The sequence below is a fragment of the Mycobacterium sp. URHD0025 genome, assembly GCF_000426065.1.
Classification (GTDB): domain Bacteria; phylum Actinomycetota; class Actinomycetes; order Mycobacteriales; family Mycobacteriaceae; genus Mycobacterium.
In genome coordinates this window covers 170058-220568 of the sequence record NZ_AUEQ01000015.1, presented here as the reverse complement: position 1 = coordinate 220568, position 50511 = coordinate 170058, and the positions used below count along the sequence as shown (strand labels likewise).

At 66.2% G+C, this 50511-nt stretch carries 50 protein-coding genes, 1 pseudogene and 1 riboswitch (1 of these 52 cut by a window edge); of the genes and pseudogenes, 22 read left to right on the top strand and 29 right to left on the bottom strand.

All coding sequences use genetic code 11. The annotated features are described in order from the left end of the window. Nucleotides 1–245: pseudogene (locus H977_RS36260) on the bottom strand (hypothetical protein); the annotation flags it as partial. A 123-nt stretch (nucleotides 246–368) separates the two neighbouring features. Continuing rightward, nucleotides 369–833: a YbaK/EbsC family protein gene (locus H977_RS0124155; protein WP_029110277.1), complete on the bottom strand. Its 465-nt coding sequence runs from the start codon at nucleotides 831–833 to the stop codon at nucleotides 369–371. 84 nt (nucleotides 834–917) lie between these two features. On the opposite strand from H977_RS0124155, the gene H977_RS0124150 reads away from it, so the two are divergent. Next, nucleotides 918–2372, top strand: a complete 1455-nt coding sequence (locus H977_RS0124150; RefSeq protein WP_029110276.1) for an MFS transporter — start codon at nucleotides 918–920, stop codon at nucleotides 2370–2372. Next, nucleotides 2362–2790 carry a MarR family winged helix-turn-helix transcriptional regulator gene (locus tag H977_RS0124145; RefSeq protein WP_029110275.1) on the top strand — a complete coding sequence of 143 codons (429 nt, stop codon included), beginning with the start codon at nucleotides 2362–2364 and terminating at the stop codon, nucleotides 2788–2790. The genes H977_RS0124150 and H977_RS0124145 overlap by 11 nt, the downstream gene beginning before the upstream one ends. A gap of 15 nt (nucleotides 2791–2805) precedes the next feature. On the opposite strand, the gene H977_RS0124140 is transcribed toward H977_RS0124145, so the two are convergent. Beyond that, the gene (locus tag H977_RS0124140; protein WP_029110274.1) at nucleotides 2806–3216 is read right to left on the bottom strand and encodes a hypothetical protein; all 411 of its coding nucleotides are present in this window, start codon (nucleotides 3214–3216) and stop codon (nucleotides 2806–2808) included. A 68-nt stretch (nucleotides 3217–3284) separates the two neighbouring features. On the opposite strand from H977_RS0124140, the gene H977_RS0124135 reads away from it, so the two are divergent. Continuing rightward, nucleotides 3285–4061 carry a TetR/AcrR family transcriptional regulator C-terminal domain-containing protein gene (locus tag H977_RS0124135; RefSeq protein ID WP_029110273.1) on the top strand — a complete coding sequence of 259 codons (777 nt, stop codon included), beginning with the start codon at nucleotides 3285–3287 and terminating at the stop codon, nucleotides 4059–4061. A gap of 5 nt (nucleotides 4062–4066) precedes the next feature. Here the strand turns inward: H977_RS0124135 and H977_RS0124130 are convergent, their stop codons facing one another. Then, the gene (locus tag H977_RS0124130) at nucleotides 4067–5623 is read right to left on the bottom strand and encodes a phytoene desaturase family protein (RefSeq protein WP_029110272.1); all 1557 of its coding nucleotides are present in this window, start codon (nucleotides 5621–5623) and stop codon (nucleotides 4067–4069) included. A gap of 15 nt (nucleotides 5624–5638) precedes the next feature. Beyond that, nucleotides 5639–5887, bottom strand: a complete 249-nt coding sequence (locus tag H977_RS34970; RefSeq protein WP_081681828.1) for a DUF2630 family protein — start codon at nucleotides 5885–5887, stop codon at nucleotides 5639–5641. 31 nt (nucleotides 5888–5918) lie between these two features. On the opposite strand from H977_RS34970, the gene H977_RS0124120 reads away from it, so the two are divergent. The 4 genes from H977_RS0124120 to arfC all read left to right on the top strand — a co-directional run bounded on the left by H977_RS0124120 (nucleotide 5919) and on the right by arfC (nucleotide 8220). After that, the gene (locus H977_RS0124120; RefSeq protein ID WP_029110270.1) at nucleotides 5919–6281 is read left to right on the top strand and encodes an FKBP-type peptidyl-prolyl cis-trans isomerase; all 363 of its coding nucleotides are present in this window, start codon (nucleotides 5919–5921) and stop codon (nucleotides 6279–6281) included. Between the two features lie 117 nt (nucleotides 6282–6398). Next, nucleotides 6399–7445 carry a channel-forming protein ArfA/OmpATb gene (gene arfA / locus H977_RS0124115; RefSeq protein ID WP_081681827.1) on the top strand — a complete coding sequence of 349 codons (1047 nt, stop codon included), beginning with the start codon at nucleotides 6399–6401 and terminating at the stop codon, nucleotides 7443–7445. 11 nt (nucleotides 7446–7456) lie between these two features. Then, nucleotides 7457–7612, top strand: coding sequence for a channel accessory protein ArfB (gene arfB / locus H977_RS35680; RefSeq protein ID WP_029110268.1), 156 nt, complete (start codon nucleotides 7457–7459; stop codon nucleotides 7610–7612). Continuing rightward, on the top strand, nucleotides 7609–8220 hold the full coding sequence (gene arfC / locus H977_RS34530; protein WP_051289038.1) for a channel accessory protein ArfC, sunset domain variant: 612 nt from the start codon (nucleotides 7609–7611) through the stop codon (nucleotides 8218–8220). The genes arfB and arfC overlap by 4 nt, the downstream gene beginning before the upstream one ends. Nucleotides 8221–8293: 73 nt before the next feature. Here the strand turns inward: arfC and H977_RS0124095 are convergent, their stop codons facing one another. Together H977_RS0124095 and prrA are read right to left on the bottom strand one after the other, a co-directional pair. Next, entirely contained in the window at nucleotides 8294–9634 is a 1341-nt protein-coding gene (locus H977_RS0124095; RefSeq protein WP_029110267.1) for a sensor histidine kinase, read from the bottom strand. Nucleotides 9635–9667: 33 nt separating this feature from the next. Further along, nucleotides 9668–10378 carry a two-component system response regulator PrrA gene (gene prrA / locus H977_RS0124090; protein WP_029110266.1) on the bottom strand — a complete coding sequence of 237 codons (711 nt, stop codon included), beginning with the start codon at nucleotides 10376–10378 and terminating at the stop codon, nucleotides 9668–9670. A gap of 92 nt (nucleotides 10379–10470) precedes the next feature. Between prrA and H977_RS0124085 the strand changes: the two genes are divergently transcribed. The 3 genes from H977_RS0124085 to H977_RS0124075 are packed head-to-tail and all read left to right on the top strand — an operon-like array spanning nucleotide 10471 to nucleotide 16163. Further along, complete coding sequence (locus tag H977_RS0124085; RefSeq protein ID WP_029110265.1) at nucleotides 10471–12351, top strand: ABC transporter ATP-binding protein; 1881 nt, start codon at nucleotides 10471–10473, stop codon at nucleotides 12349–12351. Nucleotides 12352–12387: 36 nt separating this feature from the next. Next, nucleotides 12388–14301, top strand: a complete 1914-nt coding sequence (locus H977_RS0124080) for an ABC transporter ATP-binding protein (protein ID WP_502691199.1) — start codon at nucleotides 12388–12390, stop codon at nucleotides 14299–14301. Continuing rightward, complete coding sequence (locus tag H977_RS0124075; protein WP_029110263.1) at nucleotides 14298–16163, top strand: ABC transporter ATP-binding protein; 1866 nt, start codon at nucleotides 14298–14300, stop codon at nucleotides 16161–16163. Before H977_RS0124080 ends, H977_RS0124075 begins: the two co-directional genes overlap by 4 nt. Before the next feature lie 95 nt (nucleotides 16164–16258). Here H977_RS0124075 and H977_RS0124070 read toward each other — a convergent pair whose 3' ends face one another. The 3 genes from H977_RS0124070 to H977_RS0124060 form a co-directional block, all read right to left on the bottom strand. Then, nucleotides 16259–17566: a DUF1254 domain-containing protein gene (locus H977_RS0124070; protein WP_029110262.1), complete on the bottom strand. Its 1308-nt coding sequence runs from the start codon at nucleotides 17564–17566 to the stop codon at nucleotides 16259–16261. A 19-nt stretch (nucleotides 17567–17585) separates the two neighbouring features. Further along, nucleotides 17586–18695, bottom strand: coding sequence for an epoxide hydrolase family protein (locus tag H977_RS0124065; RefSeq protein WP_029110261.1), 1110 nt, complete (start codon nucleotides 18693–18695; stop codon nucleotides 17586–17588). Nucleotides 18696–18805: 110 nt separating this feature from the next. After that, nucleotides 18806–19645 (bottom strand): helix-turn-helix transcriptional regulator, encoded by an 840-nt coding sequence (locus tag H977_RS0124060; RefSeq protein ID WP_029110260.1) that lies wholly within the window; start codon nucleotides 19643–19645, stop codon nucleotides 18806–18808. 59 nt (nucleotides 19646–19704) lie between these two features. Here H977_RS0124060 and H977_RS0124055 point away from each other — a divergent pair, with 59 nt between their 5' ends. Next, nucleotides 19705–21402, top strand: a complete 1698-nt coding sequence (locus H977_RS0124055) for an AMP-binding protein (protein ID WP_029110259.1) — start codon at nucleotides 19705–19707, stop codon at nucleotides 21400–21402. 8 nt (nucleotides 21403–21410) lie between these two features. After that, entirely contained in the window at nucleotides 21411–23027 is a 1617-nt protein-coding gene (locus H977_RS0124050; protein ID WP_029110258.1) for an AMP-binding protein, read from the top strand. Between the two features lie 14 nt (nucleotides 23028–23041). On the opposite strand, the gene H977_RS0124045 is transcribed toward H977_RS0124050, so the two are convergent. After that, nucleotides 23042–24121 carry an asparaginase gene (locus H977_RS0124045; protein ID WP_081681826.1) on the bottom strand — a complete coding sequence of 360 codons (1080 nt, stop codon included), beginning with the start codon at nucleotides 24119–24121 and terminating at the stop codon, nucleotides 23042–23044. 100 nt (nucleotides 24122–24221) lie between these two features. Here H977_RS0124045 and H977_RS0124040 point away from each other — a divergent pair, with 100 nt between their 5' ends. Next, nucleotides 24222–24626, top strand: coding sequence for a hypothetical protein (locus tag H977_RS0124040; protein ID WP_029110256.1), 405 nt, complete (start codon nucleotides 24222–24224; stop codon nucleotides 24624–24626). Here H977_RS0124040 and H977_RS0124035 read toward each other — a convergent pair. Continuing rightward, nucleotides 24607–25443: a VOC family protein gene (locus tag H977_RS0124035; RefSeq protein WP_029110255.1), complete on the bottom strand. Its 837-nt coding sequence runs from the start codon at nucleotides 25441–25443 to the stop codon at nucleotides 24607–24609. The genes H977_RS0124040 and H977_RS0124035 overlap by 20 nt on opposite strands. A 75-nt stretch (nucleotides 25444–25518) precedes the next feature. Then, entirely contained in the window at nucleotides 25519–25656 is a 138-nt protein-coding gene (locus H977_RS35410) for a hypothetical protein (protein ID WP_196808311.1), read from the bottom strand. Between the two features lie 322 nt (nucleotides 25657–25978). Then, nucleotides 25979–26150, bottom strand: a riboswitch (M-box (ykoK) riboswitch). 221 nt (nucleotides 26151–26371) lie between these two features. On the opposite strand from H977_RS35410, the gene H977_RS0124025 reads away from it, so the two are divergent. Continuing rightward, a complete protein-coding gene (locus tag H977_RS0124025) occupies nucleotides 26372–27136 on the top strand; it encodes a hypothetical protein (protein WP_029110254.1) in 765 nt (254 codons plus the stop codon). Between the two features lie 14 nt (nucleotides 27137–27150). Beyond that, nucleotides 27151–29145, top strand: a complete 1995-nt coding sequence (locus tag H977_RS0124020; protein ID WP_029110253.1) for a YhgE/Pip domain-containing protein — start codon at nucleotides 27151–27153, stop codon at nucleotides 29143–29145. A 113-nt stretch (nucleotides 29146–29258) separates the two neighbouring features. On the opposite strand, the gene H977_RS0124015 is transcribed toward H977_RS0124020, so the two are convergent. Continuing rightward, on the bottom strand, nucleotides 29259–30728 hold the full coding sequence (locus tag H977_RS0124015) for a carboxyl transferase domain-containing protein (protein ID WP_029110252.1): 1470 nt from the start codon (nucleotides 30726–30728) through the stop codon (nucleotides 29259–29261). A gap of 27 nt (nucleotides 30729–30755) precedes the next feature. On the opposite strand from H977_RS0124015, the gene H977_RS0124010 reads away from it, so the two are divergent. The 5 genes from H977_RS0124010 (at nucleotide 30756) to H977_RS0123990 (ending at nucleotide 35749) form a co-directional block, all read left to right on the top strand. Continuing rightward, a complete protein-coding gene (locus H977_RS0124010) occupies nucleotides 30756–31490 on the top strand; it encodes an enoyl-CoA hydratase (protein ID WP_029110251.1) in 735 nt (244 codons plus the stop codon). Between the two features lies 1 nt (nucleotide 31491). After that, on the top strand, nucleotides 31492–32598 hold the full coding sequence (locus tag H977_RS0124005) for an MBL fold metallo-hydrolase (protein WP_029110250.1): 1107 nt from the start codon (nucleotides 31492–31494) through the stop codon (nucleotides 32596–32598). 65 nt (nucleotides 32599–32663) lie between these two features. After that, a complete protein-coding gene (locus tag H977_RS0124000) occupies nucleotides 32664–35048 on the top strand; it encodes an HAD-IC family P-type ATPase (protein WP_029110249.1) in 2385 nt (794 codons plus the stop codon). Nucleotides 35049–35117: 69 nt separating this feature from the next. Beyond that, complete coding sequence (locus tag H977_RS0123995) at nucleotides 35118–35297, top strand: antitoxin (RefSeq protein ID WP_029110248.1); 180 nt, start codon at nucleotides 35118–35120, stop codon at nucleotides 35295–35297. A 2-nt stretch (nucleotides 35298–35299) separates the two neighbouring features. Continuing rightward, nucleotides 35300–35749 (top strand): type II toxin-antitoxin system Rv0910 family toxin, encoded by a 450-nt coding sequence (locus H977_RS0123990; protein WP_029110247.1) that lies wholly within the window; start codon nucleotides 35300–35302, stop codon nucleotides 35747–35749. Nucleotides 35750–35818: 69 nt separating this feature from the next. Here H977_RS0123990 and H977_RS0123985 read toward each other — a convergent pair whose 3' ends face one another. The 14 genes from H977_RS0123985 to H977_RS0123915 form a co-directional block, all read right to left on the bottom strand. After that, nucleotides 35819–36388: an isomerase gene (locus tag H977_RS0123985; protein ID WP_029110246.1), complete on the bottom strand. Its 570-nt coding sequence runs from the start codon at nucleotides 36386–36388 to the stop codon at nucleotides 35819–35821. Then, complete coding sequence (locus tag H977_RS0123980) at nucleotides 36385–37614, bottom strand: cytochrome P450 (protein ID WP_029110245.1); 1230 nt, start codon at nucleotides 37612–37614, stop codon at nucleotides 36385–36387. The genes H977_RS0123985 and H977_RS0123980 overlap by 4 nt, the downstream gene beginning before the upstream one ends. Further along, nucleotides 37611–38783, bottom strand: a complete 1173-nt coding sequence (locus H977_RS0123975; RefSeq protein WP_029110244.1) for a cytochrome P450 — start codon at nucleotides 38781–38783, stop codon at nucleotides 37611–37613. The genes H977_RS0123980 and H977_RS0123975 overlap by 4 nt, the downstream gene beginning before the upstream one ends. Before the next feature lie 19 nt (nucleotides 38784–38802). Continuing rightward, entirely contained in the window at nucleotides 38803–39216 is a 414-nt protein-coding gene (locus H977_RS0123970; RefSeq protein WP_029110243.1) for a hypothetical protein, read from the bottom strand. Beyond that, on the bottom strand, nucleotides 39213–40271 hold the full coding sequence (locus tag H977_RS0123965; RefSeq protein WP_029110242.1) for an NAD(P)H-dependent amine dehydrogenase family protein: 1059 nt from the start codon (nucleotides 40269–40271) through the stop codon (nucleotides 39213–39215). Before H977_RS0123965 ends, H977_RS0123970 begins: the two co-directional genes overlap by 4 nt. Next, nucleotides 40264–41313, bottom strand: coding sequence for an NAD(P)H-dependent amine dehydrogenase family protein (locus H977_RS0123960; RefSeq protein ID WP_029110241.1), 1050 nt, complete (start codon nucleotides 41311–41313; stop codon nucleotides 40264–40266). The genes H977_RS0123965 and H977_RS0123960 overlap by 8 nt, the downstream gene beginning before the upstream one ends. Further along, nucleotides 41310–42530 carry a cytochrome P450 gene (locus H977_RS0123955; protein ID WP_029110240.1) on the bottom strand — a complete coding sequence of 407 codons (1221 nt, stop codon included), beginning with the start codon at nucleotides 42528–42530 and terminating at the stop codon, nucleotides 41310–41312. The genes H977_RS0123960 and H977_RS0123955 overlap by 4 nt, the downstream gene beginning before the upstream one ends. 10 nt (nucleotides 42531–42540) lie before the next feature. Beyond that, entirely contained in the window at nucleotides 42541–42963 is a 423-nt protein-coding gene (locus tag H977_RS0123950) for a hypothetical protein (RefSeq protein ID WP_029110239.1), read from the bottom strand. 9 nt (nucleotides 42964–42972) lie between these two features. Continuing rightward, entirely contained in the window at nucleotides 42973–43707 is a 735-nt protein-coding gene (locus H977_RS0123945; protein WP_029110238.1) for a hypothetical protein, read from the bottom strand. Continuing rightward, nucleotides 43704–43835 (bottom strand): hypothetical protein, encoded by a 132-nt coding sequence (locus H977_RS36090; RefSeq protein WP_036476980.1) that lies wholly within the window; start codon nucleotides 43833–43835, stop codon nucleotides 43704–43706. The genes H977_RS0123945 and H977_RS36090 overlap by 4 nt, the downstream gene beginning before the upstream one ends. A gap of 15 nt (nucleotides 43836–43850) precedes the next feature. Then, a complete protein-coding gene (locus tag H977_RS0123935; RefSeq protein WP_029110236.1) occupies nucleotides 43851–44645 on the bottom strand; it encodes a CbbQ/NirQ/NorQ/GpvN family protein in 795 nt (264 codons plus the stop codon). Next, complete coding sequence (locus tag H977_RS0123930) at nucleotides 44642–46171, bottom strand: nitric oxide reductase activation protein NorD (RefSeq protein ID WP_029110235.1); 1530 nt, start codon at nucleotides 46169–46171, stop codon at nucleotides 44642–44644. Before H977_RS0123930 ends, H977_RS0123935 begins: the two co-directional genes overlap by 4 nt. 151 nt (nucleotides 46172–46322) lie before the next feature. Further along, entirely contained in the window at nucleotides 46323–46925 is a 603-nt protein-coding gene (locus H977_RS0123920) for a TetR/AcrR family transcriptional regulator (protein WP_029110234.1), read from the bottom strand. Nucleotides 46926–46979: 54 nt separating this feature from the next. Next, the gene (locus H977_RS0123915) at nucleotides 46980–47711 is read right to left on the bottom strand and encodes a hypothetical protein (RefSeq protein ID WP_029110233.1); all 732 of its coding nucleotides are present in this window, start codon (nucleotides 47709–47711) and stop codon (nucleotides 46980–46982) included. A gap of 82 nt (nucleotides 47712–47793) precedes the next feature. Here H977_RS0123915 and H977_RS0123910 point away from each other — a divergent pair, with 82 nt between their 5' ends. Continuing rightward, nucleotides 47794–48582, top strand: a complete 789-nt coding sequence (locus H977_RS0123910) for an SDR family NAD(P)-dependent oxidoreductase (RefSeq protein ID WP_029110232.1) — start codon at nucleotides 47794–47796, stop codon at nucleotides 48580–48582. A gap of 17 nt (nucleotides 48583–48599) precedes the next feature. After that, on the top strand, nucleotides 48600–49673 hold the full coding sequence (locus H977_RS0123905) for an NAD(P)H-dependent amine dehydrogenase family protein (protein ID WP_029110231.1): 1074 nt from the start codon (nucleotides 48600–48602) through the stop codon (nucleotides 49671–49673). A 571-nt stretch (nucleotides 49674–50244) separates the two neighbouring features. Here the strand turns inward: H977_RS0123905 and H977_RS0123895 are convergent. After that, on the bottom strand, nucleotides 50245–50511 hold the end of the coding sequence (locus tag H977_RS0123895) for a hypothetical protein (protein WP_029110229.1). The gene runs 528 nt beyond the window's last position; the window shows 267 of its 795 coding nt (coding positions 529–795); its start codon lies beyond the right edge, outside the window — the gene reads right to left on this strand; it ends in the stop codon at nucleotides 50245–50247.

Genomic DNA, 50511 nt, shown 5'->3' with positions numbered 1-50511 from the left:
TCCTGAGCTACCTGCTGCGCACACGCACCCTCGTCGATCACCTTGCCCACCACTTCGAGCTTGAACTCGAACGAGTACTGCGTTTTGGTCGGTTTTGCCACCAGTACCTTCCTGCCATGCAGGACCCAACGGCGATATATTTCGCGAACCGGCCCCCGGCTCACTCCCAGATACCTCGCCGTGGCGCCATAGCCCCGACCCTGCTCGAACAACGCTACCGCCGCACCACGTTGAGCCTCACTCAACGAACTAGAAGGATGCAAAAAAGTACTCCCCAGAAGAAGAAACTGAATTTCTCAGTCCAACTTCCGGGGAGCACTTCAAACTCCGGTTTTAGGGCAGTTTTGTGTCTGCTCACCGGCCGTGGATCAGCGCACCGGCAACGCGACCCCGCCGGTGAGCGCCAGCAGCTGTGCGTAGGTCAGGGACATGACGGAATCGGCCGTGCCCGCTGCCGTCCAGATCACCGGGTAGGACGCCAGCGTCTGGTCGACGACGGTGCGCAGCGGTGCCGGATGCCCCGTCGGGGCGACCCCGCCGATGATCTGTCCGGTCGCATTGCGGACGAGATCGGGGTCGGCCTTGCGGATGGCGGTGGCACCGAGTTGTCGGGCGACAACGCCGGTGTCGACGCGGGCCGCACCGCTGGCCATCACCAGCAGCGGCTCACCGTCACACTCGAACACCAGGCTGTTGGCGATCGCCCCGACCTCGCAGCCCAGTTGTTCGGCCGCCGCGGCCGCGGTCTTGGCGTCGGCGTCGAGGATTCTGATGGCCGGCTCGATACCCGCGGCGGTCACTGCGGCGGCGACGCGGGTGTTGCGTTCGTTCACGGTGACGATTGTCTCCCAACGCCATTCAGGTGGGTTGGGCAACTCGACTTGCCCGAACGACAGTTGTAGTTTCACAATAGTTGTGTGAATACAACCATTGGCCCTCTCAGCGCTCGGCGCAAGGCGATCATTCTCGTCTCGTGCTGCCTGAGCCTGCTGATCGTGTCGATGGACGCCACCATCGTCAACGTCGCGCTACCGAGCATCCGCGACGATCTGGGCGCATCGCCGTCACAGCTGCAGTGGATCGTCGACGTCTACACGCTGGTGCTGGCCTCGCTGCTGTTGCTGGCCGGCGCCACCGGCGACCGGTTCGGCCGCAGGCGGACCTTCCAACTGGGCCTGACGATCTTCGCCGTGGCCTCGCTGTTGTGCAGCCTGGCGCCCAACATCGAAACCCTCATCGCCGCCCGCTTTCTGCAGGCCATCGGCGGTTCGATGCTCAACCCGGTGGCCATGTCGATCATCACGCAGGTATTCACCGGCCGGGTCGAGCGCGCCCGCGCGATCGGTGTCTGGGGCGGCGTGGTCGGCATCTCGATGGCCCTGGGCCCGATCGTGGGCGGCGCGCTGATCCAGTATGTCGACTGGCGCGCGGTGTTCTGGATCAACCTGCCGATCTGCGCACTGGCCGTCGTGCTCACCGCGATCTTCGTGCCCGAATCCAAGTCGGCGACCATGCGGGACCTCGATCCGGTGGGCCAGGCGCTCGGGGTGGCGTTCCTGTTCGGCGTCGCGTTCGTGCTCATCGAGGGTCCCGGATACGGCTGGGCCGATGCGCGCACGCTCGCCGTCGCTGCTGTGGCTTTCGTGGCCCTGGCGGCGTTTCTGCGCTACGAATCGCGTCGCAACGACCCGTTTATCGATCTGAGGTTCTTCCGCAGCGTGCCGTTCGCCTCGGCCACCGTGATCGCCGTCTGTGCGTTCGCCGCCTACGGGGCATTCCTGTTCATGATGTCGCTGTACCTGCAGACCGAGCGCGGCTATTCGGCGATGCACACCGGCCTGATCTACCTGCCGGTCGCCGTCGGCGCGCTGATCTTCTCGCCGTTGTCGGGCCGGTTGGTCGGCCGCTACGGCAGCCGGCCCTCGTTGGTGGTGGCGGGCGCGACGATCACGGTCGCCACCATCCTGTTGACTCGGCTGACCGCTGACACCCCGGTGTGGCAGCTGCTGGTGATGTTCGCGGTGTTCGGCATCGGCTTCTCGATGGTCAATGCGCCGATCACCACCACGGCCGTCAGCGGTATGCCACTGGACCGGGCCGGTGCGGCCTCGGCGGTGGCCTCGACCAGTCGTCAGGTCGGGGTGAGTGTCGGTGTGGCGCTGTGTGGTTCGGTCGCCGGTGCAGCGCTGGCCGGGACGGGCGCCGACTTCGCCGTCGCCGCCCGGCCGCTGTGGTTCGTCTGTGCCGCACTGGGTTTGGTGATCTTCGCGTTGGGCGTGGTTTCCACCACGCCGTGGGCGCTGCGCTCGGCGCAGAAGTTGGCGCCGCTGATCGGTGAGCATCACGTGCCGGAGGTGAGTCATGTCCGGTGAGCGGCGATCCGAGCTGGCCGATGAGGTGTGGCGGGTATTGACCCGCGTGGTGTTCGACCATCGTGACAGCTGGAGGCGGGCGGTGATCGAGGAGAGCGGCCTGCCGTTCAGCCGGATCCGGATCCTGCGGCGGCTGCAGCGGGCGCCGATGACGGTCAAGCAGCTGGCTCACGCGGCGACGGTCGACGCCCCGGCGGCCACGGTCGCGGTCAACGACCTTGAGGAGCGCGGACTGGTGGTCCGTGCGATCGACCCGGCCAACCGCCGGACCAAGCTGGTCTCACTCACCGAAGCCGGGCGTGCGCTGCTGGCGCGCATCGACCGCATCGAGGACCCGGCGCCGGACGTGCTCGCCGCGCTCGGTCCCCGCGATCTCGAAGCGCTGCGGGCGATCCTGGGCAAGGTCGCCGCGCCGTAGCCGTGTCGATCACGATCAGCTCTCGCCCCACCCGCCCTGCACCATTGTCTGGAACTTCCACGCACCGTCGCACTTGACCAGCAGATCGCCGTAGCGCACCCGATGGCTGAATCCGTCGGCGGTGAACGTCGCGTCGGTGATGACGAACACCAGGTTCTCGTTGATGAAGTGTGGTGTGCGTGTCGATTCCATGGCGAAATCGGTGTTCGCGCTGAACTGTTCGGCCATCTGAGCGACGAACCCGGCACGGTCGACCGACTCGGCGCTGCCGTCGGTCACCTCGTTGAGCGGGAACATCGCCTGATCCGCCATGCCTTCGATGTCCTTGCTGATCGCCAAGTGGTCGTAGTGGGCGAACCAGGCCAGCACCGAGTCGACGTCGTCGGCGGTGGGCGTGAATTCGCAGGATTGCGGCATGGTCACCATGGGTGCTCCTTGGCGGTAGAATTATTCCGTACGACGTATACTGTACATAGTACAGAGAGGATGGTGGCGTGTCGCGACGCGAAGGAGCAGACCGCAGCAGTGCCGGTGATCCGGTGCGCACGCTCGAACTTCTGTGGCGGGAGCCCGGTCAGGGCGGCAGCGGGCGAGGACCGAAACAACGCACGACGGTGGACGCGGTGGTCGCCGCCGCGATCCGGATCGCCGACGGCGACGGCCTCGACGCGCTCACCATGCGGGCGGTCGCCGTGGAACTCGGCGTGACTCCGATGGCCACCTACACCTACGTGCCGGGCAAGGCCGAGCTGCTGGATCTGATGGTCGATTCCGTCTACCGCCAGATGCCGCGCCGCGACCTCACCGGAAAGACATGGCGGGAAAAGGTTTCCGCGATCGCCGAAGAGAACCTCGCGATGTTCGACAGCCACCCCTGGCTGGCATACCTGCCCACCACCCGTCCGCCGCTGGGGCCGGGGATGATCGCCAAGTACGACCACGAACTGAGTGCGTTCGACGCTCTCGGTCTGAGCGATCTCGAGATGGACGGCGCCCTGACGTACGTGCTCGGCTTCGTCAATTCGGTTGCCCGGATCGCCATCGATACGCGCCGGGCCGCGGCCTTCAGCGGCCTCAGCGACGGGCAATGGTGGGAACGGGCCGGCCCGCTGCTGGAGCGTGTCCTCGACGGTGACAGGTATCCGTTGGCCTCCCGGGTCGGGACGGCGGCCGGTCAGGCGTTCGACGCGGCATACAGCGCTACGCATGCCTACGAGTTCGGATTGGCGCGTGTGCTGGACGGCCTGGCCGAACTGATCGACGGCCGCTGAACGCGTCAGCCCTCGAGCACCGCCATCGCCGCATTGTGCCCGCCGATACCCGAGACCGCGCCGCCGCGTACCGAACCCGAGCCGCACAACAGGATCCGGTCGTGAGCCGTGGCCACCCCCCAGCGCTGCGCCGGGGTCTCCAGCGGTGCGTCGTCCTCGGCGAACGGCCACCGCAGTGCGCCGTGGAAGATGTTGCCCGCGGTCATGCCGAGGGTCTGTTCCAGATCGGCGGTCGTCTTCGCCTCGATGCACAGACGGCCGGCGGAATCCTCCATCAGGACATCCTGAATCGGCTCGGCCAGAACCGAATTGAGTGAGTTCAACACCGCCGACGTCAGCCGGTCGCGCGTCCGGTCGGGATCACCGGCTGCCAGTGTGTGCGGCGTGTGCAGACCGAAAACGGTCAGGGTCTGCGCTCCCGAGGCGTGCAGCTCCTCGGACAGGATGCTCGGGTCGGTCAAGGAGTGGCAATAGATCTCGCACGGCAGCGGATCGGGAACCCGTCCGGCGGCCGCGTCGTCGTAGGCCCCGGCCAGCTGGCTGAACGTCTCGTTGATGTGGAACGTGCCGCCGAATGCCTGTTCGGGAGTGACCCGTTCGTCGCGCAGCCGGGGGAGCCGGCGCAGCATGAGGTTGACCTTCACCTGCGCACCGGGCGCGGTTTCGGGAACCGGTTCGCCGAGAAGGTCGGCGAGCACCGCGGGCGTGACATTGGCGAGTACCCGGTCGGCGTCCAGCCGTCGGGCCGAACCGCCCTGCCGATAGCGCACCTCGCCATCCGGGTTGATCGCGTAAACATCTGCACCGGTGACGATTTCAGCGCCGAATCCGGTCGCGGCAGCGGCCAGGGCGCCGCTCACCGCACCCATCCCGCCGACGGGGACGTCCCAGTCTCCGGTGCCGCCGCCGATCAGGTGGTAGAGAAAGCACACGTTCTGGATCAGCGACGGATCGTCGACGCCGGCGAAAGTGCCGATCAGGGCGTCGGTGGCCATCACCCCGCGCACCAGGTCATGCGACACCGCGGTGGTGATCGCCTGGCCGATGGGCCGTTCGATCAGCGCTTCCCAGGCCGCGGCCGTCTCGGCATCGTGTGTGCCGAGCACGTCGCGACGCATCTCTGCCCGGCTGCGCAGCGGCTGCAGCAGCGTCGGCCAGATCCGGGACGTGATCAGTCCGCAGCGGCGATAGAACTCGTCGAATCCGGCCGCGTCGGTGCCGGCGCCGATCGCATCGAAGGTCGGATGTGGACCTATCAGCAGCCCGGTGGCGCCGCCGGTCGCCGGATCGGGTGTGTAGGACGAGATTCTGCGCCGCGACAGCCGGATTCGGGCCCCGAGATCGGTGATGATCCGCGCGGGCAGCAGGCTGACCAGGTACGAGTACCGCGACAGCCGGGCGTCCACGCCCTCGAAGGCGTGGGCCGAAACCGCTGCGCCGCCTACGTGGTCGAGGCGTTCGAGCACCTGGACCCGGCGTCCCGCGCGAGCCAGGTAGGCAGCAGCCACCAAGCCGTTGTGCCCGCCGCCGATGATGACGGCGTCCAACGCCTTCTCTGTCACCTCACGCCGGTCCGGTCAGCCCCGATAGCCTTCGACCTCGTCGGGAGGACGCTTCTGGGCCAGGCCCGGGTCCTGTCCTGTGTCCCGCAGCGCGCGGCGCTGGCGCAACAGGTCCCAACACTGGTCGAGGGCGACTTCCAGCGATCTCAGTCGTCGTTGCTCTTCGGATTCGTCGATCTCCTGGTGCTGCAGTTGGGTCCGCAGCTCCTGCTCTTCTGCAACGAGCCGGTGAACTTCGGCGAGGATGTCCTGATCTTTGGCCACACGACCAGTCTGCCGGACTAGCGTTGATCAGGTGAGTACAAAACCTGACATCGAGTTTCCGGGCGGGCCCGCTCCCGCCGATTTGGTCATCACCGATCTGGTGGTCGGCGACGGCCCCGAAGCAGTGCCAGGGGGCACTGTCGAGGTGCACTACGTGGGTGTCGAATACGACTCCGGGGAGGAGTTCGACAGCTCGTGGAATCGCGGAGAGTCCATTGAATTTCCGTTGCGGGGCCTAATTCAGGGATGGCAGGACGGAATTCCCGGGATGCGCGTGGGTGGCCGCCGCCAGCTGGTCATACCGCCGGCGCAGGCATACGGACCTGCGGGTTCGGGGCATCGACTTTCGGGCAAGACGTTGATCTTCGTGATCGATCTGCTCGCCGTTCGTTGACGTCACCGGGGGTTCGGAAAGTATTGGCCGAACCTGACCGTCGAATTCCATTTGCTGCTACCGTCAACCTGTTTCGCTGCTGTAGATAACTGTTCGTCGACTTTCAGGAGTACCCAAATGTCGGGTTCGGACGAATCTCGGACAATCACAGGCTGGCAAACAGCCTCCAAATTATATCGACGACCACCAGGTTTGGGTTGGTTGCTGGCGCTGGTGGCAGTTCCGTTGTTGCTGGGGCTGATCGGCTGGGGTGGTCTCGACCACTCGCGCAAGAACGGCGGCGTCACACTTCCCGATGTCAATCCCACGGCGACCATGACCGCACCGGATGCGAATGCCCCGGACGTCAACGCGCCCAACGCCAATTTGCCGAGCCTTTCGTTCGCGCCGTTGTCGATTGCCCGTAACGGCAACGATTTCACCCTCACCGGTGACCTGCCCGATGCGGCGGCCAAGGCCTCGCTGCTGGACTGGCTGCGCGGAAAGTTCGGTGCTGACGTCAATTTGATCGACAATCTGAATCTGCGGCCGGGTGTGAGCACCCCCGACGTCTCGGCGCTCGGCAGGGTTTTCGACGCCGCGGCCGACGGTATTCCGGATTTCAATTTCAGCATCGACGGTGACACGCTGACGCTGACCGGTACCGCGCCCTCAGCAGAGGTACGCGACGCGGTCGAGGCGGCCGCCAAGGCGGCGTGGCCCAACATCAAGCTGGTCAACAACATTCAGGTCGCAGCTGCCCCGGCTCCCTCCGCACCTGCGGCTCCCGGTGCACCGGGAGCTCCCGGCGGTACACCCGGGCCTTGCGCCGCCCTGCAGGGCGACGTGAGTGCACTGCTGCGTACCCCGATCAATTTCAGCACCGACGGGTTCGTCCTTGCCCCGGCATCGCAGCAGCTGCTGTCGCAGGTGGCCGACAAACTCAAGTCCTGCGCCGGCGCCCAGGTGGCCGTCACCGGTTACACCGACAGTTCGGGCAATGATGCGATCAACGTTCCGTTGAGCGGTAATCGCGCCAAAGCCGTTGCCGATTACCTGGTTTCACAAGGTTTGGCAGCCGATCACGTGACGTCCTCCGGCGCGGGTTCGGCGAATCCGATCGCCAGCAACGACACCCCCGAAGGCAAGGCGCAGAACCGCCGTGTCGAGATCACGGTCAATTAGGGAGATTCGACATGGACTTCGTAATCCAATGGTTGTGGTATCTGCTCGCGTTCGTGGTGGGGTCACTGGTGGCCTGGCTGATTTCGGTGGTGACCGTCAAGCCCACCAGCGAGGAAGAGGCGTTCGCCGAACTGCCCGGCTCTCGTGAGATTGGAGCACGACGATGAGCGATGTGAACTGGTGGTTGATGGCCCTGGCCTTTGTGCTCGGGCTGGTGTTGACACTCGCCTTGACGCTTCGGCGGGTGAAGCGGGAGGTGCCGGTCTACGGCGCTCTGGGCCGTCGTCCCGAGGGAGCGGCCGCAGCCGGTGGCAGCACCGCGGCCAAGGCCGCCGGCGGCGGAAGTGGCGCCGGGGCAAAGGCTGTCGCCGACGATGCCACGACCAGGTTGCCCAGGGCCGGCGCGGGCGACGAGCCCACCACCCAGCTGCCCAAGGTCGGCGGCGCCGGTGCCGCGGCTGCGGGTGCGGCGGCCGCCGGGGCGGCCGGGGCGGCCAAGTTCGCCTCCGGTGGTGGCGCTCATGAGGCAGCCGACGATGACGTCAAGGTCGTCGAGGAGTCGCCGTACGGTGCCGGCTCGGTCCGGGTATCGGGTGCGGGCACCCCGACGGGTTATCTGATCAAGGGCAACGAGGATTCGATGCTCTATCACTCGCCGGAGAGTCCGTCCTACTCGGTGACGGTCGCCGAGATCTGGTTCGCGGATGTCGAATCCGCGGAGAAGGCCGGGTTCAACCGGTGGGACAGCGGTAAGTCCCAGCGCGAGAAGAAGTAGCCCACTCGCCGAACAGAACCAGGCTGCCCCTTCTCGCTCGAGGAGGGGCAGTTTTGGTGTCGCTCGCGGAAGGCTAGTGCGGGCCGGGAAGGCGCAACAGCAGCCGTGCTCCGCCGAGCGGGCTTGATTCCAGAGCGGCTGTGCCGCCGTGTAATTCGGCCTGCTGGGCCACTAGGGCCAGCCCCAGGCCGGAGCCCGATCTCGACGCCGTCGATCCGCGGGAGAAGCGGTCGAACACCATTTGACGTTCTTCCTCGGGCACACCGACCCCGTCGTCGTCGACAGCGATCTCGACGCCCTCGCGTGAGCTGACTGCCGAAAGTTGGACCCGGGTGGCGCCGCCGTGCTTGACGGCGTTGGCGATCGCGTTGTCCACGGCCAGCCGCAGGCCGGTCGGCAGCCCGATGATGATGACGGTCGGTGAGGGCGCCAGTGACACTTCGAGGTTGGGGTAGACGCGCATGGCGTCGTGCGCGGCGCGGTCGAGCAGTTCGGTGATGTCGACGGTGACGTGGTCGTCGGTGGTGGTCAGCTCGCCCTGGGCGAGCCGCTCCAGCGCGCCGAGGGTGGCCTCGATCCGCGACTGGGTGCGGATGACGTCGCCGACCACTTCCTTGCGCTGGTCGTCGGGCAGGTCGAGGGTGGACAGGACCTCCAGGTTGGTCCGCATCGCGGTGAGCGGGGTACGCAGTTCATGGGCCGACACCGAGGCGAAGTCGCGGGCCGATGTCAGCGCGGCCTTGGTGCGGTCCTGTTCTTTCCAGATGCGTTGCAGCATGCCGTTGACGGCATCGGCGATCTCGACGGCCTCGCTTGCGCCGCGCACCTCGACGTCGGGCGCCTCGTCGCCCGCCTCGATCTGCCGGGTCTGCTCGGCCAGCCGTTTGAGCGGGCGCACCGCGAAGGCGGCCAGCACCCAGCCCAGTACGGTGGCCGCGCCGACGGCGAACACGCAGATGATGATCACGCGGCGGTGCAGGTTGTTGGTGTCGGCGATGGTGGCGTCGTAGGTCGCGCCGACCGCCACCCACATGGGGCCCGGCGCGGGGATCTGAACGGTGCGCACCCGCCAGCGCACGCCGTCGATGTAGGTGTCGGCGTACCCGTCGGGCAGCTCGGGCAGGATCACGCTCGAGTTCGAGGAGATGTCGCCGGCCTGTCGGACGGTGATCACCGCGTCCTGGTCGCTGGGGGAGCGGGGGATCTCACCGAGACCGCGCGGGAGGAACGGGATCGCGAATCCGGCGGCTTCGTCGAGGCGGCGGTCCAGCCGTTCCTTGCGGTCGTTGGTGATGCCGACCCAGACGATGGTGCCGACGATGACCACGACGATCGCCGCGCCGATGGCGGTGGCGAACGCGACCCGGGTCCGCAGCGACGGGGTGCGGCGGAAGATCCGGGTCAGCGGGCTCATGGCCGTTGATTCCTGCGAGCGCTCGTCATGTCGCTACTGGGTCCTGAGGACGAATCCGACGCCGCGGACGGTGTGCAGCAGCCGTGGCGCGCCGCCGGCCTCGAGTTTGCGGCGCAGGTAGCCGATGAAGACGTCCACCACGTTGGTGTCCGCGGCGAAGTCGTAGCCCCAGACCAATTCCAGCAACTGTGCGCGGGACAGCACCGCGGTCTTGTGCTCGGCCAGCACGGCCAGCAGGTCGAACTCGCGTTTGGTCAGGTCCACGTCGACACCGTTGACGCGGGCGCGGCGGCCGGGGATGTCGACCTCAAGTGGGCCCACCTGGATGGTCTCGGACGAGAAGGTGGCCGATGCGCCGCGCCGGCGCAGCAGGGCCTTGACCCGGGCCACCAGTTCTTGCAGCACGAACGGTTTGACCAGGTAGTCATCGGCGCCGGCCTCCAGGCCCGCGACGCGGTCGTCGACGCTGCTGCGCGCCGAGAGCACGCAGACGGGCACGTCGTTGTCCATCGCACGCAGGGCCGTCACCACGCTGACGCCGTCGAGCACGGGCATGTTGATGTCGAGCACGATCGCGTCGGGGCGGGTCTCGGTGGCGCTGCGCAGCGCCTCGGCTCCGTCCACGGCCGTCGACACGGTGAATCCGGAGAGTCGCAGCCCACGTTCCAGCGAGGCGAGCACGTCGGGGTCGTCGTCTACGACGAGGACCCGGGGCGAGGCAATGCCACCGGTTGCGCTATCCATAACCGCCATCTTGCCCGATGAACCACAGCTGATCGCGCAGGCGCCCGGGAATCTTTGACCTCAATATTTGTTCAGGTTTTACGGTGATGCACATGAGTATGGAAACGGTGGCCCGGCAGTCGCTGTACCGGCAGACCCATGCCCGCGACGGTGACCTGCGCGCACTGGCCGACCGGCGACTGCTGTCCCGCATCTGGCGGTTCTCCACACGCCACCACCGCAGACTGGGCGGGTTCGTGGCGATCAGCGTGGTCAGTGGGCTTTTGACGGTGACGACGCCGCTGCTGGCAGGCCGCGTGGTCGACGCGATAACCCGCGGCGGCCCAGCGTCGACGGTGGTGTTGCTGGCCTCCGTGATCGCGGTGGTGGCGCTCGCTGAAACGGTCGTGTCGCTGGTGACGCGCTGGTTGTCGTCGAACATCGGCGAGGGCCTGATCCTGGATCTGCGCACCGCCGTGTTCGACCACGTGCAGCGCATGCCGGTGGCGTTCTTCACCCGCACCCGGACCGGCGCGTTGGTGAGCCGCCTGGGCAACGACGTCATCGGGGCGCAACGGGCGTTCTCCGACACTCTCTCGGGCATCGTCGCCAACCTGGTGACCCTGACCTTGACGCTGGCGGTGATGCTGAGCATCTCCTGGCAGATCACGCTGTTGTCCTTGGCCCTGCTGCCGTTGTTCGTGCTGCCGGCCCGTCGCATCGGTACCCGGATGGCCGGGCTGTCCCGCGAAGCCGCCACCTACAACGCCACGATGAACACCCAGATGACCGAGCGGTTCTCGGCGCCGGGGGCCACCCTGGTCAAGCTGTTCGGCAACCCGGCGCGGGAGTCCGAAGAGTTCGCGGTGCGGGCCGACCGGGTGCGTGACATCGGGGTACGCACGGCGATGCTGCAGGCGACGTTCATGAACTCGCTGACACTGATGTCGGCGCTGGCGCTGGCCCTGGTCTACGGGCTGGGCGGCGTACTGGCGATCGGCGGCCAGCTGCAGGCCGGCGCGGTGGTGTCGCTGGCATTGCTGTTGACCCGGCTGTACGCGCCGCTGACCGCACTGGCCAATGCCCGGGTCGAGATCGCCAGCGCGCTGGTGTCCTTCGAGCGGGTTTTCGAGGTGCTCGACCTGGTGCCGCTGATCGCCGAGAAGCGCGACGCCGTGGAAGTTCCGCCGGGTGCGGTGAATATTGAATTCCACGACGTCCGGTTCAGCTACCCGTCGGCAGACAAGGTGTCGCTGGCCTCGCTCGAAGAGGTGGCGACGTTGGACGACCGTGGTGGAGACGAGGTGCTGCACGGCATTTCGTTCACCGCGCGGCCCGGGCAGATGGTGGCGCTGGTCGGTTCGTCGGGCGCGGGCAAGTCGACCATCGCGTCGTTGTTGGCCCGGCTCTACGACGTCGACTCGGGCTCCATCAAGCTCAACGGGGCCGACGTGCGGGACGTGACGTTCGACTCGCTCAAGGACACCGTCGGCATGGTGACCCAGGACGGGCACCTGTTCCACGAGTCGATCCGGGCGAATCTGCTGTTGGCGGCACCGGCCGCGGGCGAGGACGAACTGTGGGAGGCGCTGCGCCGGGCCCGGCTCGACGATGTGGTCGCCGCGATGCCCGACGGCTTGGACACGGTTGTCGGTGAGCGCGGATACCGTCTGTCCGGAGGGCAGCGGCAGCGGTTGACCATCGCTCGTCTGCTGCTGGGACGATCACGGGTGGTGGTGCTCGATGAGGCGACGGCGTCGCTGGACTCGGCCTCGGAGGCCGCCGTGCAGCAGGCCCTGGCCGAGGCGCTGGGCGGGCGCACCTCGATCGTCATCGCGCACCGGTTGTCCACGGTCCGCGCGGCCGATCTCATTCTCGTCGTCGAGGGCGGGCGCATCGTGGAGCGCGGCACCCATCGCGAGTTGCTGGCCCGGGGCGGCCGGTACGCCGAGCTGTACGACACGCAGTTCTCCGAGGAGGTACCGGCTGCGTGAGGTTAATCGTTTGCCCGTGATGGGAAGATGGATTCAGTGAGCCATCCCGCGATCGCCCCGTCTTCGACGCGGATCCGGACCAGTTCAGATCTGCGGCGGCTGTTGCCCTATCTGCTGCCGTACCGGGCCCGCTGGATTGTGATGGTCGTGGTCGCGGTGGTCAGCTTGGCCGCGACGGTGGCGATCCCGCTGATGACCAAGGCTGTGATCGACGGTCCCGTGCGCCATCAGGATCCGCACGGGCTGTGGGTCCTGGGTTCTGCGGCGGTCGCGGTGGGCATCTCCGAGGCGGTGCTGTGGTTCATCCGGCGCTGGCTGGTGGCCCGCGCGACCATGGGCGTCGAGGCCGATATCCGCAAGGATCTCTACGCGCGCCTGCAGATTCTGCCGATGAGCTTCCACAGCGGCTGGCAGTCCGGGCAGCTGTTGTCGCGGGTGATGAACGATCTGTCCACGATCCGCCGGTTCCTGTCGTTCGGGCTGGTGTTCCTGATCCTCAACGCCCTGCAGATCGTCGTGGTGACCTCGATCCTGCTGGCCATGTACTGGCCGCTCGGCGTGGTGGTGCTGGTGTCGATCGTGCCGATCACGCTGACCGTGCTGCATTTCGAGCGTGAGTACACCCGGTTGTCGCGGCTCGCCCAGGATCAGACCGGTCACGTCGCCACTCATGTCGAGGAGGCCGCGCTCGGGCTGCGGGTGGTGAAGGCCTTCGGCCGCGAGGACTATGTGTTCGACCGGTTCGACGAGCAGGCCACGCAGCTCTACGAGACGCAGTTCGCCAGAGTGACTGTGTCGGCGAAGTTCTGGACGCTGTTGGAGGTCATCCCCAACCTCACGCTGATCGTCGTGCTGGGGTTCGGTGCGTACGCGGCGGGCCACGGCCACGTCACGATGGGTACCCTGGTCGCCTTCATCACGATGATGCTGTCACTGGTGTGGCCCATCGCCTCGCTCGGTTTCCTGTTGTCCATGACCCAGGAGTCGTTCACCGCGGCCAACCGCATCGCCGAGATCTTCGACGCCCCGATCGACATCGTCGACGGCCCGGTGTCCGCACCGCCCAGCGGAGGCCGGCTGGAACTGCGCGATGTGGGTTTCAAGTTCCCCGATGGCGACGAGTGGGTTCTGCGCCATGTCGACGCGGTGGTGGAGCCGGGGCAGACGCTCGCACTCGTCGGCGCGACCGGATCGGGCAAATCGGTTCTGGCGGCACTGTTCTCGCGGTTGTACGACGTGACCGAAGGTCAGATCCTGATCGACGGCCGCGATATCCGGGAGCTGAGCCTGCCGGCCCTGCGTCAGACCGTGGCCACGGCATTCGAGGACCCGACACTGTTCTCGATGTCGGTGGCCGAGAACCTGCGGCTCGGCCGTTCGGATGCCCACGACGAAGAGTTGGCCCAGGCCATCGAGATCGCGGCGGCCCAGTTCGTCTACGACCTGCCGTTCCGTTTGGACACCCGGATCGGCGAGCAGGGCATGAGCCTGTCCGGCGGGCAGCGCCAACGTCTTTCGCTGGCCCGGGCGATCCTGGCGGCGCCGAAGATTCTGGTGCTCGACGACACGCTGTCCGCGCTGGACGTGCATACCGAGGCCGTGGTGACGGAGGCGCTGGGGCGCGTGCTGCGCGGGGTGACGGGCATCATCGTGGCGCATCGCGCCTCGACCGTGCTGCTGGCCGACAAGGTGGCCCTGCTGCACGCGGTGGATTCGTCTGGGGCGGCGACCATCACCCATGTCGGGACCCATGCCGAATTGCTGGCGCAGGTACCGCAATACCGGTATCTGCTGGCTGCCGACGACGAACTCGACGACGCCTGCGAGCGCAGTTGTGAGTGGGAGGACGACGAGGAACTGGGTCGGTTGCAGCGCGGCCACGACGAGCGCACGGCCATCGACGAAGTGGGCGAACCGCCGCGTTTCGGTGCGGAGGTGCAGCGTCGATGAGTACCACACAGTGGCGCGGACGCGTCACCGACGAGGACGAGCAGAGGGCCGACAGGGACGACGCCCGCACCGGTGCCGGCACTTCCACACTTCCCATCGACGAGAGCCTGCCCCGGCGCGCCGAGGCCCGGGCGCTGCTCATGTCGTTGCTGCGTCCCTACCGCTGGACGGTCGCGGTGCTGGCGCTCGTGGTCATCGTGGAAAACACTGCCCGGCTCTCTGTCCCCATCCTGGTGCAGCGGGGCATCGACCGCGGTATCCCGCCGATCCTCGAAGGCGGTCCGGCCCGTGAGCTGATGCTCATCGTCGCGACGCTGTGCGCGGTCGTGATCGTGCAGGCGATCAGCCGCATGTTCTTCCTGCGGCGCTCCGGTCGGGTGGGGCAGCGGGTGCTGCTGGAGTTGCGCCGCAGGGTGTTCCGGCATTTCGGCCGACTCGATGTGGCCTTTCACGACCGCTACACGTCGGGCCGGGTGGTCAGCCGGTCCACCAACGATGTCGAGGCCATCCAGGACATGCTGGAAACCGGTTTCGACAGTCTGATCACCGCGGTGCTGACGTTGTTCGGCACGGCCATCCTGCTGGTGGCCCTGGATTGGCGGCTCGGCCTCATGTGCCTGGCGGCCTTCCCGGTCCTGGTGGGCCTGGTGTGGTGGTTCCGCAACGAGTCGGGCAAGACCTACCGGCTGGTGCGCGAGAGCGCGGCGCTGGTGATCGTGCAGTTCGTCGAGACCATGACGGGGATCAAGGCCGTGCAGGCCTATCGGCGCGAGCCCCGCAACCAGGAGATCTTCGACGACATCGCCGACGATTACCGGGCGATCAACGAGAAGACCTTCAAATTGCTGGCGATCTTCATGCCCGGCGTCAAGCTGGTCGGCAACCTCACCACGGGTGTGGTGCTGCTCTACGGCGGATACCGGGTGCTGCACGGCGAGATGACCATCGGCACGCTGGCCGCCTTCCTGCTGTATCTGCGGATGTTCTTCGAACCGATGCAGGAGATCTCGCAGTTCTTCAACACCTTCCAGTCGGCATCTTCGGCGCTGGAGAAACTGGCCGGCGTGCTGGCGCAGCGGCCCGCCATCGCCGATCCGGAACGCCCGGTCGTTCTGGCGGAGCCCAAGGGCGACGTCGTTTTTCACGATGTGCGCTTCGAGTACACGCCGGGCCGTCCGGTGTTGCCGGGGCTCGATCTCGCGGTGCCGGCCGGTCAGACCGTGGCGCTGGTGGGCACGACCGGCGCGGGCAAGACCACCATCGCCAAACTGATCGCGCGGTTCTATGACCCCACGGCCGGCTCGGTGACGCTCGACGGCATCGACCTGCGTGAGCTGGCGCAGTCGGATCTGCGCCGGCACGTCGTGATGGTGACGCAGGAGAACTTCATGTTCTCCGGGACGGTTGCCGACAACATCCGGTTCGGGCGGCCAGAGGCCACCGACGCCCAGGTGCGGTCGGCGGCCGCGGCGGTCGGTGCGGACCGCTTCATCGAGACATTGCCCGACGGGTATGACACCGATGTCGCCAAGCGTGGTGGCCGGCTCTCGGCGGGGCAGCGTCAGCTGGTGGCGTTCGCCCGGGCGTTCCTGGCCGATCCGGCGGTGCTGATCCTGGACGAGGCGACGTCGTCATTGGACATCCCGAGCGAGCGAATGGTGCAGCGCGCGTTGGAAACCGTGCTGGCCGACCGCACCGCTCTGGTGATCGCGCACCGGCTCTCCACCGTGCAGATCGCCGACCGGGTGCTGGTGCTCGAGCACGGGCGCATCATCGAGGACGGGGCACCCGCGGATCTCATCGGCCGGGCAGACGGGGCGTATGCGGCGCTGCATCGGGCCTGGGTGGATTCCCTGGCCTGAGCGGCGCGGGTGTGGCGTGCACCCCTTCGCCGATTTCTACCCCGTGGCTGCCGCCGAGCGAAATCCACAGCCCAGGTGCAGAAACCGACGCGCGATCACAGCTTTTCGATGTCGGGCAGCGCCCACGTCTTGTCGAACAGTGCCGGTTTCGGGCCGTAGAGCCGGAACAGGACTTCGAACCGGCCGCCGGGTTTCGTCGGAATCCAGTTGGACTGGTTGCCTTCCCGGGCGGACGGGCCGAAGTAGATGTCGACGGATCCGTCGGAGTTCGTCTCGAGGTCGGGCCGGTGCGACGACCGGCTGGCGTATGGCAGGTCACGGATCATCGCGTGTGTCGCACGGTCGTACACCGTCGCCGACCAGTACAACGAGACGGGCGGGTCGGCAGGCACCCGCAGTCGATAGGTGGCCGCGCCGTCGAGGGGCTCGCTGTCGCTGTCCACGATGGTCATCACGTAGAACTGGCCCTGCCCAAGGTGTTTGGCGCTGAAGTAGATGAACGAGTACAGCAGCCCGCGCTCGTCGACGGGATAGCTCGCCGGGTCGGCGAACCCGCTCTGCATGCCCTGCACCACCTCGGGCGAGGCGGGCACGGCCCAGTGGGTCCCGTCGAAATACGGCGAGGCGAAGAACCGGGGATAGTTGGCGTCGAGCCAGTCGTGTGCTTCGGATGCCGCCGCATCGAGCACCGATGTGAGCTCGGCGTCAGGGGCGAACGGCTTGCCCTGCTCGATACCGATCGACTTGAGTACCGAGATCATCACCCGGTCGCGCTGTAGCCATGGCTCGCGCTGGACGAACCGGTGGAGCAGTTCGAAGAACCGGACGTTGTAGGGAATCGTGCTGTCGTACACCGAATCCACCGCGTCCACGAAGCTGGTGGAGTCCGGCCCGGACAGCGGATATACCTTGATGCGCTTCCCGTACTCGGCGGCCGCGGCAACATCGGTGTCGTCACTCGATGCGATGTTGGAGCGCAGTGCCCCGAATCCGGTATACGTCGCCGAAGGCATCGGGATGTAGCCGTCGGGAACCTGACCGTCGAACCCCGGCGGCAGGATCAGGTACTTGCCGCCCTTCCCTTTGTCGACGCCTGCGGGCCCGACGTCTTCGAGCGCTTCCTGCCAGCCGTTGTCCACCGACCCGGTGATCGAACCGCCTTCGGCCGGCGGGATTTCCAGCACGACCGGGCCTGTCTGGGTGTTGTAGAACGGGAAGAAGTACAGCGTGTCGGGGTTGGGCGTGAGGGTCTGGTTCTTCCAGTCCGGCAGCCGCGACCAGAACACCACCTGGTTGTCGCCCGCGCCGACTCCGGCCGCTGCTTCGCGCAGCAGCTCGAAGTTGACGGCGGGCAAGCCCCAGATCACGGCTTGGACGGCACGGGAACGCACCAACGTGTCCATGCCCAGAGACGCTAGTCTGTCACCGCACGGTGTCGAAGAACTTCTTCACGTCGTCGACGAACAATTCCGGCTGCTCGAACGCCGCGAAGTGTCCGCCCTTGGGCATCGTCGTGAAGTGGGTGACGTTGTAACCGGTTTCACACCAGCTGCGTGGCGCCCGCAGGATCTCCATGGGAAACGAGGCGATTCCGGTCGGCAGGCTGACGTAGCCGCCTCCGCCGCCCCAGGTGTCGTGGCTTTCCCAGTACAGCCGGGCCGAGGACGCCGCCGATGCGGTGACCCAGTAGAGCATGACGTTGTCGAGCAGCTCGTCCTTGGTCAGCACATTCTCGGGATGGCCGTCGCAGTCCATCCATGACCAGAACTTTTCGACGATCCAGGCGAGCTGTCCGACGGGGGAGTCGACCAGGCCGTAACCGACGGTCTGTGGCCGGGTGGACTGCTGCTTCATGTAGCCCGAGTCCCATTTGCGGTAGTAATCGATGCGGGCCAGAGCCTTCTGCAGGTCCTCGGTCATCTCGCCGATGCCCTCGGCGGGCGGCTGTGCGATCGGCATGTTCACATGAATGCCCACGCACGAGCCGACGTTTCGGCCGATCTGCGTCGTCACCGCGGCGCCCCAGTCGCCACCCTGCGCGCCGTACCGGTCATAGCCCAGGCGCGTCATCAGGGTGTCCCAGGCCTGCGCGATCTTCTCGATTCCCCAGCCGGTGGCGCTCGGCTTGGCGGAGAACCCGTAGCCGGGCAGCGAGGGGCACACCACGTCGAATCCGGCCTCGGTGAGCGGTTCGATCACCTTGTGGAATTCGACGATTGATCCCGGCCAGCCGTGGGTGAGCAGCAGCGGAAAGGCGTCTTCGCGTCGGGATCGCTGGTGGATGAAATGGATGTCCAGGCCGTCGATCTCGGTGGTGAATTGGTCGAACCGGTTGAGGGCGGCCTCCCGCGACCGCCAGTCGTACTCGTTGGCCCAGTAGGCGGCCAGCTCCTTCGTGTACTCCAGCGGAATGCCCTGGGTCCAGTCGTCGACGCACTCGGCCTCGGGCCATCGGGTCCGGGCCAGGCGTGCCTTGAGGTCGTCGAGATCGGCGTCGGGAACGGCGATGCGGAAGGGGTGGATCGAGGTCATGTGGGCCATCCTCCCAGTACGAGGTGGTGTGCGGTGGCGAGCATTACGCTGAAGATTACTGCCACCCGGTGGCCGCTATCTTCAGCGCAAGTGTCTCTGGCGCCCCACGATCAGGGAATGTGGCGCAGCCGCCGGGCCTTGGAGACCGCCTCGTGCCGGTTGCGGGCGCCGAGCTTGGCCGCCGCGCTGCGCAGGTAGCTCTTCACCGTTTCCGGCTTGAGCGAAAGCCGCTGGGCCGCTTCGGCATTGGTGCATCCCAGGGCCACCTGCGCCAGCACGTCGACCTCGCGGGCGGTCAGCGGCGCACTGGCCGGCGGGTCGCCCCGCAACGCAATCGCCAACCGGTCGGCGAGCTCGCGCAACGGCCCGGCCAGGTCCGGAGTGTCAGCGGCCAGCCGGCGTAGGTCGGCGTGCACTTCACGGATCTGCTCGGTGTCGGCCGGTGCGTCGGCGAAGTTGGTCAGCGCGGCCTCACGCATCCGAAGCCGGCGGTCCACCTCGTCGCGTACCCGTAGCTCCTCGCTCAGCCGCTGCGCTGAGGCCACCATCGCGGCCGCGGTCCGTCCGCCGATCGGGGCGCTGGTCCGGTGTGCCCCGTACAGCACGGCCCGGGTCGCGCCGTCGACGATCACCGGCACGGCCAGGATCGAGCGGATGCCCTCGGACAGCACCGGCTCGTCGTAGTCATGGGTGATGGTCGATGCGCGCCGGTAATCGGGCACCGAGATGGGGCGTCTGGACACCACGCTGGCCCCGCCGAGGCCCGCCCTTGGCAGCACGGCGAGCCCGCGCATGGCGCCGGTGCGGGTGCCGAAGAACTCGCTCAACAGCAGGGTGTCCTCGTGGACCTGCCCGCCGAAGGCCAGCGGAAGCCCGGTATCGGTGGCCATCCTGCGCAGCTCGGCACGTACCGCGTCGGCGTCACGGGGTCGCAGCAACCAGGAGCGCATCGTCGGTACACACTTTCGGGGGTAGCGGACGGACAAGTGTGACGTGGAGCATAACTGTCATGGATTCCGCCGCGGGCAACACAGACCGCTACCGCACGGCTCGTGACCAGCTGGTCGCCACCATCGCGGACTACGAAAAGGCTGTCGAGGAGTTCGCCTGGCCATCGATCACCGGCACTTTCAACTGGGCTGTCGACTGGTTCGATGCGATCGCCAGGGGCAACAGCCGCACGGCGCTGTGGATCGTCGAGGAGGACGGCTCCGAACAGCAGGTCACTTTCGCCGAGATGGCACAGCGGTCCGACTGCGTCGCGGCGTGGTTGCGGGGGCTGGGCGTGACCAAGGGCGACCGGGTCTTGCTGATGCTCGGCAACCAGGTCGAGTTGTGGGAGGCCATGTTGGCCATCGCCAAGCTGGGCGCCGTCATCATGCCGACCACCGGGGCGCTGGGGCCGGCGGATCTGTCCGATCGCATCGCGCGCGGTGGTGCCCGGTTCGTCATCGCCAACTCCGCCGACGCGGTGAAGTTCGCCGAGGTGCCGGGTGACTACGTGCGCATCGCGGTCGGCGAGGTGCCCGCGGGTTGGCACCGCTATGCCGACGCGTACGACGTGCCACCGCGGCGATTCGACGCGTGCACCACGGTCGACGACGCGATGCTCATCTACTTCACCTCCGGCACCACCAGCAAGCCGAAATTGGTCGAGCATTCCCAGGTCTCCTACCCGGTCGGGCATCTGACCACGATGGCCTGGATCGGCGTCACACCCGGCGACGTGCACCTGGCGATCAGCTCACCCGGCTGGGCCAAGCATGCCTGGAGCTGTTTCTTCGCGCCGTGGATCGCCGAGGCGACCATCTTCGTCTACAACTACGCGCGCTTCGACGCCGCGGCGTTGCTGGGCCAGTTGCGGCGGGCCGAGGTCAACACGTTCTGTGCCCCACCGACGGTGTGGCGCATGTTGATCCAGGCTGACCTCGGTGAGCGGCCCGAGGGGCTGCGGGAGATCCTGGGCGCCGGTGAACCGCTGAACCCCGATGTGATCGCCCAGGTCGAAAAGGCGTGGGGCCTGACCATCCGCGACGGGTTCGGCCAGACCGAGACCTCGCTGCTGGTCGGCAACACGCCGGGGCAAGCGGTGAAACCCGGCTCGATGGGCCGTCCGATGCCTGGCGTTCCGGTGGTGCTGGTAGATCCGGTCACCGGGGAGCTTGCCGACGAGGGCGAGATCTGCCTGGATCTCAGCAAGCGCCCGCGCAACCTGATGACCGGGTATCTCGGTGACTCGCAACGCAATGAGGCCGTGATGGCCGGCGGTTACTACCACACCGGCGACGTCGCCTGCCGCGACGGCGACGGCTACATCACCTACATCGGCCGCACCGACGACGTGTTCAAATCCAGTGACTACAAGGTGTCGCCGTTCGAGTTGGAGAGCGTGCTGATCGAGCATCCCGCTGTGGTCGAGGCCGCGGTGGTGCCGCAGCCCGACGACACCCGGCTGGCGGTACCCAAGGCCTATGTGGCGCTCGCAGAAGGCTGGGAAGCCAACGCGGACACCGCGAAAGCGGTCATGGCCTACGCCCGTGACCACCTGGCGCCCTACCTCAAAGTGCGCCGGGTCGAGTTCTTCGACCTGCCCAAGACCATCTCGGGCAAGATCCGCCGCGTCGAGTTGCGTAGACGTGAGGACGCGGCTCACCAAGCGGGCGAACCGATTTCCACCGAATACCGATATGAGGACCTTGTGGAATGAGCGCGGCGATGAAGTCCTACGACAGTGGCCCCACCGATGTACCCGTGCTCGAAGAGACCATCGGGGCGAACTTCGAGCGCATGGTGGCGTCCGGGCCGGACGCCGACGCACTGGTCGAGGTGGCGACCGGACGGCACTGGACCTACGCCGAACTCAACGGCGAGGTCGACACGGTGGCCCGGGGACTCATGGCCCTGGGTGTGGGCAAGGGGGACCGGGTCGGTATCTGGGCGCCCAACTGTGCCGAATGGGTGATCCTGCAGCTCGCGACGGCCAAGATCGGCGCGATCCTGGTCAACATCAACCCGGCGTACCGCACCCACGAACTCGCCTATGTACTCAAGCAATCCGGTGTCCGGACCCTGGTCTCGGCCACCGCCTTCAAGTCCTCCGACTATGTGACGATGGTGGCCGAGGTGCAGGCGGACTGTCCGGCACTCGTCGATGTGATTTTCCTCGGCACCCTGGACTGGGACCGTTTGCACACCGAGCAGGTCGGCGAGGACCTTTTGCGGGCGCGGGCGGCCGAATTGTCCAACACCGACCCGATCAACATCCAGTACACTTCCGGCACAACGGGTTTCCCCAAGGGTGCGACACTCAGCCACCGCAATATCCTCAACAACGGGTTCTTCGTCGGTGGGCTGATCCACTTCGACCGTGGTGACCGGGTATGCGTCCCGGTGCCCTTCTACCACTGCTTCGGCATGGTGATGGGCAACCTCGGAGCCCTGACCCACGGTGCGACGATCGTGATCCCGGCGCCAGGATTCGATCCCGGCGACACTTTGGCCGCAGTCGAATCCGAGCGGTGCACCGCGCTGTACGGGGTGCCGACGATGTTCATCGCGATGCTGGGCCACCCCGATTTCGCGCAATTCGACCTGTCCTCGCTGCGGACCGGGATCATGGCGGGCTCGGTGTGCCCGGTCGAGGTGATGAAGCGCGTGGTGGCCGACATGCACATGGCGGAGGTGGCGATCTGTTACGGCATGACCGAGACGTCGCCGGTGTCGTGTCAGACGCTGGTCGACGACGATCTGGAGCGCCGCACCGCCACCATCGGTCGGGCGCACCCGCACATCGAGGTCAAGATCGTGGATCCGGACACCGGCGAGACGGTCGAGCGCGGGCAACCCGGTGAATTCTGTACCCGCGGTTACTCGGTGATGCTGGGCTATTGGGACGACGAGGCGAAGACGCGCGAGGCCATCGACCCCGACGGCTGGATGCACACCGGAGACCTGGCGGTGATGCGCGAGGACGGCTACTGCACCGTGGTGGGCCGGATCAAGGACATGGTGATCCGCGGCGGTGAGAACGTCTATCCACGTGAGATCGAGGAGTTCCTCTACACCCACCCCGATATCGACGATGCCCAGGTGATCGGGGTGCCCGATGCGAAGTACGGCGAGGAGCTCTGCGCGTGGGTGCGGATGAAGCCCGGCCGTGCGCCCGTGGATGCCGAGGCGCTGCGGGCCTTCGCCTCCGGAAAGCTGGCCCACTACAAGATTCCGCGTTACGTGCTTGTCGTGGACGAGTTCCCGATGACCGTCACCGGCAAGATCCGCAAGGTCGACATGCGGAGCGAAACCGTCAAGCTGCTGGGGCTTGATCCCGGATAGCTGACCCCGATAACTCAGCCCCAGCGTTTGATCACGTCGCCCACCGGCTGTTTGGTGGCCAGCGCAGCCATCATCAGCACCCGGGCCTGGCTCGGCCGCAGGTGAGGAACCATCACCGCGCCGGCCTTGACCATGTCGTCACCGGGACCGTATTCGGCGATGACCTCACCGTCGGGGACACGACTCGATATTCCGAACGCCACGCCGGCGGGCGCGTGGCGGCGCACCGCGTCCACCACGCCGTCACCGGCATTGCCGGATCCCAGTGCCTCCACGATGATTCCGCGTGCTCCGCCGGCGACGGCGGCATCGATGGGTCCGGCGCCGTCGCCCGGGTAGGCCGCGACAACGCTGACCCGCGGTGCACCGGCCGCAGGCACGTCACCGATGAACGGGCGCTGCGCGGGGTGGTCCAGCTTGAAGGTGTTGTCGGCGACGGAACCGATCGGTGGTGTGCCGCCGAACGCGTGGAGATCCTGGGTGTTCACCTTGTGGGTGCCCAACGCCTGGAAGACATCGCCGGCGAACATGATCATCACGCCCTGGTCGCGGGCGGCGGGGCTGGACGCCACGGTCAGCGCGTCCCGCAGGTTGGTGGGCCCGTCGGCATCCGGGGCGTCGGAACTGCGCTGTGCCCCGGTCAGCACTATCGGAGCAGGCCCGTTGTAGGTGGCGTCCAGCCACATCGCGGTGTCTTCCATGGTGTCGGTGCCGTGGGTGATGACCACTCCGGAGGCCCCGTCGGCCACCGCCTTCTTGGCTGCCGCGGCGATCACATCCCAATCGGCCGGCGTCAGCTGCGAACTGTCCTTCTTCATCACGTCCACGACCTGAACGTCCAGTCCGGCCGCCAGATCGGCACCGCTGACGGTCGGACGGCGCACGCCGTTGGCGTCGGTGCTCGTGGCGATGGTTCCTCCCGTGGTGATCACCACGACGCGGCCGGCCGCCGACTCGCCCTTGGCGGCGTCGGGGGTTGACGTGGCTTCGGTCGAGTTCGTGTTCGTCGAACATGCGGCCATCAGGGTGATGGCGAAAAAGAAGGTGCCGATCGCCAGTCGCGACCGGGCCGGGCGGGCTGCGAAGTTCGTCATAGGGCCGACGGTACGGCGATACGCGGGCTCGCACCGGGCAATTCGCGGCTCATCCAGGTTCCGGCGGCGCTGAGCCCTCATTGCTGAGAAGATAGGGGCCATGTCGGCCGCGCATGCCTGCAGTGTTCTCGGGCGACGGACGTGTGCGCTGGTGGCCGCGAGCTCGGCGGCGTTGCACGTGGTGATGCTGGGCGGGACCGCCAATCCGGTGGCCGCCGCGGTGCTCGCAGCGATGATCGTGGGTTGTCTGTATTGCGCGGCTCATCTGTGGCGTAGCGGCACCCCAGGAGTCTGGTGCACCATCGCGTTGATGAGCCTGGCGATGATCGCGCTGCACACCCCGATGCCGGCGCATCGCCACGGGGCGGCGGCCCTCGCCCCGGCGGCAACCTCGGCGTTGATGACGACGGCGACGCTGCTGGCATTGATCGAGGTGCTCATCGCCGCGGCGGTGCTCACCGTCCGCACCCGGCACCGCTCGGTGGTCACCCCGTCGGTGGGATGAACTGGCTCAGGATGAGCCGGGCGCCTTGCGGGTCCTGGATCAGGGCGTCGTTCGACCACTCGTTTTCGGAGCTGGAAATGACTGCCGCGCCGAGCTTTTCGGCCAGCGCCGCGGATTCGTCGCGGTTGGCCACAGCGAATGTCACCTCCCAGTGCTCGGGTAGCTGCTCGTCGTGCAGCTGCGCGGTCCAGCCCACTGCGTCGGAGAATCCGGGCGGAGTACCCGCTGCGGTGTGACGTTCCTTGATGCCGGGATCGACGGTGTCGGCGAGGTGGTCGGCGTATCCCGGACGGCGGATCATGGTGGCGAAGCCGGCGTTGTCGAACTCCCAGCCGAAGAGTGGCCCGTAGAAGGCTGCGGCAGCCTGCGGATCGGTCGTCTGCAGGTTGCTGAAATTCCAGGTGCCGGGAACGTTGACCAGCTGTGCACCGAGGCGTCGCCGCGGCTGCCACAGTTTGAAATGCGCGCCGCGGGGATCGACACAACCGGCCTGGCGCCCACCCGGTCCCGCGTCGACGGGACCGCTCGTCACGGTCCCGCCGGCGGCCGTCACCGCGGTGGCCGTGGCGTCGGCGTCGGCCACCGCGATGTAGGTGTTCCAGGCGATTTCGTCGCCGCTCTGTGCGGACGCGATCGCGGCCACGTCGCGACCGTCCAGCGTGGCGATCGAATACGACTCCTCGGCGTCGTCGGGCAGCACATTCTCGAATGTCCAGCCGAAGAGCCGACCGTAGAAGTCCTGAGCGGCAGCCACGTCCTGCTGGTCGGTGTCCACCCAGCAGGGGACACCTGGTGGATACGTCCTCGACTCGGTCATGCGTCCATCGTCGCATCCGTCGTGCCGGACGCGACCCGGTTCAGCTGCTCACCAAACGAGCCTGGTTGCATGTGGTTACCGGCCGGTCAGCGAGCCGCCACCCAGCGACGCGGTCAGGACCGCCACCGGGGTGTTGCTCATCCGCAGGTTGTGTCGCTCCTGCGGGGTCAGGGACGCCCGCGTGTGAATCCACGCGATGGGGGCCCTGACCATGGCGTGAGCACGGTGAAGAAAAGTGTTGCGCAGCATGGGATCAACTCCTGATGTATCGGAGCTCTCCGCGTCGACATGGTGCGGCAGTCGGCCACCACGGGTGTCCGGGTGGTGGACCTAGCCGGTCATCGGCAGCGGAAAGATGTTTACGGACAGACGTTTTCGAATAGGACTGGGGTACGGGTCGTCGCTCGATGTCATGTCGTCGTCACCTCCTCGCTGTCGGGCGCACGCAGCGCCGCTGATCTTGATGTGCGGGCGCGTCATCATCAGGTGAAAACACGCTGAAGAGGAAGTCGAGAACCGGGCCACGCGGGCCGGTCGCGCGCTTCCTCTTCAGAGCTTTGGCACTACACGACGTGTCCCACCAGGGTGGGAAGCCACTTCGGGTCATCCCTTAGGCCGGGAAGACCTGTCCTAATCCTGGGCGTCTCTCGACGTCGTCGGATCAGTGGCCTGTGTTCGAGTAGGAGCCTCACCTAACGAAGCGCGGGTTTCATTAGAAACCCTACACCGCGAAATTGTCAACACGCTTTTCTGTCGGGCCACTTATCCAAATAGGTTGTGTCAGTTCGGCAATGGCGTGTCGAGTCTGAGGCATGACCGCCCTCACCGGGAGCCTCCAAACGATTCCGCAGGGCTCACCCAAGAATTGGCAGGCAATCCGGGTTTGCGGTTGCCTGTGCGCACCCGCCGGATGTGTTGTGATGTGCCTATGCCTGAGCAAAGTCTCGAGCCTGACATCGGCGAGGACGAGCAAAAGCCACCGGCAATCACCGCACGTGCCATCGCCATGCGCGGCCCATGGGGGCCGGTGTACGGGCCCGTCGACCTCGACATCGAGGCTGGCGGCGTCACGGTGCTGGTCGCCCCGGCGGGTACCGGTCGCACCGCGCTGCTGATGACACTGGCCGGACGAATGAAAACCGCCGACGGCCGGCTCACCGTCTTCGGGCACACCCGGGCCTCCGACATCTTCCGGTGCGCGGCGCTGGCCGGTATCGACGAGCTGGACACGGTGTCTGAGTCGGTGACGGTCCGCGACCTGGTGACCGAGCAGCTCCGCTGGGACGCACCCTGGTACACGCTGGTGGGCCGGGCAGACGACGATGCGCTGGCCGCCATGTGCGCGCCGGTGTTCGGTGATCTGCCGCTGCCTTCGCTGACGTCGTACTTCGACGGACTCACCGAGCTCGATCAGATCCTGCTGCGGATCTCGCTGGCCAATACCGGGAGCCCGCCGTTGCTCGTGGTCGGCAACCTCGACCACCTCACCGATGACCGCAACCGCGACATCCTGCTGGGGCGCCTGATCGCGCTGGGAGAGAACCAGACCGTGATCACAGCGACCGTCAACGGGGTTCCCCGGCACCTGGCTTCGGCCATGCGCGCTCAACTCACAGTGCCCAATACGACGCCCAATACGACGCCCAACACCACGCCGGCCGAGCCGGCGGGATCGCAGAAAGGTGGCGAGTAACCGTGCTGGCCGGAATGTCGTTGGGCACCGATCTCAAACGTTTCTCGCGCGGCACGATGCCGCGGATAGCGCTCGTGACGGTCATCTTGCTGCCGCTGTTGTACGGCGCGATGTACCTGTGGGCGTTCTGGAATCCGTTCGGCGAGGTGAACAAGGTTCCCGTGGCGCTGGTCAACGAGGATCAGGGCACCGTGGCGGAGGGTCAGCAGATCAAGGCCGGGAACGAGGTGGCCGACGCGTTGGTGGATTCGGGTCAGCTTCAGCTGCACCGGGTTTCGGCTGCCGAAGCCGCCGAGGGCGTCTCCAGCGGGAAGTACTACTTCTCCATCACGCTGCCGCAGGATTTCAGTACCAGCATTTCGTCACCGTCGGGTGGTTCGCCGCACCAGGCCAACGTGCGCTTCACCTTCAACGACGCCAACAACTACCTGGGGTCGATCATAGGCCAGAACGCGGCGCGTGAGGTGATCAATCAGATCAACGCGAAGATCGGTGAACGCACGCTCGGCACCGTGCTGACCGGGTTGACCGATGCCGGCACCGGGTTGGTCAAGGCGGCCGACGGAGCGCAGCAGCTGGCCACCGGAAGTGCGGCGGCCAACGACGGTGCGCACCGGTTGTCCGCGGGGGCCGACGCCCTGACCGCGGGGCTGGTCACCGCGCGCGACGGATCTGCGCAGTTGGCCGCGGGTACCAGGCAACTGTCCACCGCGGTCGATACCGCTACCGATCCGCTGCTGACGGTGCTGGATCGGGTCAGCGGACTCGGTCTGGATCCCAACGAGGTCGGCATGGCCGCGCAGCGGTTGTCGGGTGCGGTGCGCTCGACCACGGACCGGATCGCGGCGCTGAATATCGACCAGGCTCAGGCCGCGGCCATTGTCGACCAGGCGGTCGGCATGCTGCGCAACAGCCCCGACCCCACGGTGCGCGACACCGGGGAGTTCCTGGCCGGCGCCCAGCGCCTGCTGGTCTCCCGCGGTCTCGACCCCACCACCGACGAGGGTCTGATCCGCTTGCGTGACAATGCCACCCAGCTGGAGAACGAACTCGGTGATCCGAACAGCAAGCTGCGGGTGTTCATCAACAAGGCACTCACCGGCGGATTGCGCTCCGACGTCGTCAAACTGCGCGACGGCGCGCACCAGCTGAACAGCGGCGCCAAGCAGCTCAACAGCGGTCTGGTGCAGCTGGCCAACGGTGGCCACCAATTGTCCAGTGGTGCAGGCGAACTCGCCGCCGGTACGGAAAAGCTTCAGGCCGGCAATCAGCAGCTGGCCACGGCGCTCAAGGAGGGCTCGACCCAGGTCCCGTCCTGGACGCCGCAACAGCGCACCGACGTGGCCCGGACCCTGGCGGCACCGGTGGCATTGGACATCCAGACCCATAATCCGGCCGCCACGTTCGGCACCGGTTTCGCGCCGTTCTTCCTGCCGCTCGCCTTGTTCATCGGTGCACTCATCATCTGGATGTTGTTGAAGCCGTTGCAGTCCCGTCCGGTGGTCAACGGGCTGGGCGCGCTGCGCGTGGTGCTGGCGTCCTACTGGCCCGCTCTGCTGATCGTGTTCTGCCAGGTCGTGGTCATGTACGTGGTGGTGCATTTCGGGGTGGGCCTGCAGGCGAAATACCCGCTGGCCACCGTGGCGTTCCTGTTTTTGGTCGCGGGCACGTTCCTGGCCCTGATCCAGGCATTCAACGCGCTGTTCGGGGTGTCGGTCGGCCGGGTGGTGACGCTGGCCTTCCTGATGCTGCAACTGGTTTCGGCCGGCGGCATCTATCCGGTGGAGACCACGGCCAAACCGTTCCAGATCCTGCACCCGGTCGATCCGATGACGTACGCCGTCAACGGTCTTCGTCAGTTGATCGTGGGCGGGATCGATTCGCGGTTGTGGATCGCGATCGCGGTGCTGGTCGGCGTGCTGGCGGCCTCGCTGGCCGGCAGTTCGTGGGCGGCGCGCAGGGACCGGCAGTACACGATGGACCGGCTGAACCCGCCCATCGAGGTCTGAGCGCGGGCAGTCTCCGCGCCCAGATCGACGCTATGGTCGTGAATCCGCGATTCCGACGACCATAGCGTCGATCTCGGCGATTCTGGGCCCGCGCGGCCCGGGCGGCCCGGGAGTCAGAGCCCGATGCGCCGGTAGCGCTCCAGCCGGGTCTGCAACCGCTGCTCGCCGGGCACCACACGAAGCGAAGACAGCTCGCCGGCGATGGCAGCCGACAACCGCTCGGTGAAGGCCCGTGGTTCGTCGGCGGCATCGGGATGTTCAGGCACGATCGCGTCGGCGATGCCGTTGCGTAACAGGTCGACAGAGCGAACCCCTTGCGCGGCAGCCAGTTCCGGGGCGTGCGCGGTGTCGCGGTACACGATGGCGCTGGCTCCCTCGGGCGGCAGTGGGGCCAGCCAGCCGTTCGCGGCGGCCAGTACCCGGTCGGCGGGAACCATCGCCAGGGCGGGCCCGCCGCTGCCCTGCCCCATCAGCACCGACACCGTGGGTGTGTTCAACGTGACCAGTTCGGCCAGACAGCGGGCGATCTCACCGGCCAGCCCGCCCTGCTCGGCCTCGATCGACAGGGCCGGGCCGGGGGTGTCGATCACGAGTACCAGCGGCAGCTGCAGTCCGGCCGCCAAGGCCATGCCGCGGCGCGCCTCGCGCAGGGCGGCGGGCCCGACGAGTCCGCCCTCGCTGCGGCGTTGGCCCACGACCACCGCGGGTTGTCCGCCGAAACGGGCCAGCGCCAGCAGCATCGTCGCGGCCTCGCCGCGTTCGGTACCGGACAGCAGTACCCGGTCGGTAGCGCCGTGGCGCAGCAGATAACCGATGCCGGGCCGGTCCGGCCGCCGTGAGGCCAGCACCGAGTCCCAGGCCGGCACGTCGGGCAGCGGCTCACGGGACGCGGCGGCGGGCGGCGGGACAGGAGGGTCCAAGATCACCCGCAGGGTGCGGTCCAGAGTGTCGCGCAGCAGCGCGAGCGGCACCACGCCGTCGATCACGCCGTGAGCGTGCAGATTCTCGGCGGTCTGCACCCCGGGTGGGAACGGTTCGCCGTACAGGTGCTCGTACACCCGCGGCCCGAGGAAGCCGATCAGCGCGCCGGGTTCGGCGGCGGTGACGTGCCCGAGCGAACCCCAGGAGGCGAAGACCCCGCCGGTGGTGGGGTGGCGCAGGTACACCAGGTACGGCAGGTGGGCTTGTTTGTGCAGTTCGACGGCCGCGGCGATCTTGACCATCTGCAGGAACGCGACAGTGCCTTCCTGCATGCGGGTCCCGCCCGAACTCGGCGAGGCCAGCAGCGGCAGCCTCTCGGCTGTGGCGCGTGTCACCGCGGCGGTGATCCGCTCGGCGGCGGCCACCCCGATCGAACCGGCCAGGAAGTCGAACTCGCAGACCACCACGGCCACGCGGCGGCCGAAGATGGTGCCCTCCCCGGTCAGCACCGATTCGTCGAGCCCGGTCTTCGATGTGGCCTCGGCCAGTTCCCGCTGGTAGTCCTGCGAACGGGCGACCTCCAGAGGCGGCGCATCCCAGCTGATGAACGATCCCTCGTCGAGTACTGCATCACGAAGCGCTCGGGCGCCGATCCGACTCACGGCTTTGAGCGTATATAGGCTGACCACATGATTGGTGTCACCAGAGACGGCAATGTCCTGACCCTGGAATTGCAACGCGAAGAGCGGCGCAACGCGCTGAACTGCGAGCTTGTCGACAGCTTGCGGGAAGCGGTGGAGAGTGCCGCGACCGAGGATGTCCGGGCCATCGTGCTGACCGGCGCTGGTCCGGTGTTCAGTTCCGGAGCTGACCTCACCGATGCCGCCGGCATGGCCGAGAAGCTTCCCGACAAGGCCCTGGCGCTGAACCTGGCGATCGATGCGACTCCGGTTCCGGTCATCGGAGCGATCAACGGTCCGGCGATCGGTGCCGGCGTGATCCTGTCCATGATCTGCGATCTGCGGGTCGTCGCCCCGAACGCCTATTTCCAGTTCCCGGTCGCGAAATACGGCTTGGCCTTGGACAACTGGAGCATCCGCCGGCTGACGTCGCTGGTCGGCTACGGCCGGGCGCGCGGCATGCTGCTCGGTGCCGAGAGGCTGTCCGCCGAAACCGCGCTGCAGACCGGGATGGCCAACCGCATCGGCACCCTGGCCGACGCCCAGAAGTGGGCGGCCGAGCTGGCCGGATTCGCTCCGCTGGCGCTGCAGCACGCCAAGCGCGTACTCAACGACGACGGTGCCTACGAGGAGTCCTGGCCGGCCCACAAGGAGCTGTTCGACAAGGCGTGGGCGTCCAAGGACGTCATCGAGGCGCAGGTGGCGCGGATCGAGAAGCGGCCGCCCAACTTCATCGGGGCCTGACATGCTGCGCACTGCACTGCGGTTGGGCACCAGGGCGGCTTCACTGCTGGCCGGCGGGTGGTTGGTGCGTGCGCTGAACGGCTCCTACGCCTCCGTGGGAGCCCTGCCTCGCGATATCCGGCCGGCGGCGCAGCGGTCCACGCAGTACGCCGACGGTGTGTTCGTCAACATCGAGCCGGCCTCGCCCGGCGTCAGCATGAGCCGCGAAGAGTGGCGCATGCTGATCTCGGAGATGTTGAGCTCGCGCTCGGCCAGCAGGCCGGGCGGGCCGATCCCGCTGGCCGAACCGGTCGACGGGGACGCCGCGGCGTGTGCGGTGTCCTGGTACGGGCATTCCACCGCGCTGATCGAGATCGACGGTTTCCGCGTGCTGACCGATCCGGTCTGGAGCCGTCGGTGTTCGCCGTCGCGGGTGGTGGGTCCCGAGCGGCTGCACGAACCGCCGCTGCCGCTGGAGGCGTTGCCTGCCGTCGACGCCGTGCTGATCAGCCACGATCACTACGACCACCTCGACATCGAGACCGTGCTGGGGCTCGCCCGCACGCAACGGGCGCCCTTCGTGGTGCCGTTGGGCATCGGCGCGCATCTGCGCAAGTGGCGGATACCCGAGGACCGGATCGTCGAGCTGGACTGGAACGAGGGCCACCGGATCGGCGAGCTGACCCTGGTGTGCACGCCGGCCAGGCATTTCTCGGGGCGGCTGTTCAAGCGCAACACCACGCTGTGGGCGTCGTGGGCCGTGATCGGGCCGCAGCACCGGGCGTTCTTCGGCGGGGATACCGGTTACACCAAGAGCTTTTCCGAAATCGGTTCGGAACACGGGCCTTTCGATCTGACGCTGCTGCCGGTCGGGGCGTATCACCCGAGTTGGCCCGACATCCACATGAACCCCGAGGAGGCGGTGCGCGCACATCTGGACGTCACCGATTCGGGCTTGCTGGTGCCGGTCCACTGGGCGACGTTCCGGTTGGCCCCGCACCCGTGGGCCGAGCCGGTGCGGCGGTTGCTGTCGGCGGCGGACCCGGCCGGTGTGCAGATCGCGGTGCCGCGTCCCGGGCAACGGGTTGATGCCGATTCCGCGGCGCTCGATCCGTGGTGGGAGTTCTGAGGGCCCTCGGATGGCAAACTGACGTCTGATCATCACGATTCCGACGGGACGAGGACTTCGCGCGCATGACGACGATCAATGTCTCTGGTCTCACCGAAGCCGAGGTGGCTCAGCGGGTTTCCGAGGGTAAGAGCAACGATGTCCCGACGCGGGCGGCCCGCAGCGTTTCGGAGATCGTGCGCGGCAACGTTTTCACCCGCATCAACGCGATTCTGGGTGTCCTGTTCCTCATCGTGATGTCCACCGGATCGGTGATCAACGGTGCGTTCGGCCTGCTGATCATCGCCAACAGCGCGATCGGCATCATCCAGGAGATCCGCGCCAAGCAGACGCTGGACAAGCTGGCCATCGTCGGGCAGGCCCGGCCCACGGTGCGTCGGGCATCGGGAAGTCGCGATGTGCTGCCCAGCGAGGTGGTGCTCGACGACATCATCGAACTCGGTCCCGGCGATCAGATCGTGGTGGACGGCGAGGTCGTCGAGGAATCCAATCTTGAGGTCGATGAGTCACTGCTGACCGGTGAGGCTGATCCGATCGCCAAGGATGTGGGCGCCACGGTGATGTCGGGCAGTTTCGTGGTGGCCGGCTCCGGCGCCTATCGCGCCACCAAGGTGGGACATGAGGCGTACGCCGCCAAGCTGGCCGCAGAGGCCTCCAAGTTCACTCTGGTGAAGTCCGAACTCCGCAACGGCATCAACAAGATTCTGCAGTTCATCACCTACTTGCTGGTGCCCGCCGGCCTGCTCACTATCTACACCCAGTTGTTCACCACTCAGGCCGACTGGCAGGACGCGGTGTTGCGGATGGTGGGTGCGCTGGTGCCGATGGTGCCCGAAGGCCTGGTACTGATGACGTCGATCGCGTTCGCGGTGGGCGTGGTGCGGTTGGGCCGGCGCCAGTGCCTGGTCAATGAGCTTCCCGCGATCGAGGGCCTGGCCCGGGTTGACGTGGTGTGCGCGGACAAGACCGGCACGCTGACCGAAAACGGTATGCGGGTAAGCGATCTCAAGCGCTGCGGGCAGGGCGGGGACGATACTGTGGCCGCGGTACTGGCCCAGCTCGCCGCCGACGATGCCCGGCCCAACGCCAGCATGTTGGCCATCGCCGAGGCGTACGCGACGCCGCCGGGCTGGACGGCCACCGCGACGGCCCCGTTCAAGTCGGCCACCAAATGGAGTGGTGCGTCCTACGGCGATCACGGCAACTGGGTGATCGGCGCTCCGGACGTGTTGTTGGACTCCGCCTCGCCGGTGGCCGAGCAGGCCGAGCAGATCGGCGCCAAGGGCCTGCGGGTGCTGCTCGTGGGGTCTTCCGATCTGTCGGTCGACGCGCCGCAGGCCCCCGGCACCGTCACGCCGGTCGCGCTGGTGGTGCTGGAGCAGCGGATCCGCTCCGACGCCGGTGAAACTCTCGACTATTTTGCCTCCCAGCATGTTTCGGTCAAGGTCATCTCCGGAGACAACGCGGTGTCGGTGGGTGCGGTAGCGGGCAAGCTGGGCCTGCACGGCGAGACGATGGACGCCAGGCAGTTGCCCCACGAACCGGATGAGCTGGCCGAGACCCTTGATCAGTACACGACGTTCGGCCGGGTGCGCCCGGATCAGAAGCGAGCCATGGTGCATGCCTTGCAGTCGCGCGGCCACACCGTTGCCATGACCGGGGACGGTGTCAACGACGTGCTGGCCCTCAAGGATGCCGATATCGGCGTCGCGATGGGTTCGGGCAGCTCGGCTTCGCGTGCGGTGGCGCAGATCGTGTTGCTGGACAACAAGTTCGCCACGCTGCCCTATGTGGTCGGCGAGGGCCGGCGGGTGATCGGCAACATCGAACGGGTCTCGAACCTGTTTCTCACCAAGACCGTGTACTCGGTGCTGCTGGCGATCTTGGTGGGGTTCGCCGGATTGTCGTCCAAGTGGTTCGGCACCGATCCGCTGTTGTTCCCGTTCCAACCCATCCACGTCACCATCGCGGCGTGGTTCACCATCGGCATCCCGGCGTTCATCCTGTCGCTGGCGCCGAACACCGAACGAGCCCACTCCGGCTTCGTGCGCCGGGTGATGACGGCGGCGCTGCCCTCGGGCCTGGTGGTCGGCACCGCCACGTTCGTCTCCTACCTGGTGGCCTATCAGGGCCGTGCGGCCAGTCCGGTGGAACAGACGCAGGCCTCGACCGCGGCGCTGATCACGCTGCTGGTGTCGTCGCTGTGGGTGCTGTCGGTGGTGGCCCGGCCGTACGAGTGGTGGCGGGTGGCGCTGGTCGCGACGTCGGGACTGGCGTATGTGCTGATCTTTTGTTTGCCGTTGGCTCAACGACTGTTCATGCTGGATCCGTCGAACCTCAAGGTCACCGCGATCGCGCTGGGTATCGGCCTGGTCGGGGCCTCGCTGATCGAAGCGCTGTGGTGGGTCCAGGGCCGGGTGCTGGGGGAGAAGCGGCGGTTGTGGAGATAGCTGGCAGCGGGGAGAATGTGCGAGGTTCGGTTGAATACCGAGAAGATGTCGAAACGATAGGGTGGGCTCATGGGATTCCTGGACAAGGCGAAGCAACTGTTGTCGCAGAACGCTGACAAGGTCGAGCAGGCCATCGACAAGGCCGGCGACATCGTCGACGACAAGACGCAGGGCAAGTACAGCCAGCATGTCGACAAGGCGCAGGAAGCCGCCAAGAACGCAATCAACAAGGACGAACCGCAGCAGTAACCATGGCTAAATTGTCTGTCTCCGTCGATGTTCCGTTGCCGCCGGAGAAGGCGTGGGAGTACGCCTCTGATCTGTCCCGCTACGACGAGTGGCTGAGCATCCACCGCGCCTGGCGGTCGCAGTTGCCCGAGACTCTGGAAAAGGGCACGGTCATCGACTCGATCGTCGAAGTCAAGGGCATGCTGAACCGCGTGAAGTGGACGCTGGTGAACTACAAGCCGCCGCATTCGCTGACCCTCAACGGCGATGGTCGTGGTGGGGTAAAGGTCAAGCTGATCGGAAAGATCACGCCGGCTTCGGTGGACGGCGGGGAGGGCGCGAAAGTGTCCTTCGACGTCCACCTCGGTGGGCCGGCCCTGTTCGGGCCGATCGGCATGGTGGTCGCCGCTGCGCTCAAGGGCGATATCCAGCAGTCGCTCAACAAGTTCAAGGCGCTCTACGCGTCGTCGTAGTTTCTCTCGCGAACAGACACAAACCTGCCCTTTCTCAAGGGAAAACAGGCAGGTTTGTGTCTGCTCGCGTCAACGACGAAATCGTCGGCTGACCAGCCTGGTGAACTCGGCTGTCGAGCGCTTCACGGACTCGAGTTCCAGCGATACCAATAGCGTGTCAACCATGGCGAAGGGCAGTGTTGTCACGACGGCGCCGCGGCCGTATTCAAGGTGCCAGGAACCCGGGTGGATGGTCAGGCCGCGGGCACGCCCGCGGCCCAGACACGTGCGTTCTCCGGGCAGCAGCGTCGGCAACGGAGCGATGTCGTCGGACTCCAAATCGTAGGAGTCGATCTGCCCGGCGAGCAGGAACTTGTGGATGTCGACGTGCTTGTAACGACCTGAAAAGCCTTGCGTCCCAGTGGGAGATCCGAACAGTACGACGTACTCGCGTGGACTGAAGTAGAGGAACCGCGCCTTACCCAGGATTCCTCCGGCTTTGCTGCCCACCCAGCGTCCCGGGTCTCTGCCGATCAGATCGGGATACTGGTCGGCCAGCAGGTCGATGGCCCGCGTCAAAAGCTTGCCGTCGTCCAATGGTAGGCCGACGACCTGCTTGGCCACGGTGTGCAGCACGTCCGGATCGATCTTGTATGTCATCGGTCGAACTCCAGCGGCAGGCTGGTGGGGCCGCTGAGGCCCAGAAGTGGCTTCCAGGGCACCGGCCCGGCCACCCGGGGGTTTCCGAGCCGTCGAGACAGGATTGTGAGTGCCTCCGCGAGCTCGAGCCGCGCCAGGTTGGCGCCCAGGCAGTAGTGCACGCCCCCGCCGAAGGTCAGGATCGGCGGCGGGTCCTCGCGGGTGATGTCGAAGCGGGTCGGGTCGTCGTAGACGGACTGATCCCGGTTGGCCGCGTAGGTGTTCACGATGATGAATGTCCCTGCGGGAAACGTGTACTCGCCAATCGCGGCGTCATCGGCGACGCTGCGCACGGTGCTGCACATCGACGGTGAATGGCGCATGGTCTCTTCGACGGTGCGCATGGTCAGCTCGGGCTGCTCCCGCAATAGGGCCCATTGGTCGGGGTGGTCGCAGAGCACCTGCATCGAGGCCGCCAGCTGGCTGCGGGTGGTGTCGGTTCCGGCGACCAGGATGGAGAACGCCAGCATCCGTAGCTCGGCGGCGTCCAGCCGATCGCCGCCGTCTTCGATCCGGATCAGGTCGGATAACAGATCGTCGGTCAGGTGCCGGCGCCGGCTGGCGATCATGTCATCGATGTAGTCGTCGAACTCGCCCCACGCCTCCAGTACGACCGGCTCCTCCTGGGCGAGGTCGCAGTCGAAGCTGACGATTTTGAAGATGTCCTCGGCCCAGCGGGAGAACTGCTGCCAGTCCTCGCGCGGTGCGCCGAAAAGGGCGCAAATGATCGGAATCGGATACGGCCGCGCGACGTCTGCCACGAACTCGCACCGGCCGGCGTCTTGAATACTGTCGAGCAGTTCGTTGACGACACTGTGGATCGCGTCGTGCATGCGCGCGGTGGCACGTGGCGTGAAAGCCCGGGCGACCAGGCTGCGCAACCGGCGGTGTTCCTCACCTTCCATGTTCAGGATGCTGCGGGTCACCCTGTTCCACAACGGACCCGACGTGATGCCGTGGGCGGACAGGTGAATGCCCTGAGGGATCCTGAACCGCGGATCGCGTAGTACGGCGCGGGCCATCTCGTAGGACAGCACTTCGGGCCCGATCGGACCGAGTGCGATCGGCGCGACGTCCTGAGCCGCCCGGAACTGCGGATAGATCTGCTGCGGGGTGTCGGTGACGGAGTAGTCGAGGGTCGGCAGATCCGCATCGAACACACTGGGTTTGGCAGTAGCGGCGGTCACGAGAGGATCCGGATCGGCAGTTCGGGCAGGCTGCACGTCGCCGACGGCCACGTGATGTCGGGGACATACCCTGCTATCAACTCGAATTCCGGTATGCGGGAAAGCCATTCGTTGACCATCAGCTTGAGCTCCATCCGCGCCAGGTGCGCTCCGAGGCAACGGTGCGGGCCGCCACCGAAACCCCAGTGTTTGTGCAACTTGCCGTCGAGCACCAAGTCGTCGACCGATTGTGCGTCGCTACCATCGCGGTTGATTGCGCCGAGGCAGAGCCGGACTTCAGATCCGGCGGGCAAAATGACGCCGGCAATGGTCACCGCCTGGGTAGTGATGCGTCCGACGATAGGAGCCGCCGGCTCCAGCCGGAACATCTCTTCGACGAATGCCGCGACTCGGCTGGGATCCTCGATGAGTGCCGCGCGCAGCACGGGTCGGCGCGCCAGTTCCAGCATGGTGGCACCTATTGTGGCGGTGACGGTGTCCAGGCCGGCGAGCACGAAGACCAGCGACAGCCCGATCGCCTCGTTGTCCGTGAGCGAATCGTCACCGTGCAGTAGCAGCGACAGGATCCCATCGCACGGCTGATCACGTTGTTGTGCGACGGCTTCGGTGAGGTATGTGTACAGCTCCAGCGCCGGGGTGAGGTCGATACTGTCGGGGTCGGTCGCCAGGCTGAACGCAATGATGGAGTCCTTCCATCCGATGAGCCTTTCCCGGTCGTGGAGGGGCAGGCCGAACAACGTGAGAAACACCTGCGATGGATACGGCGTGGCCAGATCTGCCATGACCTCGCACTTTTCGCGGGCGGCAAGAGGTTCGATGATGCCGATCGCCTGGGCCTGCAAGGTTGGCAGGACGCTTGCCAGGGTCTGGGGGCTGAAGAACGGCTGAAGGATACGTCGAAATCGCGTGTGTTCCGGGGGGTCAAATGCGAGCGGGACGAGCGGTACCGGGCTGACCATCTCGTCGAAGGTTCGCTTGGACGAGAAGACGTCGGGACTCCGCAGTGCTGAAAGTACGTCCTCCCGGCGAGTGAGGTAGTACCAGCCCTCGCCGTACACCACGGGCCCGAGGTCGCGCAGCTTCGCCCAGCCTGCGCCGCGGTCGCTCATCATGGGCAGGTCGCCGTAGCGGACATGCGGCAGTTCTGGCGCCGCTTGAGCCTCAGTCATGGCAATCCCCGCGCTTTCGTCAGACGTTGGTGGAAAGGAACGTCAGCGGCAGACCCAGGACGGACAGGTCGATCTCGTCGAGATAGGAACCCTCGCCGGAGAATTCCTGCTTGAACCGCGTCGCCGACCCGTAGCGCGCGGCCACGGTCTCGGCCGCCGCGGCGTCGGGCACTCGGAGTACCACGGTGTACACCCCGTCGCCGTGGCGGTCGAGGAAGTCGTTCACCGATGCCGCCACCGACGCGGACGAGCCGGGCACCGGGCTGATCAGCTCGACGCCACGGTCCCAATCCAGCTGCACGTGCACGCCGAGGTCGGTGAGTTCGGCAGCGTTGAAGGTGAATCCGAGGTCGGTGAACAACTGGACCATGCCGGCTTGCCGGTCCGCGGCGACCGCGAACACGACGTGGTGCAGTGACGGTTCGGTGTTCATTTCCGGACCAGGCCGCGGGGCCGGACGAGCCCGAGGTCGAGGTGGTTGAGCCAGCCGGGCGGGGCATCGCAGACGTCCGGGATCGCGTTGATGGCGCCCATGGCCGTCCAGTCGTAGCCGGGATGGGCCATGGTGCCGTCCTTCTGCCTGACACCTTTGAGGGTCAGCTCGGTGGGCGGGTCGCCGTCGATCACGATCTCATACCGGGTTTCACCCCAATCCCACGCCGGTTCAAGCTTTTCGGGGCCCGCAGTCACGTAGATCGCGTGGAAGACGATCAGTGGTTGCCCGCCGAGCCACGCAGTCCATTCGTGCCGCTGAGCGGCGACGGTGCCCTTCGCGATCGCGCCCTCGTCGTGCGGGATGTCCTCGGCAGCCGTCGCGATGTCGACCTCGGCGGCGGTCACCTCGTCGATCGTCACGCCGAGGCCGTCGGCGATCATGTGCATCGATTGGGCGAAAAACGGCAGGCCGAGCCCCAGAATTGTTGGCTCGGTGAGGAATTTGTCTTTGTCCTTGCCGAATCCCATCCAGTCGATGTGGTCCATCGGCGCGTCCTTCAAGACGTCGACGACCTCGTACACGTGGATGGTGTCGATCCTGTTCATCACGCGGGCAAGCGTGAGCGGAAGGATGTCGCCGGCATAGCCCGGATGGATGCCGCCGCCGTGGAACGAGGTGCCACCGTCGGCGCAGGCGGCCCGGATCTGCTCGGCGGGCTCGCGGAAATCCGGTGATGGATGGAAGAAGCCGCTTGTGGTCACCACGTTTTTGCCCGAGCGCAGGAGCCGGCAGACGGTGTCGACGTCCATGATGATCGGCGTGTAGAACACGCAGTCGGCGTCGAGCGCCATGATCGCGTCGATGTCGTCGGTGGCGATGACGCCGGTGGGTGCGACACCGACGATCTCACCGGCGTCCTTGCCGACTTTTTCCTTGCTGTGCACCAGAACACCGACCAGTTCGAATACCGGACTGTCGGCGAAATGCCGGACACCGACCTGACCGACGTCTCCGGTCATCCATTGGATGATGCGATAGCTTCTCTCAGACATTCAGGACACCTCGGGGCAGTAGAAGCGGCAGGTTGTTGTAGGTGGCGATGCCTGCGGGCGCGGCGACGACCGCCGGGATCGCGGTGATTGCGGGCATCGCGGTGATGGTAAGTCCGAGCATGATGAAATCGTCCAGAGTTTCGGCCACGAAGTCCGGTGGGGGTTCGAAGCTCAGCGTGCTCGTGATGGTGGGCCGGCCCTCGACGGTGACGGTGTATCCGAACCTGGTGGGCCAGACCGGTTCCAGCGACTGGCCTTTGGTCCATACTCCACGGATCTCGATCACGTCGCGGTCGCCGACGAATCCCTTCCATCTGACGTCGATTCCCGCGACGCAGCCGGCTTTGATGGTCCAGTCGCCGGGCAGTTGGAGTTCTTCGGTGGTCTGGGCGTACTCGGCTTCACAGCGCACGGCGTCGAGCCGCACACCCAGGGCGCCGGCCACCAGTTGCACCGCTTCCCGGAAGATGCCGGACCCGTTCTCGGTGATCGCATGCAGATCGGGTTGATCGATGGGATGGCCGAAGCCCATGGGGATCTCGGTGGCCGGTGAGTTGTAGATGGTGGTGTCGAACGACTCCACGATGGAGATCCGGTCGACGCGGTCGGAGATGCCCGCGGTGACAACGGCGAAGAGCTGGATGAAGCCCGGGTTGATGCCGCTGCCGAAGATGGTCGAGCCGCCCCGCGCGCACGCGTCGACGACGCGTGCGCGGCCCTCGCCCAGGCTGTGGCCGTTGATGAACTCGGAGGTGGTGACGACGTTGACGCCCGCGCCGAGAATGCGGACCAGGACGTCCACGTCGGCGAACATCGGGTTGTAGACGACGCAGTCCGGCTTCAGCGCGAGCAGCGTGTCGACATCGTCCGTGGCTGTCACACCCAGCGGTTCGATGCCGCAGAGTTCGCCGACGTCCTTGCCGACCTTGTCGGGTGCCCAGGCGTAACACCCGACGAGTTCCAGATCCGAGTTGGCGGCGATGGCATGGACCGACTTGCGGCCGACGTTGCCCGTCGTCCACTGCACGACCCGGTAGGTCATGTCGTGGACCGTTCACCAGGTGTGAATACCACGGGCACCGAGCGGAATCCGCGCGTGACGGAGTTGCCATGAAACCGTGCGACTTCGTCTCCTGCGAGCGTGAAGTCGGGCATCCGGGACAACACCCGCTCCAGGCCCACCTGGAACTCCAGGCGGGCCAGGTTGGACCCGAGGCAGCGGTGCACCCCGGCGCCGAAGCCGAGGTGCCGGTTCTCGCGGCGGTCCAGGATGCAGCGGCCCGCGTCGGGGAACTCCTGTTCGTCCCGGTTGGCGGAGGCGTAGTTGACGATCACCGACTCGCCCGGCGAAAAGGTGCAGCCGCTCAGTTCGACTTCTTTGGCGACGGTGCGGGGAATGCCGTGGATCGATCCGGCGAACCGGATGAATTCCTCCACCGCGCGGGCGAGGAGTTCGGGATCGCCGATGAGGCGGTCGCGCTCGGCCGGGTTGGTGGCGAGGTAGTGGTAGGCGAAAGACATTGCGCTGGCGGTTGTCTCGAGTCCGGCCTGGACCAGGAGCATGGCGTTGGATACGACGTCGCCGAATGACAGCTTCTCACCGTCGATTTCGGCCGAGAGCAGGACGTCGATCATGTCGTCACGGGATGGCTGGTCCATGCGCACGGTCACGGCGTCGTGCAGGTGCTGATACAGCGCGCCCCAGGCGCTCATCCGGTCCTGCTCGGTGGTGCCGTTGAGTGCGGTGTCGGTGAGCTCGACGCACAGCGGGACGTCGTCGACCGGCATGCCGAGCAGGTACTTGAAGAACACGACACCGGGTTGGCGCCAGGCGATCTGGGCGAGGTCGCCGGATCCGCTCTCGATGAAATCGTCGATGAGCCGGTCTGTCTCGGAGCCGATCTCGGGCCGTAGCGCCTTCATCCGGCCCGGCGAGAAGTAGGGGTTGAGGACCTTGCGGAATTTCTGCTGTCGCGGCGGGTCGAGGGTGATCACCAGATCACCGGCGAGTTGCTCAGCTCCCTCCGGCGTCGGATTGCTGGAGAAATGCTCCCAGTCCTGCAGGATCTGGACACACTCCGCGTAGCGCACCGCCACCCACGCACCCGCCGGTGTCGCGCTGAGGAACGGTTTGTCGGTGCGGGCGAACGGTGACTGCTGCCGCATCACCGAGTAGACGTCGTAGAGAAAGTCGTTGTCGTCGAAGTCCTGGTGGCGCAGGTCCCAGTTCTCGGCGTGACGTTCGAGCGATTCCGGCACAGTCGGGCTCCTAGGGGTTCTGCTGCTGTCCTGCGGCTTGACGTGCTTCACGTTCCTGGTGGATCTGGACCAGCTCACGGAACCCGATCCGGTTGTACTTGGGCACCGGCTGGATTCCCCACTCGTCCTTGGCCGTGTCTTTGCCTGCGGCGCCTTCGGGCGGCCCGAACGCCGGGTACGGGACCTTGCATTCGAGTGTGTCGTCGGAATAGCGAACCTTGAGCAGTTCACTGCAGATCTCGGTGAGGCTCAAGGTGGGGTACCCGTAGTAGACCGCCATGAACGGCAGCGTGAACGCGCCTTCGATGACGAGGGCGATCAGGCACACCAGGACGGCGCGTTTGATCCACTTGTGCATGCGCGCGTAGTAGGGCGTGGTACCCGGGGGCAGGTCCTCGGCCTTCTCCTCAGTGGCTTCAGGTGTCGTTGTCACAGTTGCTCCTTAGTCCGAGAAGATTTCGCGGTTCACCGTGTGCAGGTACGGGATCGCGAGGAACGGGGTGATGTAGAAGATGTCGTAGAGCCACCAGCCGATGACCGGGAACACGACGCCTGCGAAGCGCACATCGGCGAACATCGTCATGTTGAACACGTAGAGACACCAGATGAGCACACCCATCCAGCAGGTGATGATCATCCATTGGTGGCCCCACCGTTTCATCTGCAAGAAGCCGATCGCCGCAGCGCACCGCATGGCGAAGACAGTGAGGATCATGCCGAACACCATGGATTTCTCGCCCGGTCCGGCGGCTCCGCCTACCCACAATTCGTTGTAGTGCCAGAAGTATCCGGCGTCGAACATGGCGCCCCAACCGACCATCAGCACGCGGTTGATGAGGGTGTGGTTGGCGACCAGGTCCAGCGCCCAGCCGAGGCTGTTGAGCATGCCGTCGATCAGCACGAGATAGCCGATCAGCGTCACGATCATCGGCCGGACGGAATACCCCGCGCGCAGTGCCTGGCGCTGTAACCACACGCCGCGCATGAAGATGGGTAACCCGATCAGCCCAGGCGCCCACATACCCATCAGGCCCGCGCCGACGATCATCCACTTGTCGGCCCGCCGCTGCGCCAGCCGGGATGCCTCATGGTGTTCTTCGAGGTTGCCGGAGCCCTCCAGCGGAACGGTCGGGGTGACCTTGGCGCCCGATTTCCGGTTCAGCAGAGGAATGTTCACAGATCCCACCAGCCTCGGGCGAAGGACATGTACAGCTGGATGAGAAACATGGTCAGCAGATATCCGTAGATGACGACCTGCAACACGATCAGCGCCTTCTTGCGGTTGCGTTCCTTCTGATCCACCATGGCGGCGATTCCTTCCTAGGTACTTGTGCTGTTGACGTCGGCGAGACTGGCCGCAGCCACTTCTCGCAGTCCTTCGGTGATGGCGCCCTCGCTCGACAGCGGGGCGAGCACACATGCCTCGGCTGCTTCGAGTTCCGTTGCGCCGGCCGCGATCAGGTGGCCCGCGGTGACCAGCACCCGGGTGGAGGGCGGTTCGAAGTGGAAGGCCTCGTCAGCGGTGCGGATCGCGGTTGCGCACCGAACCAGCCGCTGCGCGGTGGGCAGTCCGACGCCCGCTTCGGCGACGATCACCTCGGCCTCGCGGTCGGGCGGTAGGTAGTGCATCGGCAGTGTGACGAACCGCTGCCGGAACGACGGCTTGAGCTCCTTGAGTGAGCTGCGATAGGCGGGGTTGTACGAGCACACCAGCATGAAAGTCTCTGGCGCATGGACGACTTCGTCCGCACGGTCCAGGTAGAGCGTGCGCCGGTGGTCGGTGAGCGAGTGCAGGACGGCCAGCGAATCGTGGCGTGCCTCGACGACCTCGTCGAGGTAGCAGATCGCCCCGGCCTTGACCGCTCGCGTGAGGGGCCCATCGGTCCAGACCACGTCGCCGCCCGTCACCATGAACCGGCCGACGAGGTCCGAGCTGGTCAGGTCGTCGTGGCAGCTGATGGTGACGACGGGTCTTTCCAGCAGTGTGCCCATGTGCTCGACGAGGCGGGTTTTCCCGCAGCCTGTCGGGCCGGTGAGCATCACCGGCAACCGCTGCCGGCAGGCCTGCTCGAACAGCTGAACCTCGTTGCCGTTGGCGTAGTACGTATCTGTCATGAGGTGACCAGCTCCCTGTGGACGTGAGCGAGGACGCGGGGAAGTTCTTCGATGCGGCGGATGCGTTGGGACCGTTTGGGTCCGAACACTTCCGGCAGGGGGTCCACGCGGGTGGGCCCGACTCCGACGTAGTACATGGAGACGCCGGCGTCGTTGGCTTCTTCGACAGCGTGGGCGGCATCGGCCCAGGCATAACGGCCTTCGTAGCCTTCGTCGGAGATCAGCCCGTCACCGATGACGATCAGCAACCTGCGCTCCGACGGCTGTGCGAGCAGGCGGCTGGTCATGTGCCGCAGTGGCGCACCGAGTCTGGTGTAGCCGCCGGTGGACAGGCCCAGGCTGCCGGGCGGGACGAAACGCCGCTCCGCGAAGTCCTTGAGGCAGCTGACTTCCACGCGATGGCGGGTGTTCCCGGTGAATGTGAAGATGCCGTGCCGTTCCCGGGCCGACGTCATCGCGCGCGACAGCGCGTCGGCGCAGGCCAGCTCGAGTTTGAAGATCTTGCCGCCGTGCACCCCGAGCGAGGAGCTGCCGTCCAGCAGCAGCGCGGTGGTGACGTCGCGGCTGGCCGGCAGCAGTTCACGGAACAGGCGTGGTTCGACCGCCTCACCCGTCGTCACGTCGATGTAGTGGTTGACGTACTGGTCGACGTCGAGGTCGGACCCGTCTTCCAGCCGGTTCTTCATCGCCCGATGGGTGTTCTCCTCGAACCACTTCCGGACATCGACGGCGACCGCGCCGGGCTGCCGGTCACGGCCGGTACGCGGTTGTTCGAGAACCGCGACGTGGTTCGGCATGAAGCTCTGCGTCCACGCGTTCCACTCCGGATAGGGGATGCCCGGCCGGTGGTCGGGGGTGATGTCGAGGTCGTTGTCCTGCGGCCGGCTCGGCGGGGGAAGGTTGGAATTGCGGACCCCACCGTCGCCGCCCGCGGGGACGGAGTGCGGGGCCGGTGAACGCTTCTGGTTCGTGGTCCACGGCAGCCGACCGAACGTGCGGCGCAGCTTGTCGGACAGGCCCTGTGGCAGCGTGTAGGCCCGCGGCAGACTGCCGAGCAGTGGATCGATGGGGAACTGCTGTGAGGTGCGCGCCAGGGCGATGGCCCGGTTCAGCATCTCCTTGGCGTCCATGTCGGCACTGGCGGGTTCCAGGTGCGGCAGTGCCGCGCGGAGATCTGCCAGCAGTCCGGGCCAGTTCGCGGCGACCCAGCCCAGCGCGACGCCGGACTCGACGAGCGTGAGTGCGGCCAGCTCACGGGTCGACAACTCGTTGAGCCGGTAGTCGACGATGCGTTCCTTGGACGGCGAGCATTGCAGTGCCACACCGCATGTCAGCGTTCGCCGGGACCAGTCGCGTCGTGGCGGATAGGGCACGTGCACGACGTCGAGCAGGGAACTCAGGCCGAAACCGCGATTCTGCCCGCTGACGAGGCGCGCCCCGCTACGGCGCTGGTTGCTCAACGCCACGGCGGTGACGGCGCAACTGCGCTCGGTCGCCATGGCGTGGGCTTCGCTGAGTTCCGGCATCTGCTGCGTCATGCCGTCAGAAGGTGCCGATATTGGAGAACATCCAGTACCAGAACCAGATGATCAGGCCCGTACCGCCCCAGGCGGCCACATAGCGGAGTATCTCCCAAATCCAGCCGGCCACGTCAGTTCTCCTCACAGAAGGGATGGTTCATCGGATCTCCAGTCCTCGCCGCGCGGTGATGACCAGGTTGGCCAGCATGGCGTCGCGGTGTTCGCTGTTGGTGGTGGTGCTCAGCACGCCGTAGATACCCAGTAGGAAGAATGCGGCGCTGTAGAAGGCGTCGACCTCGGGATGCACCTCGCCGTCGCCGCGGGCGCGCTCGATCTCGCCGACGAGCAGCACGATCACCGGATGATCGGTCCATTCGTCTTTGGTGGGACGCGACGGTGAGAAATGCAGCGCGAGAAGCTCTTTGAACAGTATCGGGCCGAAGCGCTGTTCCAGGCGACCCACCAGGTGGACGAGTTCGGTGAGCGCCGTCGCGAGGTCATGGGCGGCTTCGAGGAAGTGGGCGAATTCGGTTGCCATGCGTGTTTCTTCGCGACTCTCCAGCTCCAGCAGGACGTGCTCCTTGCTGGGGAAGTGGAAGAAGAAGGTTCCGTGCGCCACGCCCGCGGCGCTGACGATGGCGCCGACGTCGGCTCCGGCCATGCCCGAGGCGCGGAACTCGGCTATGGCCGCACCGAGTATCCGCTCCCGCGTCTGCAGTCGGCGCAGCTCTCTCGCCGACTGCTTGACCTGTGGCGTCATGGTCCGCTCTTTCTAGTGCAATTACTGATTGCAGTCAATGAGTGAAGTCATTGACTAGTCGGAGAAGATCTCGCGGTTGACCGAATGCAGGTACGGGATCGCGAGGAACGGGGTGATGTAGAAGATGTCGTAGAGCCACCAGCCGACGACCGGCAGCACGACGCCGGCGAACCGGACATCGGCGAACATCGTCATGTTGAACACGTACAGACACCAGATGACGATCCCCATCCAGCAGGTGATGATCATCCACTGGTGGCCCCATCGCTTCATCTGGAGGAATCCGATGCCCGCGGCGATCCGCATGGTGAAGACGGTGAGGATCATGCCGACTTCCATGGCCTTCTCGCCGGGGCCGGCGGCCCCGCCGAGCCAGAGCTCGTTGTAGTGCCAGAAGTAGCCCGCATCGAACATTGCACCCCAGCTGTTCAACAGAATTCGGGCCAAGATGGTGTGGTTGGCGGCCAGGTCCAGCGCCCACCCGACGGTGTTGATCGCGGCGTCGATGATGACCAGATAACCGATCAGCGTGACCAGCATCGGGCGGACGGACAGCCCGTCGCGCTGCGCCTTGCGTAGCAGCCAGACCCCGCGCAGGAAGAGCGGCAGACCGAAGATGCCGAGCGCCGCGGTGCCGATGAGCAGGCTGCCGGAGATGAGCCATTTGTCGGCCTGCCGTTGCGCCCGCTGCGAGGCTGCCATGTGTTCGTCCAGCCCGCTCGTTGACGGGCGTGACGTCGTGTCCCGGCTGTCGCCACGGTTCAAATTGAACGTTGGCAAGTTCATGCACGCTGACTATAGTCAACGAACTGGGGTAGTCAATCGGCTGCGCACACGCATGGCAGCAGCCGCAACGGGGAGGGACACCATGGCACTGGAGCAGTTCAGCCTGGACGGCCAGGTCGCGATCGTGACCGGCGCCGGAAAAGGTGTCGGGCAGGGGATTGCGCGAGTGTTGGCCGAGGCCGGTGCCACCGTCGTCGGCACGGCCAGAACGGAATCCGACATCGTCGGGACCATCACCGGTATCGAAGAGGCGGGAGGTAAGGGCGTGGCGGTGGTCGCCGACGCGACGAACCGGTCTGACGGTGAACGCGTGGTCGGCACAGCGATGGAGCGGTTCGGTCGCGTCGACATCCTGATCAACAACGTCGGTGGTTCGACCTACGCACGGTTCCTCGACATCACCGACGAGGACTTCAGGCACACGTTCGATTGGTGCGTCACGTCGGCGTTCATCATGAGTCAGCTCGTGGCACCGCACATGATCGACGCCGGCCGCGGATCGATCGTCAACATATCCTCGGGCTCAGCGCGTTTCGGCATTCGTGCGTTGACGGCGTACTGCGTCGCCAAGGGCGGGCTGGAAGCGCTGACGCGGGCCATGGCGCAGGAGCTGGCGCCCAAGATCCGGGTGAACGCGATCGCCCTGGGGTCTTTTGCGACCGAGGGTCTACAAGGAAGCCTTGACTTGTTACCCGGGTCGTTGGAGAAGATGAAAGAGGCGACGCCGTTGCATCGCCTCGGCGATGTGGAGGATCTCGGGAGGTTGTGCGTCTACCTGTCCACCCGGGACTGCTACGCGACCAACGCCATCTTCCACGTCGACGGCGGCATCGACTCGAACAACTCGCCACTGCCGATTCCCGACTACTGAGCAAGAACGGAGCGCGCGTGCGCAGAGTGGTTCAATTCTCGACGGGCAATGTCGGTAGGCATTCGCTGGCAGCGATCATCGGCAGGCCCGATTTGAAGTTGGTCGGTGTCCATGCATCGGGCCCCGACAAGATCGGGCGCGACGCCGCCGAGCTGTGCGGGTTCAGTGCGCCGACAGGTGTCCTCGCGACCGACGACATCGACGCGCTCATCGCGCTCGACCCCGATTGCGTGGTGTACACGGCATTGGGCGAGACCCGCCCGATGGAGGCCATCGAACAGATGTCGCGGTTCCTCGCGGCCGGTATCGACGTGGTCGGAACCTCGATGGTGTGGCTGGTGACACCGCGCCAAGCCGACGATTGGTTGCGGGTGCCACTTGAGGAGGCGTGCGCAGCCGGGAATTCCACGCTGTACGTCAACGGCATCGACCCCGGCTACTCGGGGGATACCGCGGTGTATGCCGCGCTGAGTCTGGTCACCCGGGCGGAGTCGGTGACGGTCAAGGAGATCTTCGACTACGGAAATTACGATGACTACGAATACACCGGCACCGCCATGGGTTTCGGCACCACGCCGGATGACGAACTGCCGATGGCATTCCAGCCCGGGGTGATCACGTCGATGTTCGGAGGCCTGGTCCGCAACCTCGCCGATCGCCTGGGGGTCGAACTCGACGAGGTCGGCCAGCGATTCGAGCCGTGGTATGCCACCGAGCGCATCGACTGCACGATGCTGACCGTCGAGCCCGGGCAGTTGGCCGGAACGCGTTTCGCCGCTGAAGGACTGCGCGGCGGCGTCCCAGTGATCACCGTCGAGCACACCACCCGGCTCACGCCCGCGGCGGCGCCGGATTGGGAGTACCCGCCCGAGGGGCAGTCCGGTGTGCACAAGGTGATCATCGAGGGTGAACCGCGCATCGAGATGAGCACCAGTCTGTCCCATCCGGTCCTCGACGTGACCGACGCCGGATGCGTCTCCACCGCCGCCCGGGTGGTCAACGCGATCGACTGGGTATGCCGTGCGCCTTCGGGATTGGTTGCCGCCGAGGACATCCCGCCGACGGAGCTGATCCGCGGCCTGATGTGGTGAGGGGGCCTGGTGTCAATCGGGCGGAAGTACTCCGGATTCGACACTCATTTGGTGCTACCAGCTGCACTTGTCGCGGTTCACTGCTCGTGGATCATTCTTACGATCGCCGCGAGATGTCGCCACTGGAGTTCGTCGATTCGCTCGTCAAAGCTACTTGGCAACCTTCCCGGTATCCGCTCGAATTCTCTACCTCGGCCCATGATTTTGCCAAGCCCACCGCTCGAGCGTAGATCAGACCTCTCGCACCGACTGCCGGTGGCAGTCATCGGAGCCTCATGAGTGCTGAAATGCCTAACGGTGACCTCGGAGAAGATCCCCGTATGCGCCTCCAACGTGCCCACGACGATGTCGGAACGTCGCAGTGGAAGACCGGAACGTGCCAGACAGTCCTTGCTGTTGTGTGACGCCATCGCGCGTGATGGCAACGACTGCCTTCTGCGCAAAGGTTGACCCATGCCAATTTTGGGCGCTCTCACGTAAACGGTTCAGAAACCTCCATGTTCGAAGACGTCGTGCACGAAGTCACGTGACAGCTCCCGTGGGACCACGACGACTCGCTTTTCCTCTAATCTCATGGCCGATACTCAACCGTGACTGTCGTCGGCGGAATCCTAACCAGAGTTAGCGCGTCCCCGCGCAGTTGGAAGGACGTGGGCGTGCACTGATCGTTCACTTTGAGGACGGTAACCGCATAGGGCTGATCGTCCGACCCATCACCGGCCGATACAAGAACCGGGACCCTTGCGCCGAGCGTGCAGTGTTGGAGGCCCAGCGAATCCCACAGCGCGTTCGGCCCCTGGGGCGCCAGAATGTAGGACAGTGCGGGCGGTTTGGGCGT

Bases quoted from the DNA above. Each gene is read 5' to 3' on its own strand.
- H977_RS0123990 (WP_029110247.1), top strand. From the start codon at position 35,300: ATGGCTAAATTGTCTGTCTCCGTCGATGTTCCGTTGCCGCCGGAGAAG.
- H977_RS0124095 (WP_029110267.1), bottom strand. From the start codon at position 9,634: ATGAGCCCGCTGACCCGGATCTTCCGCCGCACCCCGTCGCTGCGGACC.
- H977_RS0123910 (WP_029110232.1), top strand. From the start codon at position 47,794: ATGGCACTGGAGCAGTTCAGCCTGGACGGCCAGGTCGCGATCGTGACC.
- H977_RS36090 (WP_036476980.1), bottom strand. From the start codon at position 43,835: ATGGTGGATCAGAAGGAACGCAACCGCAAGAAGGCGCTGATCGTGTTG.
- arfC (WP_051289038.1), top strand. From the start codon at position 7,609: ATGAGCGATGTGAACTGGTGGTTGATGGCCCTGGCCTTTGTGCTCGGG.
- H977_RS0124040 (WP_029110256.1), top strand. From the start codon at position 24,222: ATGTCGGCCGCGCATGCCTGCAGTGTTCTCGGGCGACGGACGTGTGCG.
- H977_RS0124000 (WP_029110249.1), top strand. From the start codon at position 32,664: ATGACGACGATCAATGTCTCTGGTCTCACCGAAGCCGAGGTGGCTCAG.
- H977_RS0124005 (WP_029110250.1), top strand. From the start codon at position 31,492: ATGCTGCGCACTGCACTGCGGTTGGGCACCAGGGCGGCTTCACTGCTG.
- H977_RS0123970 (WP_029110243.1), bottom strand. From the start codon at position 39,216: ATGAACACCGAACCGTCACTGCACCACGTCGTGTTCGCGGTCGCCGCG.
- H977_RS0124035 (WP_029110255.1), bottom strand. From the start codon at position 25,443: ATGACCGAGTCGAGGACGTATCCACCAGGTGTCCCCTGCTGGGTGGAC.
- H977_RS0124025 (WP_029110254.1), top strand. From the start codon at position 26,372: ATGCCTGAGCAAAGTCTCGAGCCTGACATCGGCGAGGACGAGCAAAAG.
- arfB (WP_029110268.1), top strand. From the start codon at position 7,457: ATGGACTTCGTAATCCAATGGTTGTGGTATCTGCTCGCGTTCGTGGTG.
- prrA (WP_029110266.1), bottom strand. From the start codon at position 10,378: ATGGATAGCGCAACCGGTGGCATTGCCTCGCCCCGGGTCCTCGTCGTA.
- H977_RS0124050 (WP_029110258.1), top strand. From the start codon at position 21,411: ATGAAGTCCTACGACAGTGGCCCCACCGATGTACCCGTGCTCGAAGAG.
- H977_RS0123935 (WP_029110236.1), bottom strand. From the start codon at position 44,645: ATGACAGATACGTACTACGCCAACGGCAACGAGGTTCAGCTGTTCGAG.
- H977_RS0123915 (WP_029110233.1), bottom strand. From the start codon at position 47,711: ATGAACTTGCCAACGTTCAATTTGAACCGTGGCGACAGCCGGGACACG.
- H977_RS0123930 (WP_029110235.1), bottom strand. From the start codon at position 46,171: ATGCCGGAACTCAGCGAAGCCCACGCCATGGCGACCGAGCGCAGTTGC.
- H977_RS0124145 (WP_029110275.1), top strand. From the start codon at position 2,362: ATGTCCGGTGAGCGGCGATCCGAGCTGGCCGATGAGGTGTGGCGGGTA.
- H977_RS35410 (WP_196808311.1), bottom strand. From the start codon at position 25,656: ATGGTCAGGGCCCCCATCGCGTGGATTCACACGCGGGCGTCCCTGACC.
- H977_RS0124075 (WP_029110263.1), top strand. From the start codon at position 14,298: ATGAGTACCACACAGTGGCGCGGACGCGTCACCGACGAGGACGAGCAG.
- H977_RS0124140 (WP_029110274.1), bottom strand. From the start codon at position 3,216: ATGGTGACCATGCCGCAATCCTGCGAATTCACGCCCACCGCCGACGAC.
- H977_RS0124020 (WP_029110253.1), top strand. From the start codon at position 27,151: ATGTCGTTGGGCACCGATCTCAAACGTTTCTCGCGCGGCACGATGCCG.
- H977_RS0123965 (WP_029110242.1), bottom strand. From the start codon at position 40,271: ATGTCTGAGAGAAGCTATCGCATCATCCAATGGATGACCGGAGACGTC.
- H977_RS0124045 (WP_081681826.1), bottom strand. From the start codon at position 24,121: ATGACGAACTTCGCAGCCCGCCCGGCCCGGTCGCGACTGGCGATCGGC.
- H977_RS0124070 (WP_029110262.1), bottom strand. From the start codon at position 17,566: ATGGACACGTTGGTGCGTTCCCGTGCCGTCCAAGCCGTGATCTGGGGC.
- H977_RS0123920 (WP_029110234.1), bottom strand. From the start codon at position 46,925: ATGACGCCACAGGTCAAGCAGTCGGCGAGAGAGCTGCGCCGACTGCAG.
- H977_RS0123975 (WP_029110244.1), bottom strand. From the start codon at position 38,783: ATGACTGAGGCTCAAGCGGCGCCAGAACTGCCGCATGTCCGCTACGGC.
- H977_RS0124010 (WP_029110251.1), top strand. From the start codon at position 30,756: ATGATTGGTGTCACCAGAGACGGCAATGTCCTGACCCTGGAATTGCAA.
- H977_RS0123985 (WP_029110246.1), bottom strand. From the start codon at position 36,388: ATGACATACAAGATCGATCCGGACGTGCTGCACACCGTGGCCAAGCAG.
- H977_RS0123995 (WP_029110248.1), top strand. From the start codon at position 35,118: ATGGGATTCCTGGACAAGGCGAAGCAACTGTTGTCGCAGAACGCTGAC.
- arfA (WP_081681827.1), top strand. From the start codon at position 6,399: ATGTCGGGTTCGGACGAATCTCGGACAATCACAGGCTGGCAAACAGCC.
- H977_RS0124055 (WP_029110259.1), top strand. From the start codon at position 19,705: ATGGATTCCGCCGCGGGCAACACAGACCGCTACCGCACGGCTCGTGAC.
- H977_RS0123960 (WP_029110241.1), bottom strand. From the start codon at position 41,313: ATGACCTACCGGGTCGTGCAGTGGACGACGGGCAACGTCGGCCGCAAG.
- H977_RS0124065 (WP_029110261.1), bottom strand. From the start codon at position 18,695: ATGACCTCGATCCACCCCTTCCGCATCGCCGTTCCCGACGCCGATCTC.
- H977_RS0124060 (WP_029110260.1), bottom strand. From the start codon at position 19,645: ATGCGCTCCTGGTTGCTGCGACCCCGTGACGCCGACGCGGTACGTGCC.
- H977_RS0124085 (WP_029110265.1), top strand. From the start codon at position 10,471: ATGAGTATGGAAACGGTGGCCCGGCAGTCGCTGTACCGGCAGACCCAT.